Raw genomic sequence first — 57671 nt, 5'->3', positions numbered from 1 at the left:
TTAATTATATTAAAACATTCAAAAAACTCTCTTAGTAAGCGTCTAATTGCAGAGATTAGAGCGATAAACCGTATTCATATATGACTATATTGAAAGGTATAGTCACACGAAATTCACCAATTATCTGTCGGGAGTATGAATACAATTTGGATTGGTTGTGGCCATATTTGCTCAACGGGTAGTAGCTTTTATAGTTGTGGTTTCTACTAAACTTATAAACTCCACGGACTGAGTAGTCACATAGTTCAAACATTGCAAACAGGCATTACCTTTAATATTCTACATTTTATGAAGTGTCCCATTCGGGGTAGATATAGCATGGCTGACACCAGAGTTTGGGAAAGTCTAGATAAAAGTAGACAACCTTGTAAAAAATTTATTCGCTACGTTAGCCACTAGGATGAAATTAGGTATGTAAAAACGATCGCGATGACACTACAAGACGCACGACAATACGCCCCAGCAACTGAGCGCAACCGCGAACCAATTCTAGAAGTACTTTCACAGGTATTGCCTGAGAGCGGCACTATCTTAGAAATCGCCAGTGGTACTGGTGAACACGCTGTCTTTTTTTCGTCCAGACTCAGAGATTGTATGTGGTTACCAACAGATACAAATCCCCAATTACGAGCCAGCATTATTGCATGGACTGAACACTTTGAATGTAAGAACGTTTATCCACCGCTTGAGCTTGATGTAAGAGAACCAGTTTGGCCAGTGGAGAATAGCGCATTAATTGATTGGCTTAATGCCTCCTCAATTACCGCCATTGTCAACATTAATATGATTCACATTTCACCTTGGTCAGCCTGTCTGGGGCTAATGACAGGGGCAAGCCGTATCCTCCAAGCAGGAGGTATCCTCTATTTATATGGGCCCTTCAAACAAGGTGGAGAACATACATCACCGAGTAATGCAGCTTTTGACAAATCTTTACGCGCCCAAAACCCAGAGTGGGGTGTACGTGACTTGGATGATGTTGTAGCAGTAGCTAGCGCACACAATCTCACTTTGAAGCAGATTTACAAAATGCCAGCTAACAATCTTTCAGTAGTGTTTCAACGTTCTGCCAATTTGGAATAATTCCTAGAAATATCAATGAGGAGACTTGAAGCGTTACAAATTACTGTATGAATCCCCATAAGTGAATCAGGGTAGTTCTGGAAAAGAAATGCGGTGAAAACTCCCATTAGGAATTCTCAAAATCCTGTCACAAAAGATAGAAAGTCTTGGCAGAAGAAGATGTAATGACGAAATTTCCGTAATGTTGGGTTGTAGGTGGACAGTTAGGTGAGTTAGAGGGGTAGTGATTGCAGTGTCTGTAATTAATTTTATTACTTAAGATGGTTTTAGGTTAAATAAAGCTGTATTTAAGATTACAGGCAATAAATAACTAGATATATGGGGAATTAATTTTTCCTCTGCTACTAAGGAGTAATAATGGTTTTAAGTCAATATCAACGTGCTGTAGGTGTATTTACTCATCGTCGAGATGCAGAACAGGCATTACATGAATTGAGAGATTCTGGCTTGGCAATGGAGAAAGTATCTGTAGTTGTACAAAATACAGACCGCAATTATGAGATTAGTAATGATGAAATAGGTGATAAATCTGATGAAGGTGCAACAGTCGGAGGACTTTCAGGGGGTGCTGTAGGTGGGTTGACTGGTTTATTAGTAGGTCTTGGTACTTTAGCAATCCCTGGAGTTGGGCCAATAATGCTGGCTGGCGCAGCGGCAACTGCTTTGGTTACAACCCTTGTAGGAGCAAGTATTGGTGCTGCTACTGGCACTTTTGCTGGTGCATTAGTTGGTTGGGGGATGTCAGAAGAGCAAGCTAGAGCATATAACGAGCGAGTAGAGGATGGACACTATTTAATAATCGTGGATTGTACATCTCTAGAAATTGCTCAAGTAGAAGCAATTCTACAGCGTTGGGGTATTGAAGAGTTTGGCATTTATGAGCATCTCAACAGTGACCATGAAACTACAAATTATTTGACCACGACGACTTCTGCTACTGCCATTCCTAATAAAAGTGGAATTCTGACAAAGTATGCCATTAGTTACTTTAATCACATAGATAATGCTGAAGCAGCAATTAACGAGATGTGTGCCGCAGGTTTCTCAGTAAACCAGATTTCCTTAATTTGCCAAGACTTTTCTCAATTGGTTGGATCAACAGACGTTAATTTAAGCGATCGCTTTGATGCTATGAGGTTAGGAATAGCAGATGAGTGGGCCCGCTTTTACAATGAGCAAATTGAGCAAGGCAATTATATAGCTATTGTTAGTGGCACAGACAATGAACTTGATCACGCTAGCTTGATTCTGGGCAAGTATGGTGTTCAAGAGTGCCAAATTTATGATCCAATGTTAATTCGTTCCTGAAAACGAGTACTAGTAAATTTAACAATTTTCTCAGAGCAATTACCCAAATTCTTGGATAGTTGTGGCTAATTAAACACATAAAACAGCGATTTTATATAAATTTTTTAGGTATTAACTAATACTTGGAAACTTTACCTAAACTCTCTCTCTTGGCACTGCCGTAATTTTTGATACAAGATTAAATTTAGATATCCCACCGAATCAACTTATACCGAGGGTAGTTTGTAACCGAAATAGCAAAACTGCTTAAACGTTCTGTTGAAAGCAGCCCACTGTAATTTGGCAAGCACAGAAGATGAAAGTTACTCTTCAAGAAAATCAATCTTTAGTTCTAATTGTTGATAATGAAGCATTTAACCGTCAAGAACTGCGATTTTTGCTAGAACAATCAGGGTATCGGGTAGCTGAAGCAAAAGATGGCACGGAGGCAATAAATGTTTTTCAACAATTGCACCCAGAACTAGTACTTCTTGACACCATCTTGCCAGATATGGATGGGTTTGAGTGTTGCTCCAAGTTACTGAGTATTGACGAAAACAAACACACTCCAGTTTTAATGATTACAGAATTTGAGAATACTGAGTCAATTGAGAATGGATTTAGAGCAGGCGCAACAGATTATATAATCAAACCATTTTACTGGCCAGTTTTAGGTTTTCGGGTCAGACGCTTAATTGAGGAATCGCAGCTACATCAAAAGCTTGTTGCAGCTAATCTAGAATTACAACGATTAGTTACTATCGATTTCTTAACTCAACTAGCTAACCGCCGACGGTTTGAAGAGTATATGGATCATGAGTGGCGGCGCATGGCACGCTTGCAACAGCCAGTGTCTCTCATCCTCCTTGATGTTGATTTCTTCAAATCCTATAACGATACCTATGGTCATCAGTCAGGCGATCGCGCTCTTATAGAAATTGCTAAAGTCATCCAAAATGTTGTTCAACGTCCTGCTGATTTAGTTGCCCGTTATGGTGGGGAAGAATTTGCTGTTATTTTGCCTGAGACAGACGCACTAGGGGCTGCTCACGTTGCACAGAGAATTTGCTCTGCTATTCGGAGACTGGCAATTCCTCATATAAATTCACAAGTTAGTTCTCATGTAACCCTGAGTGCTGGGTTAGCTACACTAATTCCTGAGCCTAGTTCTAACTTTGAAGAAATGATTGCGGCAGCAGACAAAGGATTATATCAGGCAAAGGCAGCAGGACGCGATTGCTTCAAGCCAAATAACTTGCAAAGTATTTGCAATATGAGAGTTTTCCTGAGCCAAATATTAATGTCTCAGGAAGAATCGAGCAGGGTGAGCTAATTACTGACTTATTTCAAACAATAAAAATTAAGAACGGTCAAGAACTGGCAGCACAAGCACATCAGGGAATATGGAAGTACGTTCCTTCTACTGATTCAACAGGGGATGTCACAAGTATTTCCTTAGTAAAAAACTTGCAACATTTGCCTCATCTTATTGTATAGGTCGAGTAACGCAAGCTTCCAAGCTCGGTGATACGGTGCTAGTAAAGCTATCTCCAAGTTGCAAAATCACTTTTCGTAGTACTTATAAGTTAGCCGTAGCAGGAGTATACAAGCTCTCGTTTGAATACCGCGATCGCGCATTACATCGCATTACATATACATATAGTAGCGGCACAAAGAGTAAATATAGCTGTACAGCAGCGTCATGTTCGCTCTACAGCCTTTCTCCCAGCAGGAGAAGATTTTCAACTGCCATAGAACTCATTTTTACTCCACCTTTAGGAGCCATTAAAAAACCCCGTCGTGCCGGAGTAACAGGGGCTTTCTCCTCTAATTTCAACTTAGAATTTAAGAGAATCGTAGCCAGAATTAATTTCATTTCAAATAAAGCGAACACTTGACCTAGACATTGACGAGAACCTGCCCCAAAAGGCCAAAATTCATAAGGTGAGTATTTACGATTCAAAAACCTCTCTGGTTGAAATTTATCCGGTTGGGGATATAAATCTTCTCTACGGTGAGTTAGGTAAATAGAAGGTACTACGAATGTCCCACAAGTAACGTGATATCCCCTTAAATTAACAGGGCGTATAGTGACTCTAGGAAAAGTAGACGGAACTACAGGGTAAATCCGCAAAGTTTCTTGACAAACTGCTGTTAGATAAGGAAGTTGAGTAATTTTGAGAGGGTCAGGAGTATTTAAGCCTTGTAACTCATGCAACAGTTTCTCATAGACTTGTGGTTGTTGATGAATCCAGTACAAAGCCCAAGCCAGGGCAGTAGCAGTAGTATCATGACCAGCATTGAGTAAAGTTAAGAGGTTATCTCTTAATTCGACATCACTCAAGCTTTGTCCATCTTCATATTTTGCTTCTATTAGCATACTCAGAATATCGAAATGCTGCCCTTGCACTTGTTGGCGACGCTCCAAGATTTGAGCCATGAGATTTTCATTAATCTGCTGGCGCTTCCTGAGATATCTTCCCCAAGGACTCCAAGCACCTAAATCCTTTCGTAAAGATGGAAGTAATAAAGCGCTAGCGATGAGTGGTGAACTAGTCAACGATAGCCAAGTTGTCATTAAATTTTTCAGTTGCTCAAATCTGGATTCTTGGTCAATACCGAAGACTATTTTTAAGATAATCGTCATGGTAATATCTTCAGTTAAATGACGAGCAATAAAGGTTTGACCGACTTTAAGGTGTTGTATGGCTTGTTGGGTAATATCACAAATCTGTTGCCCATAATTGAGCATTTGTTCCCCGTGAAAGGGAGGCATGATAAGCCTTCGCAGACGCTGATGGCGTTCTCCATCTTGCACAATTAATGAGTTTTCTCCAACTTGAGGTTTGAAGGGTTCATTAACAGTAGCTGGAGCATCAAGAATTTTATTTGTTGGATTAAATAACTCTTGAAGATCCTGGGGATTACTAACAACTAAAAGTTCTAGTTCCCCAAAGGAATTAGTAAAAAACAGGTCTCCATAATCCTTGGCACAACGCTCTAAAAACTCCAATGGCTTTAAGGTAAATTCTATTTGTTGGATAAATCTAGGAGTTTTAAGCTTCTCAATTTGTTTAATTGTCATAGTTGCTGGCTATCCGATGATTATTTTGTTTCTCTGCTAATTATTCTAATTTGGGTCTGATTTCTGTGTAGCACTATTTTGCTATCCGAGGAGCAATCACCATAGGATTAAGAAGGAAAGCGATCGCTTTCAACAATAATCGCTTGGTTGAAGTGGTCTGCTTTCCCCAGCACTACTACTTATAAGTAGCTTCTGAGAAATTTACATCCTACTAACTATATAGGTAAAGAGCCATATCTTTGAACAAATCCATTAACTAAAAATACTATCGTTGCTGTAATTTTGAGTACTCAGCTTTGCACTGTAGAGATAGCAGTCAAATTTTTTAAAAAATTATAGCTTCTTTATCAAATTCAGATACGACATCTTAGCTGAAAAATTGTGAGACGCAAGTAAAAACTACAGTCTTCTCTATTTTAGACCTTGTGGTATAATGAACGCCAATGGTTACGCTCGCATTCAACAAGTTGTAGTAACCTTTAATTAATCAAAATCTGATGATGTTAAATTCTACAGTATTTATGGGCAGCTTAAGACAGAAAAATAGTCCACCTTAAAACTACATAGAGACTACCCCTCAGACAAACTGTATCAAAAGTCTCATTTTATTGAACAAAATTGTAGTAAAAAAATCAACTCAATTCATAAGTGGGTATCCAGAAGTCTAACATCAATTATTTGTGTTGTAATTACTTGGTTTTGAGCTACCTTTATTCACCGATAAAATCAGGTAATGTTTTCTCGTAACAAGAAAACGAATTACATAGCTGACTCAATAGAGACAGCTTTTAACTGAAAGTAAATGCCAAGACAGTTTGTAGAGTAAACAAACCACATACAGATTACAAACTGAATATATGTAAATTATTGGCATAAACTTTAGCAATCTATTTGTGGATGAAAGAGTAATCAAGGGTTTTAAATCCTTGAGACTATCTAGATTGCATTTGTGAATTGTCATGCTTCTAATCCTCAACTACTCCAACGAGTGTAAGAGTTGGCTAATAGCCTGTATACCTAAATTTCACCCCTAAATCACAGAGGACAACTTGAACACAACAGTTTTGAAGCGAGAATGGTTCTCCAATACTAAAGCAGACATCCTAGCAGGTACTGTAGTAGCCCTAGCACTAATTCCAGAAGCGATCGCATTTTCCATTATTGCAGGTGTCGATCCAAAAGTTGGGCTGTACGCCTCGTTTTGCATAGCAGTGGTGACAGCCTTTGCTGGGGGTCGTCCTGGGCTGATTTCAGCAGCAACAGGAGCGATGGCGCTAGTAATGATTACATTGGTAAAAGAACATGGGTTGCAATATCTGTTTGCAACAACGATTCTGACTGGAGTGATTCAAATTATTTGCGGCTGGCTCAAACTAGGCCGCCAGATGAAGTATGTACCACGAGCCGTAATGATTGGCTTTGTTAATGCTTTAGCAATTTTAATTTTTATGGCTCAACTGCCACAACTTGTTGGGGTGTCTTGGCAAGTTTATATTATGCTTGCTGTGGCTCTTGCCATCATCTACTTGTTACCCAGGTTTACAAAAGTTGTACCTTCGCCCTTAGTTGCGATCGTTGTTTTAACAGCATTTTCCATGATTACAGGGATAAAGGTTCCGACAGTAGGTGACATGGGCGAATTACCTACTACATTCCCGTTGTTTAGCTTACCGACAATTCCATTAAACTATGAGACATTCTCGATTCTTTTTTCCTACGCATTGCCTTTGGCTGTAGTGGGTTTACTAGAGTCATTGTTAACAGCCTCACTACTTGATGAACTAACCGATACCCCCAGTGATAAAAATAGAGAAGCTATAGGTCAAGGTGTTGCGAATATCGTAGCTGGATGCTTTGGCGGGATGGCGGGATGTGCCATGATTGGGCAGTCAGTCATCAACATTAAGTCTGGAGGGCGCAGTCGTCTTTCTACTTTATGTGCTGGAGTGTTCTTGCTGTTCTTCATTTTGGTGTTAGGTAACTGGGTGCGACAAATACCAATGGCATCCTTAGTTGCAGTGATGATTATGGTTTCTATTGGAACTTTTAGTTGGTCATCTATAAAGAACCTAAACCGTATACCGAGAGGTGAAACTGCTGTCATGATTACGACAGTTTTATTTACGATACTCACACACAATCTAGCAATTGGAGTTGCAGTTGGTGTAGTGTTTAGTTCAGTCTTATTTGCCCGCAGCATTGCTAAGGTTGTATTTATAGATACAGTTATTAGCGTCGATAAAACTTCTCGCATTTACAGCGTTGTAGGTCAACTTTTCTTTGTATCAGTAGAAGAATTTCTCGCTGCTTTTGATTTTAAAGAAGAATTGGAACGTGTGAAAATTGACTTAACCCATGCCCACATTTGGGATCAATCAGCAGTTGCAGCTATAGATAAGGTAGTGATGAAATTTCGTAGGAATGGTGCAGAAGTAGACATTGTAGGACTAAATGAAGCAAGTGCGACATTAATAGAAAAGCTAGCTATTCACGATAAACCAGATGCGCTGGAAAATTTAAACAACCACTAAATTAAGTAGAAAGCAGTCCCGATGAAAAAAGGATGAGAGGGGCAAGGGGGACAAGGAGAATAATTTATAGCTCTTGACTCTTAACTCAGGGCGAACGCACGGTATTTCTGAAACCTTTGCTGGGCATGGATCTTGATGAAAAAATAGGCTAAATTAAAAAACGCCGAAACCCTTGCTATTAAAGGATTCTTATACTTTAGATGCGTTTGCCCTGACTCTTAACTCAGCACAGGCTCAACGCCCCGCTACTGCTAACAGCACTTTCAGATCAGGAGGCAGGAGAGAAAGCTCCCAACAGCAACAGGTTTCGCTGGTTTGCATTTTACATTTTATTATGTGCGTCTACTTATTACAAACACAATTATGAAAAGAATTCTTCTCTGCACTGATGGATCTTCTTTTTCTCAAAGTAGCTATCAGTATGCTGCGTGGTTAGCTCCCCGGATGACTGCTGCAATTGAGGTACTTTACGTCACAGATATCCGCACACAGAAAACGGTTGGAACAGTTGATTGGAGCGGAAGTATTGGCATTGATGCTTCTAAAGAACTATTAAATAAGTTAGTAGATTTGGAGCATGAAAAAGCAAAACTCAACCATCAAAAAGCAAAACTCATCCTCCAAAATGCTGAACATTTTTTTGCAACCAGTGGAGTTAGTGATGTGAAATTTACTCATCACACTGGTTTTTTGGTTGATAGCCTCCACGAATTTGAAGCACAAGCAGATTTAATCATACTTGGGAAACGAGGCGAAAATGCTGAGTTTGCTTCAGGACATCTCGGCGCTAACTTAGAGCGTGTGGTGCGTTCTAGTCATAAACCTTGCCTTGTGACATCACATAACTTTCAGCCAATAGATAAGATACTACTAGCTTATGATGGCGGTAAGAGTTGTCAGAAAGCTTTGCAGTTTTTGGTGGAATCACCTGCTTTTAAAGACATGGAACTTCATTTGCTCACTGTAGCAAAGAAACAGGAAGATGAAGCAGCCATGTCTCACCTGCAAACTGCTGAAATAAAAGCACGTACAGCAGGCTTTGCACCAATTTGTCAGATAATACATGGCGAAGCAGAAAAGGTTATATCTAACTACGTAGAAGCCCAAAACATCAATTTACTGATTATGGGAGCCTACGGACACAGCCGGATTCGGCACTTAGTCATTGGCAGTACTACAGCCCAAATGCTACGCAGCAGCCATATTCCTGTTTTGCTGTTTAGGTAGATTTTTTATCGAACACAATCACAAAAGTTACTACCAATACTTAAGGTGAGAAATTAACGGTAAAATTTATAGTCTAATAAAGCACTAAAAATCAAATATTGTCCGCTTTTTTTATCTGTATTTATTCTGATTTTTAGTAGTTATCTATTTAATTAATAGAGACTTTAAGATAGTATCATTAATGTCTTAGATTAGGAAATTACTGATTATAAAAATATGCTAATCTTTAAAACTTTATATTTTTAATTTAAACTTTACTGTTTCTTGATGATAATTTTGTAAGTCTCTTTTACGATGGTGGAAGCACACTACTTGTGTCACTATCAAGGCGCTTTAGTGAATATGTAAATTCTCTGTGTACGTAATGATGACAACAGCAGCAGACTCTAAAAACTGGCTGCAAGTAAGCCGTTATAGTAATCGGGGAAGTATTTATTTGTTTGCTCCGATGGTTAACTTCAATGTGATGGCTGAAGTTGGAGACACTCCCCCCTAATTTAACGTGCTTGTACTTGCTTGGAAATTTTATGAGGAATTCGACAATTACATCTTGATGGCAGCGAGGAAATTTGATTCCGACTTGGGAACAGCATAAACAGATGTAATTGAATTGAAATAATTACTTTGATATTTGATGACTGAATATCTGAATTATAGTAGCTTGTCAAATTGCTAACTAATACACATCGAGAGTTAGGTGTTTGATGTTGTGGTAAAGTATTAAGCTTCAGTATTTATCAGTGACAAATATAAAAAAGTATTTTCTCTAATTTTTCAGTTGGTACAGGTACTAAATAATACAGCAGAATTCTGAACATTGTAAACTGCTGTAATTACAGAATTTGCCTGTAAACAGATACAGCATTTCTTGTATAGCTATGTCTAACAATTAAATAACACCTGTATTTAATAGCTTCTAACTTTAGAGCTTGTATTGGGTTTTTCAAATGTTTGAAAAACTTTATCTTAGTCACCTTATTTTTTATTAATCTGCAATCTAAAAATGCAGATATAGAAATATAGATGGTAGATAACAAGACTCAAATGCAGGATGTCTTTACTTAGACATTTTACAATTAGATACCAAGAACACAATTTAATTGAGAACAATAGAGCCATGAATAATTTGAAAAATTTTTCAAAGTTGAAGCGGTTTCAACAACTTTTGTTGACCACTATTTTAGGCGATGCTCCAACAATTTTCGGCGGCGTAAAGTTACGTAATTTGCTATATTCCACTATTTTTTCCCAGATAGGTAGCTCAGTTTATATTCAAGACGGTGTTGAATTTATTAGTGCTGATGCTATTGAAATTGGGAATGGAGTCTATATTTTTAAAGGTGTTCGTATAGATGCAAAAGGACATGAAAACAATAGAATTCATTTAGAAAATGGAGTTATCCTTGAGCGTAACGTTCTAATCGGGACACTAAATAACACTTTTATTCACATTGGGCAAGATACTTTTATTGGCCCTAGCGTTTGTATTAGCGGCCCTGGAAATATCAAAATTGGCAAGCACTGTTTAATTGCAGCCCACACTGCAATATATGCCAATAATCATAACTTTGCAGATCCGACAGAACCAATTAAATACCAAGGTATTACTTGTAAAGGAATCGTGATTGAGGATGACTGTTGGCTAGGACATGGGGTGAAAGTATTAGATGGTGTCACCATTGGTAGAGGCAGTGTTATTGGTGCTGGTGCTGTTGTCACTAAAGATATTCCCCCATTTTCGGTAGCTGTGGGTGTACCTGCACGAGTAATTAAAAGCCGTGATGGTAAACAAATTTTCAAATCTACAGAATCAAATTTATTAACTTAAAACTAAGTTTGTATAAGATTCGCCTGCGTAATTTACTCGGAAACAGGCGACTATCTTTTAGTTCCATACACAATCTTTTGAAAACATAATTAAATCAAGTTTTGAGTATTATACGGTATTAGAATACTGTTGCTGATCCGAAAAACCCAGGATTATCCACCAATTACCGTCAGTGCATCCGACTTCACCCAGCTTTACGCCGTTGTTGTAAATACCATCATCAAGGATTTCAAACCCGTAATTTTGGCACTCGTTGAAAATATGCGCCATGATTTGGTTTTCAGTAGAAGAGGAAAGCATGGGGGCATTTACGAGGCAAGGGCGGCTGTTGGTGCATAGTGGTTGCTGTCCATGACTTCAGTTGCACTGTAAGGCTTTGGGATGGTGAACTGACAGTTGGATTAAAGTATCTCAAGTCTTATGATTACCTGCCTGCGGAATGTCAGCAGGTGATCTGCGCTCGCATTTCACGGGTATATTCGAGTGGGCTGGAAGAGTCGGTGCAGAGGTTTTTGGAATCGTTGGGGAAGTTGAGGCGGGCTTATTTGACTGTACTGGAAGAGAAAGTGCTGAGTGTTTTGGAGTCTGAAATCATAGTTTAAATCTTTTATTTCATCAAATTTATTCTCGATTACCAAACAGTAAGTAATTATTTTCGGAATGAGAATTACTGTATAGTTTGAGGTATTCGAGATCAAACTCTCAAGAGTTGCTCTATGATTGCTCTACCTGGTATTGCTATCCAAAGCAAAATATACGAAAGTTCTAATTCTTTGGTTTATCGGGGCATTAGAGACGATGGAGTAGCGATTGTAGTAAAAATACTAAAGCTTGATTATCCCTCACCTCAAGAACTGACCCGCTACAGACAGGAATATAAAATTACCCGTTTCCTTAACCTGGAAGGAGTGGTCAAGGCATACAGCCAGCAGGACTATCAAAGGACTCTGGCGATTCTCTTAGAAGATTTTGGGGGAGAGTCCTTAGAGCAATGGATGCACAAGCGCCCAGACATTTTCTGCCCAATGCCTTTATCGGCTTTTCTTGGTCTTGCGATCGCTAGTTGCGACATTTTGGGCAGAATTCATGCAGCTAATGTCATTCATAAAGATATCAACCCTGGAAACATAGTCTTTAATCTGGATACTGGGGTTGTCAAAATTATTGATTTTGGGATTGCCACCCAATTTAACCGCACGAATCCGACTTTCAAGAACCATTATGTTTTAGAAGGGACACTCGCCTACCTTTCTCCAGAGCAAACAGGACGAATGAACCGTTTGCTCGATTACCGCAGCGATTTTTACTCGCTTGGGGTGACGTTCTACGAACTGCTAACCGGACATCTGCCGTTTAAAACAACGGACATTCTTGAGCTAGTTCATTGTCATATTGCCAAACAGCCACCTTCACCTCATGAAATAAATACAAAGATTCCCAAACTCGTTTCAGATATCATTCTTAAACTGATGGCGAAAAATGCAGAAGATCGCTATCAGAGCGCTTGGGGAATCAAAGCGGATTTAGAACTGTGTGCTTACCAGCTAGCAGACATCGGTCAAATTAATAGCATTAAATTGGGTCAGCAAGATGTTTGGGATCAGTTTCAAATTCCCCAAAAACTATATGGAAGAGACAAAGAAGTTGCAATGTTAATGGCGGCTTTTGACCGCGTTGCTTCTTCACAAAGTTATGCAGGAAAAACTTTAGAACAGGAACAAAATAGCAACTCAACATTCTTTGTTGAAATGATGCTGGTATCCGGCTATGCCGGAATTGGAAAATCAGCATTAGTGCAGGAGATTTATAAACCAATCACCCAAAAGCGCGGCTATTTTATCTCTGGGAAATTTGACCAATTTGGGCGCAATATTCCCTATAGCGCGATCGCAGATGCTTTGCAAAAATTGATGCAGCAACTGCTTGGTGAACCAGACGACCAGTTACAACAGTGGCGATCGCGCCTACTGACAGCTTTGGGAAGCAACGGACAAATCATCATTGATGTGATCCCTGAAGTTGAACTGATTATTGGCAAACAGATACCTGTTTTAGACGTTGGTGCAACGGAAGCTCAAAATCGCTTTAATCGCGTGTTTAGGCAGTTCATTCGGGTATTTGGTTCACAGGAACATCCCTTAGTGATTTTTCTGGACGATCTTCAGTGGGTAGATTCAGCGACACTTAATTTAGTTAAGTTGATAATGACGGATGCCCAGACGCAATATCTATTTTTGATTGGAGCCTATCGAGATAATGAGGTGAATACTTCGCATTCACTCACGATGGTGCTGGAGGAACTCAAAAAAGAAGGAGCAACCATCAATCAAATTACGTTGGCACCGCTGGGATTAAATGCGATCGCACAACTAATTGCGGATACATTACACAGTGATATCGGTACAATCAATCCATTGGCAGAATTAGTATTGCGGAAAACAGGCGGAAATCCCTTTTTTGTCAATGAGTTTCTGAAAACGCTGTATGCAGAAAACTTATTAAGCTTTAACCTTGAACATTTCAGTTGGCAATGGAATATCACTCACATTGAAAGCAAGAACATCACAGATAATGTGGTGGAGTTGATGCTGGGCAAACTGAAAAAATTACCTCCAAAGACGCAGCAGGTTTTACAATTCGCTGCTTGTATTGGTGCTGATTTTGACTTAAGCACCCTTTCTATCATTTGTGAAAGCTCACCTGTCCAACTTTTCGCTGAACTGGTGATAGCGGCTCAGTTCGGTTTAATCGTGCCGACATCTGAGTTAGATGAAGAACTCTTGGTTCAGGATTATAAATTCTTGCACGATCGCGTACAACAAGCTGCCTACGCCCTAATTGATCGGTCGCACAAACAAGTAGTTCATTTGCAAATTGGTCGCAACCTTCTCGATAACACTTTGCCAGAGCGACTATCAGAGCAAATATTTGAAATTGTCGATCATTTCAATCATGGAATTGAACTGATCACTCTCCAATCCAAACGAGATGAAATTGCCAGATTGAATTTGATGGCAGGTCAAAAAGCAAAAGCTGCAACGGCTTATGAGGCGGCTTTCAAATATTTCAATGTGGGACTTCAACTGCTTAATGTTGAAAGCTGGCAGAGTGCCTATGACCTAACTTTAGCCTTATACTCACAAGCAGCAGAGGCGGCATACCTCAGTGGTCACTTTGACGAAATGGAGAGATTCGTAGAAGAGGTACTCAACCACGCTAAGACAGTCCTTGACAAAGTGAAAGCTTACGATAGCCAAATTCAAGCGTGTTTGTCACAGGGCAATCCCAAGGAAGCACTTAGGATTGGATTGGAAGTACTGAAACTCTTGGGAATCATCTTAGTAGAAACTCCAAGCCAGTTAGATATGCAAACAGGATTGGAGGAAACGGCTTCACTGTTAGCTGGGCAGGAAATCGAAGACTTGATCGATCTGCCGCAGATGACCGATTCAGTACCTCTGGCAGCAATCTACATTCTGGCGAGTATTGTTGGTGCTGCTTTTATGGTGTTACCAGCACTGATGGTGTTGATTGTGTGCAAAATGGTAAATTTATCGGTCAAAAATGGTAATGCAACTTGGTCACCCCTCAGTTATGCTGCCTATGGACTGACGCTGTGTGGAGTAGTGCAAAATACTGGACTCGGTTATAGATTTGGCAAATTAGCTATACTATCATCCCAGTTGAGATATGGGGAACGCCAGTTTTTGATGAACAGGGTAAGGTAGCGTATGCGATCGCCACCTTTCAAGACATCACAGAGCGAAAACTTGCCGAAGCAAAACTGGCGAAGAGCGAAAACCTGTTGAGAACGATTGTACAGTCCGAACCAGAGTGTGTGAAGCTCGTGGCGGCTGATGGTACACTTTTGGACATGAATCCAGCAGGACTCGCAATAATTGAGGCAGACTCTCTCGAACAGGTGCAGGGAAGATCAATTTATCCGCTTGTGGTTGAGGAGCACCGTGCCGCACGGCAAGCTTTGACAGAACGTGTCTTTCAGGGCGAGTCTGGGGTGCTAGAGTTTGAAATGGTTGGGCTGAAGGGAACGCATCGCTGGTTGGAAACCCACACTGTCCCCTTGCGAGATGAGAACCAAACGGTCATTGCGCTCTTGGAGGTGACACGAGATATCACTAAGCGCAAACAAGCAGAGCAACTGCTTGCGGATTACAACCGCACCTTAGAGCAACAGGTAGCTCAAAGGACGGCAGCTTTACAGCAAAGCCAAGCAGAACTGCGCGAGCGAGAACATGAATTACGAGTGATCACCGACGCTCTACCTGTTTGTATCATCTATGTAGATGCCGACCAGCGTTATCGGTTTGCCAACCGCACATACGAGGACTGGTTTCACCGTAGTCGAGGTGAGATTTTAGGCAAGCATATTTGCGAAAACTTGGGTGAAGCATCTTATCAAGTTGTACAACCGTATATCAATCAAGCACTGGCAGGGCAAATCACAACCTATGAGGCAGAAATTCCCTGTGAGTTTGGCAAGAAATATATCAGTAATTCCCTCATCCCTGATTTCGATGACAATGGTCAGGTGAAAGGATACTATAAACTTGTCCGAAATATTAACTTAGGAAAAGAAAAATGGTAAAACGTTAGATTGGGCGTCTACCATTTTCCACAATTAGTTATGATTTTAGATTATATACAAAAGTATCCACTACGAACAAAACAGATTTTAGGGATTAGTTACGAACAATTGCAATCACTGCTAAATTGCGCCTTAAAACGAAATCGATACATCAAAGCTAAACAAGAGAGTCATAAAATTAGAATTAATGCGGCTGGTGGTGGTCGTCCCGAAAAGTTATCAACCGAAGAACAAGTATGTTTATGTCTATTTTATCTAAGACAGATGCCAACATTCCAAGTATTAGGAATGCTATTTGGTGTTTCCAAAACCGAAGCTAATGATACATTTCACGACTGGATACCAATTCCTCGTGATATATTACCTGCTAGTTTATTAGAACAAGTATCAAATAATGAAAGTGATTTACTATTTGTTCAAGAAGTATTAACAAATTTTAGGCTATTAGTCGATAGCTTAGAACAGCCAATATATAGGGATTCTGACCAAAAAGAGCAACAGAAATATTTTTCTGGAAAGAAGAGACAACATACATTAAAAAGTCTGATAATTGGCATACCAGAAGGCAAAGATATTGTAGAGGTAGAAGTAGGTGTTCCTGGGCCAACAGCAGATATAAAATTGTTTCGTCAATCTCAAAATAAATTTGATAAATCTCAACCCTTTTCAGGTGATAAAGGCTTTCAAGGAGGTGAGAATATCACTACTCCTCATAAAAAGAAACCAAAACGAGAATTAACTCAACAGCAAAAAGATGAAAATAAGGCTTTATCTAGTAATCGGATATTCATTGAACATTTGATTCGATTACTTAAAATATTCCGCATAGCCTCACAAAGATTTCGCTTAAAGCTTGAGACGTATGAGCAGATTATTTTAACAGTTTGCGGATTAGTTAGGTTAAGAATTGGTAGCTTAGTTCTGCCAACTTAGCTAGTAGCAAAAATCATAAATTTTTAGAAATTAGGAGTTAATTTTTATGCCTCTAAATTATCACTAACTATCTCAAAGCCTTATAATTACGTATTTACGAAGATATCAAAGTTTTGCCCCAAAGCTTTGAACAGTCTGGCTTTGGAATTTTCGGACAAGTCTTATGGTTTGATTACAGATATCAGCGAACAGCGAAGCGCTGCACTGCGTGAACGCAAACGTGCCGAAGAAGCCTCAATTTTAGAGGAACGCAACCGCATGGCACGCGAAATTCATGACACTCTCGCGCAAGCCTTTACGGGGATTCTGGTTCACATGGGAACCGTTTCTCGATTAGTGACCAGCAACCCCCAAGCAATTCAAACACATATTAATATCGTGCGAGATTTGGCTCGCAGTGGGCTGACAGAAGCTCGACGCTCTGTTGCAGCACTGCGTCCTCAATCCCTAGAAGATGGCAATCTGTGGACGGCACTGGAACGATTTGTAGCTAATATGCAATCTTCAACCGAAACCAGCCTGAGTTGTGATATTATTGGCACGCGCTATACCTTGCCCCCTGAAACAGAGAATAATCTTCTGAGAATTGCACAGGAAGCATTTACGAATTCAATTAGGTATGCGAATGCAAAGGAAATTCGGATTGAATTAGTTTATGAACCAACGCAATTCTTCTTACGAATTAAAGACAATGGACAAGGATTTGAAACCAACCATACAATCCTAAATCGGGGGTTTGGCTTACTGGGGATTACCGAACGAGCGGAACGCATTGGAGCACAACTCTCGATTGAGAGCCGACTGGGGCAGGGAACAGAAACGATCGTATCCGTACATCGGGAGGCATCAGTGTGAGTCAGTCTACAGCAATCCGCGTTTTGATTGTCGACGATCACTCGATTGTCCGGCAAGGACTGGCCGCGATGATTGAGAATGAGCCAGATATGACGGTGGTGGGCCAAGCGGGCAATGGGCAGGAAGCGATCGCTCAATATCGGCAACTACAGCCTGATGTCACCTTGATCGACTTACGAATGCCCCAGATAAGCGGTGTTGATGCGATCGTTGCAATCTGTGCTGAATTCGCCCATGCCCGCATGATTGTACTGACCACTTATGACGGGGACGAAGATATTTATCGAGCATTACGCGCCGGAGCCAAAGGCTATCTGCTCAAGGACGCGGAACCGGATGCACTCCTGAATGCGATTCATATCGTTCACAGCGGACAACAATATATTCCTTCCGAAGTCGCTGCCAAACTGGTGCAACGGATGAACATTCCAGAGTTGAGCGATCGAGAACAAGAGGTTGTTTGCCAGATGGCGCGTGGCTTGAGTAATCAAGATATTGCTGCGGCTTTGAATATTACTGAAAGTACTGTCAAATTTCACATCAACCGAATTCTGAGCAAATTAGGCGTAAGCGATCGCACTCAAGCGGTGATTACCGCACTAAAGCGGGGACTTGCCAAGTTGTGAAAGCAATGAGAACTGAACTTAAGTTCGGTTGAGGGTTAGTTTTAGAGATAGTAAGGAATGGCACTAAGTTAAGCGTAAACCCCTTATATAACTGGCTTTTGGGTGTGGGGTGTGGGGTGTAGGGTGTGGGAAATCAAGAAAATGTTGAACTCCTTGACGCAACTAAAGTTTAATTGTCTTAAACACCACACCCTACACCCTGCCCCCAACACCCTGCCAAGCGCGAGATTTCACGTTTTCTTAGTGACATTCGAGATAGTAAGCAACTGTTGTTTCATCCCTGCAATTACTCAACTCTGAGTTGGCGACAAAGCTGAATTAGTTTCATAAGCTAAAGACATAGAAAAAACGGAGTCGGGAGGAATCACAGATAGGAGTCATGGCAATCCCTCGATGCTATGAAAAACCTTCTTGATAGAGTGTGTGATGAATCAAGATAGTCATCTTAATCAACTCTTTGTTCCACCTTCCCAACGCGATCGCTATCAGGGGACGCTCAATGCCCCCGTCATACTCGTGGAATATGGGAATTACCAATGTCCTCAGTTCCGGGAAATGCATCAGTTGATTCAGACAATTCAGCAAGATTTCAATTCCCGGCTGACTGAGAAAAATTCGATTTGTGTAGTGTTTCGTCACTTTATCGAACATTCAATTTATCCTCAAGCACAAAAGGCAGCAGAAGCAGCGGAAGCAGCAGGAGTGCAAGGTCAGTTTTGGCAGATGCACGAGATGCTGCTCACCCATCAAGAGGCGTTGGGAAACGGCTATCTCGTTGAGTATGCCAATGATCTAGGTCTCGACATCTGCCAATTTTTGCAGGATATCTTCAAACAAGTCCATATTGACCGCATCAATCAAGATATCGCAAGTGGTCATCAAAGTGGAGTAGTGACTGCACCAGCTTTGTTTATTAATGGAATTCGGTATAGTGATCGCTGGAATATGGAGCAGTTAATGGCAGCCATTATCGCTGCAAGTAATGAAGTGCTTTGATCCTCAATCCCACAATTATAGGAGATAAAACGATGAGCACCGAATTCAGTAAAAGCAAAGTTGCAATTGTCGGTCGGGGCGAAGACCTCAGTTGGTTCGATACAATGCTCGGTGAGCAGATGGCTATCCGCGTGCATAGCAGAGATGTTGGCGGAGCTTTCACAATCATCGAAGCACGCGTCCCGCCGTTCATAGGGCCGCCACTCCACTATCACGAAGATAGGGAAGAAATATTTGAAGTACTTGAAGGCAGATTTCGCTTTCACTGTGCGGGCGAAGAGTTCGAGGTCGCACCCGGAACATCGGTTGTTGTACCCCGTAACAGCGTACACGGGTGGGTGAACCTCGGGCCGGGAGCAGCTCGTTTGCTCTTCACCTTCGTACCTGGCGGAATCGACGAATTCTTTCCCCAAATCAGTCAAACGCCGCCCGAAGGTTGGACGGATCTTGGAAATCAGTACGACAGTTTGATCGTCGGAGATCCCCTGTCTGTCAAGTAAAGGGCTGCAAACGATTAACGTGCGTTTTAACTCAACTAACTTGACTGGTATAAATTGAGCGATCGCTAAAGAATGAAGTGTAACCAATGTGGGCATCAAGCTCACCAACCCAATGGAGAACAAAATGAGCAACATTAACGTGAGTAGTAAAAACATGAAACTTGAAGTTTTGGTGATTCCCGTCTCGGACGTTGATCGATCCAAGCACTTCTATGAAACGTTGGGCTGGCGGCTGGATGCCGACTTCGTAACCGGTAAGGACTTCCGGGTGGTGCAGCTGACCCCTCCCGGCTCGGAATGCTCGATTATCATCGGCACCGGGATCACCTCAGCCGTGCCAGGATCAGTTCAGGGTCTACACCTCATCGTTTATGACATCGAGGCGACCCGCGCCGAGCTTGTCAGCAGCGGCATTGATATAGGGGAGGTATTCCACGACGTGGGGGGGATATTCCACCGAGCCGGAACCGAGGGACGGGCAACAGGCCCAGACCCGGAACGTCGCGACTATGGCTCGTTTGCCTCATTCAGTGACCCAGATGGCAATGGTTGGCTACTCCAAGAGGTGAAGATGCGGGCCCCCGGACGGTAACGGGAATCACTCATTGGGGATGCCTCACTAATTTGGGGCTATGGAGGCGGTTGGAACAAACAACCAAGGTGTCTCCAACCCATTTATTCACTACGAAACGTTTGTACGTATTCACAAAGGATCAATACCATGAATCAACTAGTCAATAAGAGCGTACTTGTTACTGGAGCATCCAGTGGAATTGGTGCCGTCTATGCCGATCGCTTCGCGAAACGTGGCCACAATCTCGTGCTGGTAGCGCGTGACTACGCCCGAATGGAAGCTCTAGCCGAACGACTGCGCCGGGAAACCGGGGTGGCGGTTGATATCCTTCAGGCGGATCTCACCGATGCTGGTGAACTCGCCCAGGTGGAGGAGCGGCTGCGCGCCGACACACGGATTGGTATCCTAGTCAACAATGCTGGTGCTAGCATTGCTAGCAGTTTCGTAGATCAAAGCCCAGACGAGGTAGCTAAAATCATCAGCCTCAACATCACAGCGCTGACGCGGCTTACCACTGCCGTCGTCCCACGGTTCATCAAGGCGGGCGATGGCGCGATTATCAACATCAGTTCGGTGGTCGGGCTAGCACCGGAATTCGGTCTGACTGTCTATGGCGCAACCAAAGCCTTCGTCCTCTTCCTCACTCAGGGCCTCCACCTTGAGCTTGGCCACAAAGGTGTCTATGTTCAGGCTGTGCTACCAGCATCAACGCGGACGGAAATCTGGGAGCGCTCAGGTTGGGATATGAATGCGCTACCGCCTACTATGGAAGTTGATGAACTGGTGGATGCCGCTCTTGTTGGCTTCGATCGCCGCGAGACCATCACAATCCCCTCGCTTCCCGATGCGGAGCAGTGGGACACCTTCGACACTGCTCGTCAGAGCATGATCCCAAATTTCAACCAGGTAGATGCCGCAGCCCGCTATCACCTCGCCTCAAAGCCACATGCGCGCCAGTTATCATAACTTTTTTCCAACTGATGCCCCCTGGCAATTTACAGGAATTCCCTTGGTAAGTTCAAAACCACGATATTGACAAGCGAAGCCTTCACCAGAGTTGTTTTACCCCATCTGAAAGATTAATAGCTGCCTACTTTACCGAATGGCACGCTTGAAAAGCTAAAATCCATGAATCAGGCTCTTTGTTGGGGGCAGGGTGTGGGGTGTAGTCAGAAATTAAGAAAAATAGAATGGAAGTGCAAACATTAATAAACTTCTTGATCACTACACCCCACACCCTACACCCCACACCCAAAAGCCTTATAAATAATAGGTTTGCCCTTATCTTAGTGCCATTCCCTACTTTACCCTCCGTTCCTTACAAATCCTCTTTTTTTAGCCAAAGTCCAAAACTATGACAATAGCAGAGACAATGACAGGAAAAATCAACCCCCAAAAACTGACCCAAAGCAGACTGCAATTGCACTATGCCGTTCAATATATTGCCGCAACGGGTGCGGCATTGGTAGAGCCTCTACCAGACTACAGCCACGCCAGCATGGTATGGAATCCGGTTTTAGAAGCGTTTGTTGGAGAGACTATTCAAGCGGCCCAGCCCTTTCAAATAGCACTCAAGCCAGTTAGCCTCACATTAAGCTTGATAGATCGTCACAATGACACGATCGCATCTTTGCTCTTACACGGAAAGACAATGCAAGAAGGGCTGAATTGGCTCGAGCAAGAGATTTCTAAACTCGGTACAGATGCCAGCAAAATTGTGTTTTTAGACTATCCACCCGATGATTTTCCCGATCATCCCCTTGCTCATGGAGCCTCCTTTGATGCCAGTCAAGAGGTGGAATTGCGTGAATTAACAGATTACTACAGCACCGCACATCGGCTACTTCAGACGATTGTTACAACTAACGAGAATGCTTCAGCGATTTACATTTGGCCCCATCATTTTGATATAGCAACACTAATTACACTTCCTGGCTCAAAAAATGGGAATCTATCAACAGTCGGGGTTGGGTTATCGCCTGGAGACACTAGCTATCAAGAACCTTACTGGTATGTGACTCCTTATCCGTATCCAGACACAGCCAATCTTCCTACGCTTGATGGTCAGGCTTTTTGGCATACTCAATATTGGGTTGGGGCTGTGCTGCAAGCTTCTCAGTACACTGAGAATGCCAATACCCAAACCCAACAACAGCAGGTTGCGGCATTCCTGCATTCTGCTGTGAAAACATCAATAACCCTACTCAAGCGCGAGTCTTCTGCTGAAGTTTGACGATGAATGTATCGCAAACTTGTCCTCTCTGTCCTCACCAGGTTTTGCACCATATCTGCGCTAGAAGAATTGATTGATTGTGTGCCTTTGTTGGATAAATAAACCCAGTGAAATCAAGGGTTTGGGCAATTGAGATACCAAAAAATATTTATTCTTTAACATCTTGAGAAGCTCAAACCCTTACCCAGTAGGCGATCGCTCATGCAACAAAGCCCATTCGGATGGAAATCAGAGTCGGTAAGCGAATTTACAACACAAAATCATTCACTATTTAACTAAGATTTCTTACACCTATGAAGAATATTAACAGACCTCTTGGGGCAATGGAGAAAATATTTTGGTTGCTCGACCAAGTGAGCCAGGTACATTTCGTTATCGCAGCAGAAATTCTTGGGACAAAAACAATTAGTGAATGGAGAGAGGCTCTCAATGCATTACAACATCGGCATCCATTTTTATCAGTTTATATTAAAAACAATGGGTTTGGCCATCTATCCTTTCAACATGAACATGGAACAGAGATCCCTTTGCGTATAGTAGAGGAAAACGTAAATTATCGTTGGGAGAAAGAACTGCAAAAAGAACTATCAATGCCATTTGATTCAACACAAGCACCATTAGTGCGTGCAGTTTTAGTCCAGCAAGGGCAAAAGAGTATATTTATTTTTGCATCCCACCATTCTATAGGTGATGGAATGTCAGGTTTAATCATCATCAATGATTTATTAAAATCACTTAGCGGGCAGCAACTTTTGCCATTGGAAACACCTGATTCATCGGATAATTTGCTTGGTATTAGCAATCATTCTTATGAGAGGGTAAATGGTGCAAGCTCTTTATCAGATACCTTAGGAGATCAGCCTGTTTTTATCCGAAGAGAGGAGGCGATGCCTTTTGTTGAGCGATCGCAGTTATCTTCTGAGTTTACTTTGCGGCTTTCTAATCGTTGCAAAGCGGAAGGTACTACTGTTCATGGAGCGCTATGTGCGGCTTTTGTAATGGCGGCAAGAGAAATAGAAAGGAATTGGAAGAATATACCAATCCGATTAGTATCACCGGCTTCTACCAGAAAAGCACTGGGTGCTAATGATAATATTGCTCAATATATTGTTTCAAAAACAATTATTTATCCTGAAAAAACTGAATCAGCTTTTTGGGATATGGCCCGATTTAGCAAAAGAGAATTAGAAGGCATATCATCTCTGGAAAGCATTAAAACTAATATTGAAGCAAGCCAGCAGGTCTTTAACGCAAAGGATGTAATGGAAATTTCCAATCTGTTACAAAAAGGCGTTGCCAGGGAAATAATGTTAACAAATCTTGGTCGCTTATCTTATGAAACTGATTTTGGAACTTTAAAACTGGAAGGTATTTGGGGGCCCTTAGCTTTATCGGGTTACAAGGGCGATCAAACAATTGGGGTTACAACAACTAACGGGTCAATGCGCCTCGTGCATGTTAGTCGTATTCCGTTAAAATCTCTGCTGAGGGTTGCAGAAAAAATATTGATAGCGGCTTGTACATAATCAGCTTATTAAGAAATAAAACAACATCGATTTGACAATGTAATCAGAGGGCGATATATGTTCAAACAACTCAAATACGATCGCCGCCAATTTTTGGGCGCTGCGGCTATGACCATTGCCGCTGCCGATCTCGTCATTATCGGTTCTGCGGGCGCACAATCCAGAAAGATAAACGCAATTAAGCCGGGGACGAACACCTCATTCGGCGCACTGAAGCAGATCGATGCTGGCGTCCTGAATGTTGGATACGCTGAAGCCGGCCCCAGCGATGGTACTGCGGTCATTCTTCTGCACGGCTGGCCCTACGATATTCACAGCTTTGTCGATGTCGCCCCTTTGTTGGCGGCGGCGGGCTACAGGGCGATCGTGCCGCATCTGCGCGGCCATGGCACGACGCGCTTTCTTTCGAGTGGAACGTTCCGGAATGCCCAGCAGTCGGTGGTCGCTCTCGATATCATCGCTTTGATGGATGCTCTCAAGATCGAGAAGGCGATCCTCGCTAGTTATGATTGGGGAGCGCGGACAGCCAACATCATCGCGGCACTTTGGCCGGAGCGCTGCAAGGCGATGGTCTCGGTGAATGGATATCTGATTAACAACCTTGAACGCAACAAGCTGCCGTTGCCACCAAAGGCTGAATGGGGATGGTGGTATCAGTATTATTTTGCCACAGAACGCGGTAGAGCGGGCCTCAACGCAAACCGGCGCGATCTTGCGAAGCTCATTTGGAAGTTCAATTCCCCGAAATGGGACTTTGATGATGCCACATTTGATCGCACCGCAGCGTCCTTCGATAACCCAGATTACGTCAGCATTGTGATCCATAATTACCGCTGGCGATTGAGCCTGGCTGAAGGCGATCGACAATACGACGATTTGGAAAAGCGACTTGCTGAAAGTCCAATCATCGCTGTACCCACGATTACCCTTGATGGTGATTCCGATGGTGTTGCGCCAGCCTCAGATGGAACATCCTATGCTAAGAAATTCTCTGGTAAACGCTTGCACCGAATTATCAAGGGCATCGGTCACAATCTGCCTCAAGAAGCCCCGCAGTCCTTCGTCAAAGCTGTTGTCGAAGTCGATGGTTATTGATTGACGTTAGCCCGCATAGGTCTTGCAGACTGTCAACGGCGGATTCAGAGCTTAAGTACTCTTTCTCATAAAAGTTTATTAATCATGTTCGATCTCGACCAAACTATCAAAGATCGGCACTCAACCCGAAAATTCTTATCCAAACCCGTGCCACGAATTTTACTCAATGAAGCTCTTGCTCTAGCACAACTCGCGCCGTCAAATTCCAATACCCAGCCGTGGCGGGTAGTATTTGCTGAAGGTACGCGCCGCGATCGCTTGAAAACGTCTTTGCTAAAGCAAGCTCAGAATTTTGACGATTCTCAGTTACCCAAAATCGTTCAACTGCCGGAGGTATTCCAGCATTACCGCCAGGAACTGGGCGCACAAATCTATGGAGCAATGGGGATTGCTCGTGAAGATAAAGTGAGTCGAGAACGAGCCGTTCTGCGTAATTACGAGTTTTTTGATGCACCAGTGGTCGGTATCGTCTGTATGCACCGAGAACTGGGCGATGCGGATGCTTTAAGTGTAGGGATCTATTTACAAACGCTGATGCTGAGTCTGACTGCTCGTGGACTTGGCACTTGTGCTCAGGTTTCGCTAGCAGCTTATCCCGAAGTCATCCGCAGTGAGTTGAATATCTCACCGGAACTATCGATTTTATGTGGTTTAGCCGTTGGCTATACTGATCCTGATTTTCCCCCTAATCATCTGCATATTAAGCGCGATCCCATTGAGAAAAATATCTCGTTTCTTAACGATCTTGATCTAGCACATAGAAGTGATTGGAATACGTAATTGCCAAACGGTAGTCAGTGCGTTGAAGACATCACAAAGGACAATATGCAAAGAAAAATATTCAGAACGTCTGACGGTGCTGCATTGAGCTACATCAGCATAGGTCAAGGAAAACCGATCGTGATGCTTCACGGTTGGTCGCAATCAGCTGAACAATTCAAATATCAAATTCCCGTTTTTGCCGAACACTATCACGTGATCGCGGTCGATTTGAGAGGACACGGTGAGTCAGAAAAAGTATCGTTCGGTTATCGAGTCTCTCGCTTGTCCAAAGATATTCAGGAATTGATTAGTACTCTACAACTCGAAAAGCCACACCTATTAGGTCACTCAATGAAATGTTCCCTGATCTGGAGCTATCTCGATCTGTTTGGATTAAATGAGATTGATCGATTAGTGTTGGTTGATCAATCTCCACTGGTCATCTCGCGATCGCATTGGGATGCTCAAGAAATAGCAGAGTCTGGGGCAGTGTTGACTGCCGAACAACTCAATACAGCAGTACACGCTCTAGAGAACGGCAACGCTCTTGAAGTGACTCGAAATCTCCTGACTTCAATGGTGACTCCAGCGATGTCAAAAGAACAGTTTGAGTGGATTGTTGAGTGCAATCAACGCTTGCCACGAGCGATCGCTGCGATGCTGCTATATAACCATGCTCACATGGACTGGCGCGATCAGATTGTGAGGATTCGCAAGCCAACTCTGATTATTACTGGAAGAAAAAGTATAATCCCGTGGACATCGCAAGTCTGGATCAATCAAAGCATCCCTCACTCTGAGTTGGAAATTTTTGAAGCGGCTGAAGGCGGCGGACATTTCATGTTCATCGAGAATCCAGAAAAATTCAACCGACGAGTTTTGCAGTTCTTATCGCGATCGCCTGAAGCAAACCAAGAAAAGCATACAGCAGGGCTGGACACCCTAATTAGAAATTGATCGCATTGTCGCAGTCTCGAAGAAGCGCAAACGTTGAGGCTGATCCAGCAACTGTAATAAACAACCCATTCATCAATCGAAGCAATCTCATGATGCTCTTGATTAGTGAGCAGTACCTACTAGAAGCCATTCGCCCAATCATAAGTTTTGATAATGAAACTTTAGTATGAAGCAATGATTTGGAGAAAATTGTAATGCAGGTTTAACACTCAAACTGTAGATTGACCGTTTGACTACAGCAGATGCTCTTCTGAAAATTACTAGGGGATAAACAGATAAACCCTAGTAAAGGGCAATTACCAGAGATTAGCCCTAGTAGTATGCCAAGGGAAGTTTGCTAAGTAATACTTCGTTTTGATAAACTAGTCAAAAACGAGGTATAACATGGCGAAAAAGTACATTGTTGACTTGAGTGAAGATGAAGTTTTTCAACTGCAATCAATTATTAAAAAAGGTAAGCACAAGGCAAGAACTATAACCCGTGCAAACATTCTTTTGATGGCTGCTGAAGATGAAACAGACTCAGCGATCGCAGACAGAGTTAGAGTTCATTCAGCCACAGTACAAAGGATAAGAGAAAAATTTGTCATTGGTGGGTTGAATTTTGCATTAGAGGATGAAAAATATCCCCCAAAACCGAAAAAATTAGATGAAAAGCAAGAAGCATTTTTGATAGCAACTGCTTGCTCTAACCCACCAGAAGGGAGAGTACGTTGGACAATGCAATTATTAGCAGATCATTTAGTGAACGTTGGTATCATAGATTCAATTTCCGACGAAACAGTACGCCAGACTCTAAAAAAAATGAAATTAAACCGTGGTTGAAAGAACAGTGGTGTATTCCCGAAGTAAACGCAGAATTTGTGTGCCGAATGGAAGATGTATTGGATTTATATAATGAGCCATACAATCCGAAAAAACCTGTACTCTGTTTGGATGAACGCCCATATCAATTAGTAGAAGAAGTTAAAAAACCTTTGCCACCAGAACCGGATCAGCCTGAACGTTATGATTATGAATATAAACGTAATGGGGTAGTCAATTTATTTGCCCTTTTTGAACCTTTAGCTGGATGGAGGCATATTGAAGTTACACAACGTCGTACCAAGGTTGACTTTGCTAAACAATTGAAAGAACTGGTAGATGTCCATTACCGCGATGCTGAGGTAATTCGTTTAGTAGTTGATAATCTAAATATTCATACTCCAAGTACATTATATGAGGCTTTCACGCCACAAGAAGCACGTAGAATTATCCAAAAATTAGAGTTTCATTATACTCCTAAACACGCTTCTTGGTGAGCCAGTGCGTTGGGCGGGTTCCCCGACTTGAAGCAACTGGCGAACCCGAAGGGTTGAATCAAGTGGAAATTGAATTATCCGTTTTATCACGTCAATGTTTAGAACGACGTATTCCTAATATAGAAACATTAACTTCTGAAATTGCTGCTTGGGAGTCACAGCGTAATCAACAACAAACAAGTGTCCATTGGAGCTTTAAAACCAAGGATGCACGTAAAAAAATGCAACGTTTATATCCAGATTTAACTTAGCAAATTTCCCTTGGCAGACTACTAGTAACGAAATATCCCCTAGTAAAATATGACGCTACAAGGGTGAGGGCAGCGGGAGCATCCACTGGCGAACGATTACTAGGAATGACACAGATTACCCACAGGCGTACTATCATTTGGAGACGCTAGCGCGTAGCTTGCTTCTCCGTTCGCGATAGCGTCCCGTAGGGAAGGAGTACGGCTATCGCCTTGTGAAGTCATCGAAGTACATTCCCAAGCGGCTGCTGAAGCGAGTTCAGGAGATAGGGCGGGAGAAGGCGGCAGTGAGGGAGATTTTGCAGGTTCTGGAGGTGTTGAAATCATGATTTTGAGACTTTCGGCTAGTTATGGCTATGAGTTTTTGCATGAGTTTTTATATGAGCCTTTGAAAGAATTTAAATCAGTCAGCCATGCAATAATCAGCCTAATGTATAGATTCATGCGTGTCATGGGAATAAAAGTATTAACTGAGCCAATACAAAAGCTAATCTCAATCTCAAAGCTAAGCATAAAGCCTGTTTGACTTCTGAATTTTGCTTTATTTCTCTTTTTATATCAATAAATCAAATCCTGAATATTTAATGCTGTATCAAGGTTGGGTAAGGATATTGCAAATATTTAGTCAAAGAGTTTAGATTTCCTGAATTTTAGCTACTATCGTAAATTTACTAAATATTTTTAATATCAATCTGGAATCAGGTTTTGTGCATTTGTAGTTTTATATAGACACTATTTCAGAAATCAGGTATAGGAATCTGATTTTATTTCTGAAAAAATCTAAGTATATATAGTAATGCACCAAAATTATCGGATGGTGCGTTATGTCTCTGGTTAACGCACCATCCTAGCGTGGCAAACCTAAAATGGTGAAATAGAAAAATCATTTTTTCAGCGTTAATCTTCAGTTTTTTGTTTCAATCTAATGCACTACTTTAGTTTTGCTACGCTACTATTACGTGTATTTCAAAAATTAAAGATGAACAAGAATGTAGATTATATGGCACTTAAACCATAAGTCAGAATTTATCAGTTCTGGTAGTAGAACTTGAACACTGATTTATTAAATTTTTGTCTGATTTTTTAATTATTTCAAATCCCGATTTCTGACAAATTTTTTAACCAAATTATGGTAAGAATTTGGTAGTTTTTGTCATATTTAAATGCCTAAAAAAGTGATTTTACATGATTGATAAAAATGCCAAATTTTCTGAGATAACCTGCGGAATAACTGATTATAAAGGTGTTTATCTAGGCATACATAGAAGGCTGCTTTGTAAAAATCATGAGTTTACTGATCACGAACCAAGGATTATGAAGCAATGAATCGAAGTTTTAGATACCTAGCTTTATTTTGCTGCACGATATTAGTAATATTCTTCTTGAGTCAAGTAGAAGGATATACGCCAGCTCAGGTGACTTCAAAAACTTCTACTAAAGTCACTGCGGTCACTTTTAGCCCCAAGGGAGATACCTTAGCTAGCGGTACAGAAAAAGGGCAAATCGCCTTGATAGATGTTAAGAGTGGAAAGGTAGCTCGAACTATCAAGACCGACACAGATACTGCGATCGCTGGAATTGCTTACACCCCAGATGGCAAGCTAACTAGCGTCAGCACAGATACCAAAGTGCGGCGATGGAACATGGCTAGTGGCAAACAAGAAGCTATCCTCCAAGCATCTGAGAATCCGCCGAGGGCAATTGCTGTTAGCCCAGATGGTAAGTTTATAGCTAGTGCCGGGGAAGATCCCAATGTGGCTGTATGGGATTCAACAACAAACAAACTGATCAGGTTCTTTGAGGGGCATAAACGCTTTGTGAATAGCGTCGCCTTTAATAGCGATAGCACTCTCTTAGCTAGCGCTGATGAACAAGGTCGGATCTATGTATGGAATCTCAAAGAAAGCAAATTGCTGCGAACCCTGCTTGGACACGCAGACGGAATAACAGCGATCGCCTTTAATCCCAACCGCAAAAATGCAGATCAGCTAGCGAGTGTGAGCAAGGATGCCACAGTTAGACTTTGGGATGTAAGGGAAGGCACAGAGCTAAAAGTTTTCAATCAAGCGACTAAAGCTTTAAGGACAGTTGCTTTCAATCGCGGTGGTACGATTTTGATTGCTGGGGGTGATGACAAGAATATTTACAAATGGAACGTCAAGAGTGGCGTCCTACTTTCAACACTGCCAAGCGCAGGAAATGCTCCTATCAAAGCTATTGCCGTTAGTCCAGACGGTGTTAACTTTGCTAGTACATCAGAAAATGGTGATCTTAGCTTGCGGGATTCAGAAAGTAATCTACTGAAGCAAACCATCCAATTAACCCCTAGCTTATTAGACTCAACCACTGATGTGTTGCCCGTAAATTCTACTAGCTCAGTGCAAAAAACTACAGTCAGTCCTAGTAGAGAAACACTTATTGCTGCTACACCACCAGCACCTGGTGGGCCAATCTTAGTCATTACTAACGCTGCTAACCCATTTAGCAAATACTACTCAGAGATTCTGCGAAATGAAGGACTTAACACCTTCAATGAAAGTGATATCTCGTCAGTTTCAGCAGAGACACTTACCAACTACGATGTTGTGATTCTTGGCGAGATGGTTCTTACTCCTGCTCAGGTGACAATATTTACTGACTGGGTAACAGGTGGTGGCAATTTAATCGCCATGCGTCCTGATAAGCCGCTAACTAACTTACTAGGATTAACCGATGTAACTGAGCCAATATCTGAACTCTCCAATGCCTATTTGCTTGTAGATACTTCGACAGAAGCTGGCAATGGGATTGTTGACCAGACTATCCAATTCCACGGAACTGCTGACCGCTATACGCTTAACGGTGCTGACAGCATCGCTACACTATACAAAGATGCAACAACTGCAACTGCTAATCCAGCTATCACATTACGTAGCGTTGGTAGTAATGGTGGTCAAGCTGCTGCATTTACCTACGATTTAGCGCGTTCAATTATTTACACTCGCCAAGGAAATCCAGAGTGGGCTGCACAAGATCGTGATGGTGATAAAGACAAACTCATCCGTTCCGACGATTTATTTTTTGGCAATGCCAGTGAAAAACCGCAGCCAGATTGGATTAACCTCGATAAAGTAGCTATTCCCCAGGCTGATGAGCAACAACGCCTGCTGGCCAACTTGGTTCTCAAAATGAACCAGGATAAGAAACCACTACCGCGCTTCTGGTATTTCCCAGAGGTCAAAAATGCGCTCGTCAAAGCGGTTGTACTCATGACTGGTGACGACCACGCCAATGGTGGAACTGTAGGTCGGTTTAACCAATTTAAAGCTCTCAGTGAACCTGGTTGTTTAGTTGATGACTGGGAATGTATTAGAGGTACATCGTATATATATCCCAATACACCGCTAACTGACGCTCAGGCAGCTGCGTTTAATGCTGATGGCTTTGAATTATCGTTGCATGTCTCTACTAATTGTCAGAATTTTGAACCTGAAAAACTGCCAGCTTTATACACAGACCAATTAAATACTTTTACGAACAAGTACTCAAGTATCCCTGCCCCTGTCACTGAACGACATCACTGCTTGGTGTGGAGTGACTGGTTCACTACTCCACAAGTTGAACTTAATAACGGCATACGGCTTGATACTACTTACTACTACTGGCCATCCTATTGGACTAATGACCGTTCAGGATTTTTCTCTGGCTCTGGTATGCCAATGCGTTTGGCTAACAAAGACGGGGCAATGATTGATGTCTACCATGCGGTTACACAAATGACCGATGAGTCAGGACAAACATACCCTTCAACAGTTGATACTTTGCTAGATCGAGCAATTGGCTCAAAAGGATACTACGGTGTTTTTAATGTCAATGCTCATACTGACTATCAGGAAGATAACCCTGATCCTTCCTCAAAGAATGATGGCTTACAAGGCTCAATAGTTTCCAACGCGGTGGTTGCTTCCGCTCAAACCCGTAAGGTACCGATTATTTCTGCTAAACAACTGTTGACATGGCTCGACGGTCGCAACAATTCATCTTTCGGTTCTCTAGCATGGAGCAACAACACCCTCAACTTCACGCTTAGCAAAGGTACAGGTGCAAATAATTTACAGGCGATGCTACCAAATCTTTCTGGCAACCTAGTTTTGAGCAACATTACCCGCAATAGTAGTAATGTTACTTTCACAAAACAGGTAATCAAAGGTATTGAGTACGCCTTCTTTTCAGGTGATGCTGGTTCTTACGTTGCCACATACACACCAGATACAACATCCCCGACGGTTACTGCCAATACTCCTACCAGCGGAGCCACAAATGTTAATACTGTAACTAGTTTTACAGCAACCTTTAGTGAGCCAATAAATCCAGCAACGATTAATAGCAATACATTTGAACTGCAAAGCCCAGGGAACCTTCCTATTGCTGCCACTGTTACCTATGACCAAGCCAGCCTCACGGCGACGCTAAAACCGAGCAGCCCTTTGGCAATTTCAACGACTTACAACGCTACACTAAAAGGTGGAGCAACTGAGCCAACGGTGAAAGACCTAGCGGGCAATGCTTTAGCTGCAAACTTTACCTGGTCATTTACCACTACAAGTACACCCCCTGCTCAGAGCATTTGGAATAGTTCGGCAACTCCAGCCAACCCATCATTTTCTGATTCCAATGCCGTCGAGTTAGGAGTCAAGTTCCAATCTGATATTGATGGCTTCATTACTGGCATCCGATTCTATAAAGGAAGCGGTAACACAGGAACCCACATCGGCAATTTGTGGAGTATTAATGGTACGCAGCTAGCAACAGCAAATTTCAGTAACGAAACTACGTTGGGTTGGCAACAGGTTATCTTTAATACTCCAGTGGCAATTACCGCCAACACTACTTATGTTGCTTCCTACTATGCACCCAATGGAAACTACCCTTCTGATAATGGGTTCTTTGCCAGTTCTGGAGTCGATAATCCACCACTGCGCGCTCTACGCGAAGGAGTGAGTGGAGGTAATGGTGTCTTTAAGTATGGCAATACTGGCTTCCCCAATCAAAGTTTTCAGTCGAGTAATTACTGGGTAGATGTGGTCTTTGCAAGCAGTACAGGCCTTGACACAACCCCACCAACGGTAACTACAAAATCTCCTAATGGCGGCGCGACAGGGGTAAGTACAGCAACGAGCGTCACAGCTACTTTTAGTGAAGCAATGGACTCCGCAACTATTAATACCAACACATTTGAGTTACGCAACTCTAGTAATGCCTTGGTATTAGCCACTGTCAGCTATAACACTACTAACCGTACAGCAACGCTAACACCGAATAGCCCACTGGCAAACTCGACGACTTATACCGCTACTGCCAAAGGTGGGAGTACTGGGCTAAAAGACTTAGCAGGTAACGCTTTAACAGCGAACTTAACTTGGTCATTTACCACAGCAGCAACAGCATCATCCTCCACAATCTGGAGTCCTGCAACAACTCCCACTCTGTTAGCAGATTCTGATACCAGTGCTGTTGAGTTGGGTGTTAAATTCCGTTCAGATGTCAGCGGTTTTATTACTGGCATCCGATTTTATAAGAGTACAACTAATACTGGGGATCATGTCGGCACTTTATGGAGCAGTAATGGTACACAGCTAGCTACAGCAGCTTTCACTAGTGAGACAGCATCAGGTTGGCAGCAGGTCAACTTTACTACGCCAGTAGCAATTACTGCTAATACTACTTATATTGCTTCCTACCACACTAATGTTGGGCGTTACTCCGTAGACGAAGGGTACTTTGCTAGTACTGCTGTAGATAATCCACCACTGCACGCTCTTAGTAATGGGTCTAGTGGAGGTAATGGTGTTTACAAGTACAGCGCGGTTTCTGCCTTCCCAAATTCTACTTTCAGTTCGAGTAACTATTGGGTTGATATTGTCTTTAGTCCGAATTAGAACACTAATTCAGTAATCAATAATTAACAAGCCTCAAAATTATTGCAAGATTTTGAGGCTTGTTAGATGAAGCTCACCCCACCTCTAAAGAGGTGGGGAAGTGCGCCTCACAATAGGTTCAAAAGTTCATAATCTAGTGATTTTTAAGAAACAACGGGAGTAGCTGGAATAGTCATTGGTTCGTTGGTTTTGGGATTACGCCCTTCACGCTCGGAGCGAAGCGCGAATATTTAGAAATGTATGTCATTAATTAGTTCAATATCTCTGACAACTTGTCGCAGCCGTCTAATTATAGTGATTTATAGCGATCGCCTGATTCATATTTTGATTCAGCAATGCCAGATTTTCATTCATGCAATGAAGCCCCACAACTGCAAAAATGATTTTAATTAAAGAGCTTGACTGTACGAACTGAATTGTCAATATTTCCAGTTACATACACTGTATCCTTTGCGATCGCAACTCCTGTGAAAATAAAAGGTTTTGGCCCACTAGGAAAGCCCTGAAAGCCGATTGGTAAATTCTTCTTCAAAATCACGCTTCTACCAGTGTCAACATCAATAGCTTTAAGACTCTGCGTCCCAGTGTCAGCAATTACTGCAATTCCGTGAGGATGGTAAGCAACGCCCTCTGGAGAGGATAAATTTGAAGCAATCACTTGACGCTCTCCAGTTTTCAGGTTGATTCGCGAAAGTTTATTGCCCAGATACTCTGTAACTAAGACAGTAGAGTCATCTATTACAGCTAGACCAGTTGGACAGGATAAACCATCTGCAACTATACGGCGATTGGTGCCAGATTTGTCGAGGATTTGAGTAATCTGATTTAAAGCGCAATCAGCTACTAAAATACTGCCATCTGAAAGCTCAACGGCATCGTAGGGTGCAGCGAAGCCTGTGTAAGTGTTAAGTACATCTCCCGTGTTCCGGTCTAGTCGATGCACAGCATTAGCAAACCAACTGCTGATAATCGCGTGAGCATCATTAACAGAAACGGTCGTGGGAAATGGAATACCAGCTGCATAACCACCTAATGTCTTTTGTATGCGTCCGGTTTTTCTATCGAGAATTCGATAGGACGTAGCATCAGCAACATAGAGATTATCATTGTACACAGCAATTCCCCCTGGTGCTGTCAGCCCCCCACTTTGCAGAACTTTTCGGACAGCGCGGGTTTGTGTATTAACTTCAGTGATTCCAGTATCTACGTTGTTGCTCACATAGAGCAAATCGTCGAGACCAAAAGCAATATTATCCAGTCCTGGTTGTAACTTAACAATTAACTCACTCTGACCGGTTGTCGTATTTATCTTCAGGATTTCACCCCGTGCAATATCTACCGCAAACAGCTCACCTTTAGAATTAAATTTAACAGCGACTGGAGTTTTTAAGCCTGATGCAACCTTTTATATTACACCAGTATCAACATTAATTTTGGCGATTTCCCCTGTAAACTGGAGGGGGCTGTACAACAATCCATCAGGGCCAAAGTCAAAAGCATTTAACCCTGGTTGATTGAGAATTAAACGTGGGGGAGTTAGTCCGCTTAAGTCAATCTCATAAAGTCCTTTTAACGCAGGATTTAAAGCTTGAGCAACGAAGACGCGATCGCTCTGCTCATTTTGTATGATCGGATTAACGCCTGGTATACCTGAAGCAATCGTCTTAAAATTCCCTGTCTGTGGGTCAAAGCTTCTAACTTCACCTTCGATTGTAGCCGTGTAGAAAATCTGACCGTTTTGTTTAAAAAAGAAATCGTCAGCCTGACCTTGGGGGCGGTTGATGAAGGTTTTGTACTCTCCCGTCATCAAATCAACCCGATACACAGTTTGCTCAATGATGCTGGTCACATACAGTTGACCTGTAGCGTCAAAATTTAGACCGTTAAATCCTTTGAAGGATGATGGCGGTACTAAAACTTCTGGAACTGCTTGTGCGGATTTGATGTTGACTAAACAACAACTGGTCGCTAAAAGAAGTCCCCATTGCCAAAACTTATTCTTCAAACCTTTCATAAGCGATTACTTTGTCAAGTATAACCAGCACAGTGCTTAAGCATTGACATAACTTTGATTATCTGGAATCAATTCTGACTAATGTATAAATACAATACTTTTGCTCTTACTATGAATACAACATTTTTTAAGGAAAACTACTTTCCAATTTTGGAAAGTCAGCTTTTCAAAATTAATCAACTAATTTATGACCCAGAAAAAATTGGCAATTTTGATCAATAACTATAAGGAGCAAGAGTAAATATAGAGCTAGTAAGAATCACATCAATAAGGCTGCTACATCTAAAATGCAAGGTCACAAATAGGTTCTACAGCATTATACAAATGTAGTCCAAAGTCTCTAGTAAGCTGTTCACAAACTTTGATTGCACGTACACTATTGCCTTTGGCATCAAGAAGAGGTGAGAAGATAGCAATTCCGCACTTTCCAGGTATAACCGTAACTAGACCTCCACTAACTCCACTTTTGGCAGGAAGTCCAACTCGATAAGCCCATTCTCCTGCAAAATCGTACATTCCGCAGCTATGCATCACACTAAGTACATCTTGCACGTAATACTTGTTTAGTGCCTGTTCTCCTGTGATTGGATTGACTCCTTTATTTGCTAAAGTTGCTCCCATCATTGCCAAATCATGACAACTAACTGAAATGGAACATTGTTGAAAATATAAATCTAAAGTTTCCTCAATATTGCCGCTAATAATCCCAGAATTATGCATCAAGTAAGCAAGTGCTTTATTTCTACTCCCGGTTACCTTTTCTGACAAGAATACAGACCAATCCACATTATGCTTCCGTCCAGTGTAACGACTGAACATATTCAGTATTTTGTCAAGCCTTTTGCTAGCATCGTCAACTGTAAGTAAATCAGTTGTAGCGATCGCGCCTGCATTTACCATTGGATTATAAGGACGATTATTTTTTTGATCTAGAGCAATTGAATTAAAAGCTTCGCCTGTTGGTTCTACTCCCACTCTATTCAACACAACTTCCCGTCCATAATTCTCTAATGCCATACCATAAACAAATGGTTTGGAGATAGATTGGATAGTAAATGTCTGTTGGTAGTCTCCTATTTGATAAATTTGACCATCTGTGGTAACTATTGAAATACCAAACCACTCTGGATTTGCCTTTTGGAGTTCTGGAATGTAGTCTGCAAGTAGGCCCTCTTTTAAGGACTGATATTTTTGATGTAACCCAATCAAATAGTTATGAAATCGAGAGTTTACAGATTTATTTATATTAGGTTTGTCTAATAATGCTTCTAATTTGATAGGCGTAGAATTTATTTTAAATTGAGAATTTCTACGGATTAGCAAAGACCCAGATTGTTGTTTAACTTGCATTTTAAGATTACCTGTAAAACTTAAATTTAACTTTTAACAGCAGCCTAAATTTATGATTGTATTTTTTTGTCAATTACTAATCAGTTCGTTAATTTAGAAGTTATCTTGATTTTGAGCAATTCTGCTTTAGAATAAGCTGTCTATCTTGCAAAACATTAAGATAGGCAGTTTCACGACTCCAAGGATCTTCTATCTCATAAGTTGTATTGGCATTACTAAAACTATAAATCCAAGAACTTCCACTATTGCGTGAACCGCCATTTCTCAGAACTAAGTTTTTATTCTGACTACGCGAACTGTAAGAATATTCATTCAAAGAATATTCATTTAATGTTACAGTGTATTTCCCACAGTAGTAGGTATGCTTCCATCCAACATGGGCTTGGGCTGTTTTTGGAAATATTGCCGCTGTCAAGATGGCAATTCCCGCAGTCAGAGAAATAACTAACACCTTCAGATTTTCTCCTTCAGGTAGTATTTGTTCATCAAATTTTTATTTGATGGTACTTGTATTTCCTATATCTTTTAGGATAAGTGGATTGAACTAAATCCACATCGTTAAGCTAGGAAATCAACCTTCCAAGTTTGGAAAGCAATTTTTGAAAATTAGTAACATTAATTTATGAACCCGAACAAGTAGGCAGTTGTGACCAAGGAGCATCAGGAGCAACAGTTGGGGCAGAAGCAGTTAAAATCACTTCACCATCAGATCCGTAGATCCATCCCTTTGCTTCAATCAGTGGCGCGGGTGTCAGTAATTCATGCTTGTTGTCAGTAGCTGTGTTCTCTTGTGGCGTTGAGATACTTGCGCTTGTAACAGTTGGAATCTGATAAGTCTGATAGGATGCAACTGCGGGGTCATCTGGCATCACTGGTGAGCCTCCGTTTCCCGTAATGATGAATTTTCCTTCTGGTCGTTTACTTCGTGCAATGCAACTATTAGCAATCAACTGTGAAGTATCTATGATGTTTGTGGGCAGGGTAGTTAGACCTTGAGAAGGATCTACATCTGGTGCATTAATTTGCACATTGCCATTAAACTGTGGATTAGCACCTGTTGCGGTAATATCGCTATTTGAAGTTGGTGCATTTCGGAATTGAGTGCCAATGATAGCTTCAGCTGCAATCCTAACATTGCCACCCCGAAAGTCTGTAGAATTGGCGCTAATATCGCTATCATCAAATGCCACTAAAACATCGGTATCAATATTAATATTGCCACCAATGACATTTTCTCCAAAAGCATTTGTGGTGATATTGCTGCTACGAAGCAATATCAATTCTCTAGAGCGCAGATTGATAGTAGCTTGTTCTATATTGGGGTCAGTGTTGACTGCTTGGGTATTAGCATCAATAGTAGCGTTGTTATTTAAACGAATGGAGTTAGCATTAATAATCAAATTACCTGCAATTCCTTCAGTTATACTTTTTACAGTTACTATCGCCCCATCTTGAACCAGCAATTTATCGGTACTAATCGTTAAGTCTCCTGCATTTCCGGTGCTACCTAAACCGGCAACCGCAAACAAGCCGCTCTTAGTCTGACCATTAGCTGAGGTACCAACAACTTGCACATCGTCAGCAGTGACAGTTAAAGAACCTCCTTTCCCTGCTCCCAATGTGCCAGCACTCACCTGTGCGCCATCTTTAACAAGCAACTGTTGTGTGTTAATCGTTAAATTGCCTGCATCTCCGGTTGATTGAGTTTGAGCAAATAAGCCGCCAGGAAATTGACTATCAGCTGACTGACCAATAACTTGCACATCTTTAGCTGTAACAGTTAGAGAACCTCCTTTGCCTCTTCCAAATGTGCTAGCACTCACCTCTGCACCGTCTTGCACAAGCAACCGTTGGGTATTAATCTTTAAGTCCCCTGCATTACCACTTGAGTAAGTGGAAGTAAACAAACCACTAGGAAACTGACCATCAGCAGATTCACTAATTAGTTGCACATCGTTAGCATTGACAGTTAGAAAACCACCTTGACCTTGACTAATTGTTCCTGCAATTACCTGCCCTCCATCTTGTACCAGCAATTTTTGGGTATTAATGGTTAATTTACCTGCGTCTCCGGTTGAGCTAGCTAGAACATATAACGCACTGACAGAACTCCCATCAACAGAGGTACCCATGATTTGCACATCGTTAGCAGTGACAGTTAAAAAGCCGCTTCTGCCTGATCCTGATGTGCTGGCACTTACTTGGGCACCATCTTGCACAAGCAAATTTTGAGTATTAATTTTCAAGTCTCCTGCATCCCCGGTCGAGCGAGTATCGGCAAATAAGCCAGTAAAAAACTGACCATCAGCAGATCTACCAAATAACTCTAGTGACTCAGTAGCGTTAATTACTAAATTTCCGCCTTTTTCTGCTCCCAAAGTACTTGTTTCTATCCCTGAACCATCACTCAAGGTGATACGCCGACCCTGCACTTGTATATCACCACTAGCATTACCACTAGCATCTACAGATGAAAGTTGTGATAGTTGAATATTGCCAAAATTTTGCACTCCATCATAACTCAAGGCAAAACCTTTACTGATGGGTAGGAGGCTGACGAAGCTATTATCTTTCACACTTCCTAACTCTATCCTTCCCCCTGCTGTTTTTAGTGTTGCTCCTTGTAGCGAAATATCACCACCTACTAAGGCTAAGGTCTTGGTTGCTGGCACTCGTAGTGCATTTGTTGTGTCAATTAGCTCTTGGGTTGTCCTTCTTCCCTGACTATCGCCTTTAACCTCAATTCTTCTGGGATTAACTCCATATTGCAAGCCGATTGGTACACTGATAGTTAATAAAGGCACAGCTTGTTGTGTTATCGCACTAAATTCTGTACCATCAGCAAAGTTTATAGTTTTTGCTGTACTTGCCAAAAATGAACCACCAATATTGAGAGCAGCATTTTTACCAAAAATTATCCCGTTGGGATTGAGCAAGAACACGTTAGCAATACCATTTGCTCGCATCAACCCATCAATATTCGAGACTAAGTTACCTGTGACGCGAGCGAAGATGTTCTGAATCAATGCGGCGTTGTTAAAAAACGCCTCCCCGCTTGTAGGTACTGAAAACTCATTAAAACTGTGGAAGAGGTTGCTTCCTCGAACAGTTCCTCCTTCAATTGTGCAAGCCGTGCATCCTGGGGCGACGCTGGAATTTATCGGCAGTGTATTATCGGGAACAATTTGAGCGTTCACAGGGCTACTTATTACAAAAGTTGCACTTGCATAGCATCCTGTAAGAATTACCGCTCCAAAACTAAATAGCAGCGAATTCCAGCGTTGATAATACTCTGATTTTACTTTCACAACAATCTCAACTTTTAGCACCCAGTAGTCATAGTACCTCTTTTCTACTTTCACTAGAGAATAATTGAAAAACCCTATTCTTACATTCTTTTACATATAAATTACAAATAGTAAAATGGGCGTGCAATCGTCGTGTTGGTTGAATAATCCACTGCCTTTCCGATTTTGGCAAACTAAATTCCTCAAATTGCAACACACAACTAGCTATTTATTCGTACCCTAGTATCTAAGCAAAACTTTTACTGAGATGCCGGGTTAGTTTTTAATTACAAGAACTTAGACTTGCTGTAGTTTCAGTAGCTATGAAAAATTTAAAAATTATGTCAACTATCATGCAAAAATTTTTAGTCGTTGACGACCATGAAGCAATTCTTCAAGGCACAATTCCAGCACTCAAAGACAAATACCCAGAAGTAGAAATCCTCGCGGCTCAGGATGCCCAAACTGCATATCAGCAATTTGAACGCCACCACCCAGACTTGCTAATTGTTGATTTATGTCTGCCAGAAAAGCCTCAAGCCCCAGCTCAGGTTGAGGTTGGGATGCAACTGATCAAAACTTTGATGTCCAGCACTCTTGCCCCTAATTTAGTGGTGCTGAGTACCAATGTTAAACCTTTGGTGCGCCTCAAACCGATGATTAATGCCTATGAAGGTGGCTTTGCGGCTATGGATAAGTCTTTGCCTATCCGCGAAATGTTAAAGTTCATTGACTTGGCGTTGCGCGGCTCTATCTATTTATCTTCAGAACTGCGATCGCGCCCAGAATTTGACCGAAAATGGCTAGAGGTGCTGACGCTAAAATATCAAGAAGGCTTGACAGATAAAGCGATCGCCCAAAAAATGAACCTGAGCGATCGCACTGTACGAAACTACTGGATTAGACTGCAAGATGCTTTGGGTGTGTATGACGAACCTGGTAAAGAATTGAGAATTCAAATTGAAATTGCAGCTAGAAAAATCGGATTAATCAACTGATGAAAATCGCACTTTCAACTCAAAGCAATTTATGGAAAAAAGTTCATAAAGAACTGAAACTCTGGCGAGAAGTAGTGCTGCCAGGACTCTCTGTGGTAGGAATTATCATGCTTGTGCGCTCAACAGGATTATTGCAATCGCAAGAGTGGCTGGCTTTCGATCAATTGCTCCGGCTACGACCTAATGAAGCTGTCGATTCGCGGGTAGTAATTGTGGGTATTGATGAAGACGATATTAACTATGTAGGCAGGTTTCCCATCCCAGATAAAGAAATCGCCCAAATGTTGAGCATCTTAAATAGCTACAAACCCAAAGTCATCGGTCTCGACCTTTTTAGAGATAAAAGGAACTCGGCTGATGCAGAGCTTGTACCTGTTTGGAGAGAGAATCCAAATCTCATCGGAGTTGAAGTAGCATTAAACCAAAAACAATCTTTTAATGTTAAACCACCACCTGAGTTACCTGCCCAACGAGTCGGCTTTGCAGACTTAATTGTAGATCCGGACGGGAAGTTGCGACGTGGCTTAATTGCAAGTAAAACTTACACCGGAGAACTGAAATACTCTCTACCTCTGCGTTTAGCACAATTCTATTTACGTGAGCAAGGAATCAAGTTTGCTCATGGTAGTCGCTCTTTTGACCCCATTAAGTTCGGTTCAAGTCGGCTAGTCCGATTTCTCCCCGATTCTGGCGGATATGTGGGAACTGATGCCAATGGCTTTCAAATGCTACTCAACTTTCGCTCTCATCCCCAACCTTTTCGCACCATATCTCTCAGAGATGTCCTCAATAAAAAAATTGATCCTAGTTGGATTCGCGATCGCGTCGTGATTGTTGGCATGACTGCCCCCAGCGTTAAAGATAACTTTATCATCTCCGCAGTTAAAAATACACTTTACACCACGGCTTTAGGAGTTGAAAACTCTGCTAATCAATACCAATGGATTTATGGTGTAGAAGTTCATGCTCATGCTACGAGCCAAATCATTAGTCATGTTTTAGACAGACGACCACTGCTAAAAGTCTGGTCAGAAATTTGGGAGTATTTATGGATTTTAGCTTGGGGTTTACTCGGCATAATTCTGGGTTTAATCCTGCAATCTCCGGCAAAGACATTGTTGAGTCTTGGTGTAACTAGTACCGGACTTGTTGGGATTTGTTATATTTGCCTAGTTCTGGGTTGGTGGATTCCTTTAGTACCAACCTTGTTAGCTCTTACAAGTGCAGGACTGACAACATTTTTTTTTGACAGAGATTTAAGAACACTACTTGAACAGCGCAGTTTAACTCTGAAGCGCTCTTTTGAAGCAATCCATAATGGGCCTTTACAAAGCTTGGCTGTGATGTTGAGGAGCTTTGGCGAAAAAGAGATAGAGTCTGAAAACTTGCGAGCGCAGCTTGAACAACTAAATCGAGAATTACGCGCTATTCCTGAATATCTCACTCAAGAAATGCTCAGTCGTAATGATAGTGTTTATTTAGAGGGAAATGAAGTACTCGATTTGCAAACTCCCATTGCTGAGATGCTTTATTATGTTTACGACATTACCTTAAGAAGAAACTTTCAAGGATTTACGACCATCCAAAGTTTTATTCCTCCTAATTTTGAACCATTAGATGAGTGCAACCTAAATGCAAATCAAAAGCGAAGCTTGTACATTTTTTTGCAAGAAGCTTTATGTAATGTCGGTAAACATTCCCAAGGAGCTACTCGTCTTGATGTTGTTTGTACGCGCTCATCGAGGGAGTATTGCCTGCAAGTAATTGATAATGGGTTTGTGAGTATATCTAAAAACTATCAACGTCATGGGCAAGGAACAGAACAAGCTCAAGATTTAGCCCGACAATTGAGAGGTAGATTTCGACGATATCCTCACTCTCCACAAGGTACTGTCTGCGAATTGGCTTGGCCCATAGCAAGTAATTGGTGGCAGCAATTTTTATATTTAGGTAATTGGAACTTTTTAGTGAAACAAAATATTAAATCAATAAGTATTAAGAAGTAAAAGTAAAAAGATAATCTCCACTTTTGCTACCGCTATAAATGCAATCCTATTTAGAAAAACTACTTTCCACCTCGGGAATATACATCTAAGTCTTGTAATCAAATAAAGCTGGGTATGCTTACTTCAGGAATTGCAAGACCAGTTGGTTAAACTTTTCTGGGTTTTCAATGAACATGAAATGTCCTCCGCCTTCAGCTTCTTCAAAGATTTCCAATTCTGAGTTAAGAATGCTTTTATTCATCCAGACTTGCGATTTCCAAGGAATAATACTTTTTCTGCCACCAATAATTAGAGTTGGTTTACGAATCCTGGCAATTTGATCTCGCCAATCTGTATGAAATTGGTTGTATAGCGAATGGCACTAAGTTAAGCGTAAACCCCTTATATAACTGGCTTTTGGGTGTGGGGTGTGGGGTGTGGGGTTGCAGGTTTGGGAAATCAAGAAAATGTTGAACTCCTTGACGCAACTAAAGTTTAATTGTCTTAAACACCACACCCTACACCCTGCCCCCAACACCCTGCCAAGCGCGAGATTTCACGTTTTCTTAGTGACATTCGGTTGTATAGCAACGTTGCAGCAAGCGATCGCGGAAACTCAAGATTGCACTCTACCATCCACTCAAATTGTTCTTTTGGTATGGCATTCGTCACCATCGCAGCCAGGGTGTTTCGAGTAACTTCTTGGGCTGAAGAACTTTCCAGACTATGCACTACATTATTTAGTTGCTCAGCTGTAACAATCGCACCAGCCTCCTCGATTTCTTGAGAGTCCCAATGTGGGCGAGAGGTATATAGCGGAGATTGATCCACAAATACTAATCGCTCAATTCCATCTGACCCGAACAGATCGAGGTAACTCCAGATAACAGCACACCCCATAGAGTGACCAAGCAGGTGTGGTTTTTCTAATTGCAGAAAATCGATCAATTCTTGGATATCTTTGGATAATCGAGATAACCGATAACCGTAAGTTACTTTCTCTGATTTACCGTGTCCTCTCAAATCAACAGCGACGACATGATATTGTTCAGCAAAGGCGGAAATTTGATATGTAAATTGTTCAGCTGACTGCGACCAACCGTGAATTAAAACAATAGATTTTCCCTTACCCACGCTAATGTAGCTCAATGTTGCATCATCTGAAGTTTTGAATCTTTTTCTTGGGAACTTATTCATTGTAACTAAAGCTTTTTTATAAAACTTCGCCTTAATGCATTAACACTGTATGCTGGAACAATCGCATTGCAGGAGCTTGCACTTAGATGACATGATAATACAAGTATTAAATTTGTAGCCCAAAATTGTGATATTCAACTGTCCACACGCCGCTCAATTTTTGGCTTTTCTCAAAAATCTCGCAAGTAAACCCAGCGTTTTGTAGAGATTTAGCAGTTGCCAGCCCAGCGACTCTAGAGCCAATAATACCAATAGTTTTTATATTCATTGTCAGCGAGAATTAGCGTTCGCCGTTATGGTTGCCACACAAAATTAGTCACACTCAAATCACGGTCATCGCTCAATTGTTTCAGCCCTGAACCATCTCGATTCATGACATATAAATTGAATACTGGACTATTTCCTTTGGGTGAAGCCGACTTGAGTTCAGACGCAGTAAATGCAATTTGTTGACCGTCAGCAGACCACATTGGATTGAAAATGGCTGAAAATCCAGAAGTTAGACTAATCGAGCCTGAATCATCAATATTGATGAGGTCAAGCTTTATACCTTGTTTTTTAGTTACCAATGCAATCTGCTTACTATCTGGTGACCAAGAAAGACCAAAATAAGTATCTCGTTGTTGAGTGAGATTTTTTGGTTTACCTCCCTTGATGTCAAGTAAATAGATATTGCCTTCAGTAAAAGGGGCATTTGGAGATTCCTGTTGATAATAAGCTAGGCGAGTGCTGTCTGGCGACCAAAGTACCCGAACAGTTCCCAAGCTTCCACGCGTTTTGGCTTGATTTAGAAGCTTTCCATTTGTATTTAGCAAGTAAATTTGTTGCTCGTCAGGTTTTTCCAAATATCGATCTAGCCGAGCAATGTAGGTACTATCTGGTGACCAAACAAAGGTACTATAGCGGGTTAACTTAGAATCTGGAAGTGCTGCCAATCGAGCTAACTTAGTCCCATCCGCGTTCATTTGATAGGCAATTTGACCTTCAAAGAAGACAACCTGTTTTCCGTTGGGTGAGATGGCAATATTAGATTCAATTTTATTCACATCAGCGTAAATCCAACGTCGAATGAGTTGAGTTTGCCCAGAGCGTGTTGTATTACTTACATAAAGCTCGGTTATGCGGCCGTACCCGGTTTGAGGATCGTCAAAAGGACAAGTTTTTTCAAACACCAGATTTTGACTGTCTGAAGACCAAACCCCATTAAACTGAGGTGAGATTGGTGAACACTTGTCATCTGAAAACAGCTTGGTTAGCCTAGACCCATCAGCATTTACAGCATAAACAACATAGGCTCCATTGGCACTCAGTTGAACAAACGCAAGTCGCTGTTCATTGGGAGACCATACTGGCTGGGTGATATTACCTTCAGCAGCGATAATATTTAAAGTGGAAGTGAGTTTGCGGCGATCGCTTCCGTCTCTGTTGACTGTAAATAGATTCGCTTTAACCTTGTTACCCTGATATCCCCACGCAGTAAAAGCAATTGAGGATTCTTTTCTCACCGTTTCTGTTAATTGTCTTTTTTCAGCATCCACTGCAACAGACGGTGAGAAGGATAATGTACAAGAAAATAGCGGTAGTACAAGCAGAGAACTTAGAGCAAGTAGTGAGTACTTCATAAGACGCATTTGGACAATTTTGTAAAGCAAAAGTTGATTTAGAAGTTGGAAACTTTACTACACAATTTAGGTGTTTATAATTTTCGCTAGTTAATTCTGGAAGATGGCTCTAGTAAGTCAGCAAAAAACTGTTGCAATCACTCTCTTGAGTGTATCTGGCAGCGCGAGATAACCAAACGTAGCGATAATCGTCGGCTAATGGTAGCGCTTTAAGAAACTCCTGCACTGATTCTAATTTCCATTCCAAAGGTGCAGCAGGTGATATTTGAGATGCTCCTGCTGCATAACGTAGAATTGCTTCTATCAACGCCGCCGCCTCAATAATAGGTTGTGCGTGCATCCAGGAAGGGAAAATACGTGCTTCAAAGGTAAATTTGCTAGGAATAGAGTGAATTAGATTTTTGATATTAAAGTCGCAGTATTTTGTTAATTCAAGTTTTGCAAGACGTGCTTTAGCATCCGACCAAGACATTTCGGAAAAATCTGATTGATTGACTAATACCAATAACTCTTCATCCCACATTCCCAAGCGTCTGCAATTGGGGTTAGTTCCTACCAATCGTTTTAAATTTTCCCCGTGTGTCCATAAAAGATTTACTAGATTAGCGAAAACTCTAGTAGAACATAAAGGTGTAGCATCAAAGTGCAGGTGAGTTGCACCTTCAACTGGAATTGTGAAGCCAATAGAGCGAGCTGCTGACAAAAGTACTTCTAAGCGATCGCCATGATTAGTCTCAATAGGCGGGGTAATTAGCTCACAGGGACGTTCTCTCTCTCCTGGCAGGGGTGCAGCGATCGCTATTGGATTACCTGTGCGATCGCTAACACGCACCATCCCGCCAGGCCCTTCTTCCGGATAGGTAGAAAATAATCTAGCAATCGGCTTGAGTACGTCGGTGAGAGAATCAGCAGCATTAGCTTGGCTTTCTACTAGTTGCAGCAGTCTGCTATCATTGCTGACAATCCGATACCATCCTGGCTGTGGTTTTTCAGTTTTGTCTAAGTCTTCAACAAGGGTTAGGTCATCTACACATCGAGCAATCAAACATCCGTGTCGATCAATCACCTCAAATCCCAAAGTAAGATTTTGAAATAAAGGAGTTCCTGGAACCTGACTTAGTTCAGACTGGGGATGAAACACGCGATGCACTCTTGCATCATATTGTTGGGCGATCAACTCTGCTAAATCCTGTCTGCTATGTCCTCTAGGTGACATCAGCTCTATCTCGAAGCCTATTTTCCAATTCAAAAAAGACATAGTAATAATTCGTAATTCGTAATTCGTAATTAAGAAATTCTGATTTCATCTGTGTTTTCGTGTTTGAATCTGTTCTCAGATTTTAGGGATTGATATTACTAGTAGCTTTATTCTTAATTTATTTGTGTAACCTTTTTTGACTTATACAGCGATCGCTTTAACGTTTTTGGCAATTTTCAATAGTAGGAGCAGAAGCTTGACGCTGGGAATACTTAACTTCCCATCCCCGTAAATTCCACCAGACAACACGCTTTTCTGGTTGTACCCAAAAGTCTAGTTGTTTGATTTTTCCATTTTCAAAAACTATTTTTGGGAACGTAGGATAGTCACGGTCATTACTCTCGCTATAATTACGTCCAAGATAGTTGAAGCAAACTTTTAATCCCTGAGTAACTCCCAACTCTTCAACTCCAATGCCTTTCAAGGTCGAGTTATCGTAGCTGAAGGTGCCATTAAATGATTTGCCTGCTAATGATCCTTTAGTCACATTGATTGTAAAGTCATAGCCAACAGTAGAGTTTTGGGCTTGACTGGTTGCGATGACAGCAGTAGTAAGAGCAGCAGTTGTTATTGCAATTGTAAATTTCGGCAATAGTTTGAGCATTGTAGTATTGATGGCTGAGGTTTAGTACTTTTGGATAATTTGTGCGATCGCTCCAACAGGCGATCGCACGGTTGAGGATATCTACTCCAGTACCAATCACACAAACTGAAGCGCTTTTAAAAATTAGGAACGAGCATATTTTAGTGCTTTTTTAAGCAGCTCATCATTACCCAAAATTAGGTTGCGCTCAATACGCAGTTTTGTATCTATAGGTGATGGATCTCCCCAAAATTTTGCCAATGCTTCTACATCCTCATATTCCCTAAATTCTGACTCTCTAAACAGTGTATAAGAACTGGGATTTGAGGCTGGTTTTGCCGCCTCTAGAGCTTTCACCCTAGCATCTACAAGAAACTGCTCAAGAATGGCAACATCTTTTTTACCCCAGAGGATTTTTCTACCAATTACAGCCTTTGCATCTTCCTCCGATTTTCCCCAGTAATCTGCTAATATCCGGGCATCCCAATAATCGTATTGGCTGTTATAAAAAGCCTGAAGCTCTTGATCTTTTGATTCTTGTGTTGATGTTGTCATGAGATTATTCTCCTTATTCAAGTAACTTGATAAATTGAGCGGCTAGATAGGTTAAACATCACGATAGCTTGTAGAAGCTAACTCGAATCTAGAACAAGTCCATTAAGGAATGGTTCTATAGTGATGCAAAAAACGTTTTTGCACGTACTTCTTTTTGCAGTTCACTGCGGGATATAGACGTAATTATTCAAATCTACGCGCATATCCCACTTGTTATCCCGCACCAACTTTTGCCAAGCACCGACTCGCTCTTCCATGTCGCCGCTATTGTGCGTGGGGAACTGGAGACGTAATTCCATGAACGTATTCACGAAATCTTCCTCATTGTTTGTGTCGTTACTCGCCTCTGTGAACAAATGTTCAACGCCCCAATTCTCAGAATTGTCGTCTTCCATACCAGCGTTCATGGCTGTATCTATGAGTACACCAATTGTCAATGCTTTCATGTAATTCTTCGACTTAAGCAGTTTCAGCGTCGGCTCCCAGTACGTGGAGATGTAGGCATCCCACTGCGCCTTCCACCATTTCTGGTCATTGGCGATCGCGTGGACTTTTTCGATGATTTTGTTTACAGGCAGATTGCTATAGTCCTGACCGTAATTCTTCCAGATAATGTCTGCGTCATTGTAGTCCTTGCCTGTCGTGGCACCATAGATGCCGATGGTGACGCCGCGACCGTCGCCAATGTCCTCTGCATAGCCGTAGATAATTTCTTCATCGACTGTCTGCCACCACTTGCTATTGGCTTGTTCGGGCCCGTTAATCATGCCAAGGATGTTTGTAAGCTGCTGTGCATCCAAACCAGTCAGGGTGTTAAGCTGGTTTAGCGTGCCAGGTGGAAAAAACTCAACGCCGGGTACTTCTTGCGTAGGGGGTTCGTCAATTGTATGAAGCCTCTCTTTGAGTTGCGCTTCGTAGAGAGACGCTGGAGAAAGCTTGCCCTTTTCGCCTTCGCCTTCCACGTTTCCAATAACACCTGAGAATTTGAACTTTTTCTGCACCTTACCTGTTGAAAACACCGCATAGTTCTGCGCCGTTGGTGGTTTTTGCACAATTATTGTGCCGTTGTAGTTCCAAATAGTGGAGTGTGCTGCCGACCAACCGTGACCACTGCCGAAATTACCGCGATTAATCAGAGCGATGCTTCCAGTATCAGCACTGTTCTCGTCGATGCTATCGAAGAGCATGGCTTGAGTCCAGAGTCGATGTCCTTCACTGTCGGAGTTCTCTGCGGAGTTAGAGCCTAAGCCTTTCGACTTGCATTTGTGGAAGACAATTCCAGAAGCGCTACTCGTACCGTTAGAGATAAAGTTATGGCGTCCGTTTGTCGCTTCACAGTTCTGGAATAAAATGAGTTGACTGTGCTTTTCGGTGTTGAAATTGTACATACGTCCGCCTGTGCGAATGGCAATTGGGTCGAACGCCTTGACATCTGTCACCGTTACCCTCAATGCTCCTTCTGTGTATACACCTGAGAATCCAAAGTGCAGGGCGGTGAGGTTACGCACCCAGGCATCTTCTGCACCGATAACGCTAACGGCACTCCACAGGGATTTCTCGTCTTCGCCACCTTTATCAATTTCGATGCGTAGGTTTTCAAGCCCCACATTTGTCAAGACTTCGCTGCTGTTAATCTTGTAGACGGTAGATTGTGACAACTTGCGATCGAGATGATTGTAAATCGGTGCGTCAAGGATAATCATATTTCCTTCCACGCGATCGACCCGTCGATAATACACAATGTCTACTTTGCCTGCTTTCCAAGGGTTCTTCTCAGGGTCGTCAACCTCACCCACACCACCACCGTCAAGCGCATCAATCCATTTCTGCGTAGAGGGATGCTTAATGATAATGGCATCGCCAGTCTTAAATAGTGAAGCATTCTCGACATTGAAGCCCAGTGAGCCAACTTGAACAAAATCATCTGTAATCTTGGTTTCGTCTCCTGATTTCCAAGGTGCTGGATTATTAGTACCCAGAATTACTACTGACTTATCCGGTGGTCTGTCTTGTTTCCCTTCGATGATAGGCTGATCAACCACCTTGGCAACTAGAATTGTGTCTTTACTGGGATCGTTCCCATCACCAGAACCACGCAATACAACCCCGCTCGCCTGAATTTGAATTGTACTGCGAAGTTCGTAAAGCCCCGGCTTTAGTACCAAAGCACCACGAAATCCATTAGCATCAGGTTCGCGCGTTGCCACAGCATCCAGTGCTTTTTGAATGTGTGCAGTATTATCACCCGAAATCGGTGAGATGCTTGACACTTCAGGAACGTTGGGCAATTCAATTTCACCATAACGGTAACCCGCATAGCTATAGTCTGGAATCCGGTTTTGCTCTTGATCCGAGGTGTAAGTTAGTTTACCATTATTGCCAAAAAAAACGCGCTTTGATTGCCACTCACCCGTCGGTGGTACAGAGCCATTAGGAATGCAGATTTCCTGATCCGTTTGCAAATTCTCAGCTTCCTTTTCTGTGAAGGGAATGCCGTTAGGATTCATGATTTCACGCCAGCGATCGCCATCTCCTAACTCCCGTTCGGCAATGATAAAAAGCGTATCACCTGCTTTAATTTTGTATGAACTACCGATTTGACAAGTCATAAATTTACTTTAATTGGTTAATGTTTGCGTTTTGATAAAAATTGATGCTTAATAAGTTTTCAAGCTTCCAAAACTACTTAAATTTCTGCTTCTTTAATCCATCTTGCAACTAAGTGATAACGTTCTCCATCAAATTCTTGCATCCATAAAATTGAAAGTTTAGTTAGGGGTTTCTTCTTATCTTGTAGAGAAATTGCTAACGATACTGGTGGTTGTGAAAGAAGCAAATCTTTGCTATCTTTGTTTAGAAGCTGCATATATTTCTCACTTTAATGAATTAAGGTTTAGTTGAAACAGCATAAGTTTTAATTTCCAAATAAATGGCAATAAATTATGACTTATGCATTGATGATCTGTGACGCATTTAAGCTGTCTATACTTTCAGAATAGATAAATTTGATTATATTTGCATCGTCAAGGCAGGAAATTAGTTTTCCACTTTTGGAAAGTCAATTTATGAAGTTAAAAAATATTATTTAGCTAATGCACGACAAAAGTCCTACACTCTACTTTAGTCAAGTGATTGGACTAGTAGAGATCGATTTTTATCCGAGAATCTAAGGAAGGCTCTGGAATGATACTTTAGGAATTATCCCAACTAAATGCAACCTTCCTTTGGGACGCAAGGCTGCTATAGCAATCCTAAATCATTCGTGAACAACAAGCTCCCCGACTTCTTGGAGAAGCCGGGGAGATGAGCCTAAGATTTTCACAATTAATATTGCTGTTGGCTAAATTGATGAAGCGATCGCTTCATCAATATCACGATAATCAGTAGGTCGATAATCTTGCAGCCACTCGGCAATAATATTGTGTTTGCGGTATGGATTAATCGAGAGATCGTGCAGCAATTCATCGTGATAATGCCACATATGTGCTTGCAGCAGCGAACTGCGTCCAGAAATAGGTGGAATAAAGCCGCGTTTCCAGCGTTTCATTTGTGAAATTTCTTGTAACATCGTCTCACGTTCAGGCAGTTTAATCTTGCCTTTTAACAAGTGAGTTAGCCAGATAACTTCTAAGTAAGTTGTAAGCGAATTGGAAAATGTAGAAGCCCAACCGATAAAAGCTAAAGAAGATAAATCGGGGTGAATAATATGGCGGTAAAGATAAACACCATCATCTTCCACTGTAGATTGAAAAGCCTTTGGTAAAAAGCTATTATTAGGTTTCCATCCTGTAGCAAAGATAACAACATCGCTATCAAGGTGAACCCCGTTTCCTAGAACTAAACCATCGGGTGTAAACTGTTCAATGCTTGTGCGTTGTACTTTAATTGCGCCCTGACGCATCATTTTATATGTTTCATCCTGTGGGATAAAACCTTGAGCAAACACACCTTTCTCAGCCGGATGAGATGGAATAGTATTGGATTCTTTCATTCGATATTGCAGGCGCAATATAATTTCTACAAATCGCCAAAATCCCCAAACCAGCCACGGAAAATACTTGTGGAGATTTTCTTCCCACTTGTAGGGGCGTTGATACAGAGGTAAAAATCCACCTACTAAACGATTTAAGAAAATAACTCTAAAATCAATTAATCCTAATATTCGTAAAGGTACGGGCCAGTAAGCATTTTTGAAAACTAAAGTTACATCCGTTGCCGATTGTGTCGCATCTGTGGCAATATCTAAGGCACTCTTGCCAAATCCGACAACAGTGACTTTGCGATTCTTAATCAAGTCAGGTGATTTGTATTCTGAGGAATGCAAAACCTTACCAGAAAAAACTTCTCGGTTGGGAACATGGGGGATATAAGGATTAGAGTACAGCCCAGTTGAGACAACAATAAAATCAAACTGTTTTTGAGTTGTTTCTCCAGTTTCCCTATTTGTGTAGTGAAGAATCCAGCGATTATCAGATATTGGTTCCAGCTCGTTGACTATACTGTTAAAATGAATTTTGTCAAAAATTTGGAAATGGTGAGCATAATCTTCCAGATAAGAGCGAATTTGCTGACCCGATGGCAACTGCGGATAGCTTTCGGGCATGGGATAGTCAGGAAATTCATAAAGCTTAGAAGGCTCTTGTAGCCCAAAATTGTGATATCCAACTGTCCACACGCCGCCCAGTTTTTGACTTTTCTCAAATATCTCGCAAGTAAACCCTGCGTTTTGTAGAACTTTAGCAGTTGTTAACCCAGCGACTCCAGAGCCAATAATACCAATAGTTTTTATATTCATTTTTATACTCATTGCCAGTGATTATTAGCGATCGCTTGTTAGTCTATCCATAACTCTTGTTTTACTTAGCTTTTTGACTCCATCAAGCCCAAAGACATCCCAGCACAAAGTTCCCTGTCTAAAAATGATGTCTGTCATAGTTATTTACGATGCACAACCCATCAACTTTTAGGTGAATTGTCGCTATCAGGGAAAACAAAATATTTTCTCAAATTTTCTCGTTTTGTAAACGCTATGTATTGAGTAGTGATCTCCGGAGTCAGTAACTCTATTAACAATCTGTTTTCCACCCACAACAAAATGAAATCAAAGCCGAAGCTAGCGCGTTCCATAAGCCAATCTTCACGTTGGGCAATTTGCTCAATTTGTTCGGCGCTGGCAGGTACAGAGATCATGAAATGGGTAGCTGTAAACTTAGAAGCAGCAGGATTTTGTATATATGCTCGTTTCTCCTCACTGTCACCAGGTGTTATTTCAGTTCCTAAAGAATAAACTTCAATTTCTGTACCATATTCATCAAAAGGAAAAACGATATAACCGTCTGGGCTAAAAGGATGGGGTGTCGCTTGTCCTTGCAAGATTTCAGCGAGAACTTGGGCAACGTGCTGAGGATTTTCAGCAGAAATAGAAAGGTGATGAATCATTAAATTACTCTCTTTAAATAACTAAAAGACACAGAAGATTGAAAGCGTTGCACTCAAAAGATTTGAAAAATGAGTTTAAACATTATGAAAGTTTTGCTAACTCCACTTCTTGCTGTAGAGTTAGCTTTGTGGCTTTAATCAAATCGGCTGCTTTTTCGCCAATCATAATTGTGGGTGCATTAGTGTTTCCCGTAATAATAGTTGGCATAATTGAAGCATCTACGACACGTAAACCTTCAACACCATGTACCCGTAGTTCGGGGTCTACAACTGCGCCTTCATCAACGCCCATTTTACAAGTCCCGACAGGATGATGTGCAGTCTCGCAAGTTTTAAGGATGTAAGCTCGAATTGCTTCGTCACTTATTACGTCATCACCAGGAGCGACTTCCTCGCTTAATAATTGATAAAATGCTCCTGAATAAGCAAGTTGACGGGAGACTTTAATTCCTTCCACAAGAACTTGCATATCTTTTTCATTCTGGAGATAGTTCATGCGGATTAACGGTGGATCTTTGGGGTCAGAAGAACGCAAGCTGACACTACCACGGCTGTAACAATGTGTTGTACCCACTGCAAAGGTGAATCCCCAACTAGAGCGAGGAGACTCAAGTTGCATCCACAAAACTGGGCCGCAGGAAAGCTGTAAATCTGGTGTAATATCTGTATTAGCTTCGGTATGCACGAATAAACCAGCTTCTGCGATATTGCTGGTGGCGGCAGGTTGCAACTCCTGAGTGGCTTGATAACCCACTTGCACATATACATGATCTTGGAGATTCTGCCCGACACCCGGTAAATCAACGATCGCAGGAATTCCTAATGCGCTCAGGTGTTCTGCTGAACCAATCCCGGAAAGCATGAGTAACTTGGGCGAATCGAACACGCCAGCAGAAAGAATCACTTCTTGGTTGACAAAAGATTGGTGGATTTTCCCATTTTGCAGATACTCCACGCCAACTGTACGCTTCCCTTCAAACAGTAAACGGGTAACTGACGCTCCTGTAGTAATTGTCAAATTGGGACGATTTAAAATTGGCACTAGGAATGCCCCTGCGGTGCTGTGCCGCTTACCATTTTTGACAGTCAACTGGTAAAGCCCCGCACCTTCTTGATTTGCGCCGTTGAAATCAGGATTAAGCTTATAGCCCATTGCTGTGGCTGCTTCAAGAAAGTATTGTGATATTGGGTTAGGTGCAATTGGGTCACTTACACTCAGCAGACCATCGACAGCATGAAATTGCGATGCTCCACGCTGCTGGTTTTCAGATTTCTTGAAGTAAGGCAATACATCTTGGTAGCCCCAACCAGTATTACCTAAATTCTGCCAGCGATCGTAATCGTGACGGTTGCCTCGCATATAAATCATGACGTTGATCGAACTGCTGCCACCAAGGACTTTACCGCGTGGACAATAGATTTTACGCCCATTTAGGTATGGCTCTGGTTCGGTAAAATATGCCCAGTCCACCTCTGAGTTAAATAGTTTAGGAAACTCTACAGGGATAGGAATCTCCGGTTTACTATCAGGATTACCAGCTTCCAGCAATAACACGGTTGTTTTACCGTCTTCAGTCAGACGATTGGCAAGAACACAGCCTGCTGAACCTGCACCAATAACAATATAGTCGTATTGAGCCATCATTTTTACTAAATTTTTAAATTCAGCTGCGTATAGTTAATTTGAATGTCTTTGTTGGCAACTCGTCAATTTTGCTAAAAAATCGGTAGGCGATCGCCTCTCACTAATCACTTCAAAACTTTACGGGTAGTGAATCGTACCCCTTGAAAACTAGGCTGGTATGTCTAGGAATAGCTTGCTTATCGGGATCGAATCTAAGATTTGGCAATCTTTTAAGTAATGTGTTGAAGCAAATAGTTAACTCCATACGAGCTAAAACGACTCCCAGACAAAAGTGAATGCCCGGAGCAAACCCAAGGTGTTCGTTAGGCGATCGCGTAATATTAAAAACGTCGGGTGAGTCAAACTTTTCCGGGTCGTGATTCGCCGCCCCCAGCCCTAGAGCGATGACGCTACCCGCCGGGATGTCCTTACCGCCAATTGTCAAGTCTTGTTTGGCAATCCGAAAGACAAAAGGTGCGGGGCTATCGAACCGGATCATTTCTTCCACTGCGGAATTGATCAAAGCCGGATTTTCTTGCAATTTTTGCAGTTGCTCTGGATGACTCAGCAGTGCATTCACCCCATTGGGAATCAAGTCTGTAGATATTCATTCCAAAGCGATCTTCAAACGCGCTCATACCAGTGTGTACGCTATGCAGCAGATTAGCCCAGGTGTCGAATGCCAGCGATCGCCCAAATAACATGGCATATTCGCGTAGCGAATTGGGGGAATCGGCTTGCAACAGAGCGCCCATTGGAGTGCAGATGAATTGCCCAGGTGCCGTTTCCACAACAATACCCAAGTCTGTTAGCGCCCGTAGTAGCCTCGACAAAGCAGGCTCCTGCGTGCCAGTAGCTTCTGCTAAGGCTTTTACAGATTTGGGACTATCTTTCAAGAGATCGGGAATCCCAAGCTGTGCAGTCACACTTAGTAATTGCGTCTGTACAGCGCCAAAGATCATGGCGAGTAGGGCGCGTGCAGGAGGAGCATCGGAGGAAAGTCGCTCAGGAATCATGTTCGTCATAAATCTCTGTTTTTGCTGAAGCGTAAATTTAGCTAGTTATGCGATCGCACTTGTTAAAGCCGCTTGCTTTGAAACTCGACTAGCAGCTTTAATCAAATCGGCTGCCTTTTCGCCAATCATAATTGTGGGTGCGTTAGTATTTCCCGTAGTATTTGTTGGCATAATTGATGCGTCTACAACACGCAAGCCCTCAACACCATGTACCCGTAATTCAGGATCTACCACTGATTCAGAGTCAACGCCCATTTTGCAAGTGCCAACAACGTGATAATCGGTATCACACCCTTTGCGGATATAATCTCGGATTGCTTCGTCGCTAGTTGCGTCAGCACCTGGAGTAACTTCCTCGCCCCGAAACTCATCAAATGCGCTTGAAAGAGCAAGCTGACGCGCAATTTTAATTCCTTCTACCAAAACTTCCATATCTTTCTCACTTTCGAGAAAGTTCATGCGGATAACGGGTGGATCTAGTGGGGAAGAAGAACGCAGACTCACACTACCTGTGCTTTGGGGATGAGTAATAGAGGGTGCAAAGGTGAATCCCGGCCCAGAACGGGCATACT

At 41.9% G+C, this 57671-nt stretch carries 49 protein-coding genes and 1 pseudogene (1 of these 50 only partly in view); 26 read left to right on the top strand and 24 right to left on the bottom strand.

Annotated features, from left to right (window positions below; all coding sequences use genetic code 11):
* Positions 1-429 precede the first annotated feature (429 nt).
* The 3 genes from WKK05_RS15480 (at position 430) to WKK05_RS15470 (ending at position 3703) form a co-directional block, all read left to right on the top strand.
* A complete protein-coding gene (locus tag WKK05_RS15480; protein WP_341530510.1) occupies positions 430-1083 on the top strand; it encodes a DUF938 domain-containing protein in 654 nt (217 codons plus the stop codon).
* Between the two features lie 357 nt (positions 1084-1440).
* On the top strand, positions 1441-2391 hold the full coding sequence (locus WKK05_RS15475) for a hypothetical protein (RefSeq protein ID WP_341530509.1): 951 nt from the start codon (positions 1441-1443) through the stop codon (positions 2389-2391).
* Positions 2392-2686: 295 nt separating this feature from the next.
* On the top strand, positions 2687-3703 hold the full coding sequence (locus WKK05_RS15470) for a PleD family two-component system response regulator (protein ID WP_341530508.1): 1017 nt from the start codon (positions 2687-2689) through the stop codon (positions 3701-3703).
* A gap of 378 nt (positions 3704-4081) precedes the next feature.
* Here the strand turns inward: WKK05_RS15470 and WKK05_RS15465 are convergent, their stop codons facing one another.
* A complete protein-coding gene (locus WKK05_RS15465) occupies positions 4082-5455 on the bottom strand; it encodes a cytochrome P450 (RefSeq protein WP_341530507.1) in 1374 nt (457 codons plus the stop codon).
* Positions 5456-6504: 1049 nt separating this feature from the next.
* On the opposite strand from WKK05_RS15465, the gene WKK05_RS15460 reads away from it, so the two are divergent.
* The 4 genes from WKK05_RS15460 to WKK05_RS15445 all read left to right on the top strand — a co-directional run bounded on the left by WKK05_RS15460 (position 6505) and on the right by WKK05_RS15445 (position 11041).
* Positions 6505-7986, top strand: a complete 1482-nt coding sequence (locus tag WKK05_RS15460) for a SulP family inorganic anion transporter (RefSeq protein ID WP_341530506.1) — start codon at positions 6505-6507, stop codon at positions 7984-7986.
* Between the two features lie 363 nt (positions 7987-8349).
* The gene (locus WKK05_RS15455; RefSeq protein WP_341530505.1) at positions 8350-9213 is read left to right on the top strand and encodes a universal stress protein; all 864 of its coding nucleotides are present in this window, start codon (positions 8350-8352) and stop codon (positions 9211-9213) included.
* A 364-nt stretch (positions 9214-9577) separates the two neighbouring features.
* A complete protein-coding gene (locus WKK05_RS15450; RefSeq protein ID WP_257798097.1) occupies positions 9578-9709 on the top strand; it encodes a hypothetical protein in 132 nt (43 codons plus the stop codon).
* 621 nt (positions 9710-10330) lie between these two features.
* Positions 10331-11041 (top strand): acyltransferase, encoded by a 711-nt coding sequence (locus tag WKK05_RS15445; RefSeq protein WP_341530504.1) that lies wholly within the window; start codon positions 10331-10333, stop codon positions 11039-11041.
* A 108-nt stretch (positions 11042-11149) separates the two neighbouring features.
* Here the strand turns inward: WKK05_RS15445 and WKK05_RS15440 are convergent, their stop codons facing one another.
* Complete coding sequence (locus WKK05_RS15440; protein WP_341530503.1) at positions 11150-11341, bottom strand: hypothetical protein; 192 nt, start codon at positions 11339-11341, stop codon at positions 11150-11152.
* A gap of 38 nt (positions 11342-11379) precedes the next feature.
* On the opposite strand from WKK05_RS15440, the gene WKK05_RS15435 reads away from it, so the two are divergent.
* The 16 genes and pseudogenes from WKK05_RS15435 (at position 11380) to WKK05_RS15360 (ending at position 28256) form a co-directional block, all read left to right on the top strand.
* Positions 11380-11643: a hypothetical protein gene (locus tag WKK05_RS15435; RefSeq protein ID WP_341530502.1), complete on the top strand. Its 264-nt coding sequence runs from the start codon at positions 11380-11382 to the stop codon at positions 11641-11643.
* A gap of 114 nt (positions 11644-11757) precedes the next feature.
* Complete coding sequence (locus tag WKK05_RS15430) at positions 11758-14769, top strand: serine/threonine-protein kinase PknK (protein ID WP_341530501.1); 3012 nt, start codon at positions 11758-11760, stop codon at positions 14767-14769.
* Positions 14770-14846: 77 nt separating this feature from the next.
* Positions 14847-15647 (top strand): PAS domain-containing protein, encoded by an 801-nt coding sequence (locus WKK05_RS15425; RefSeq protein WP_341530500.1) that lies wholly within the window; start codon positions 14847-14849, stop codon positions 15645-15647.
* Positions 15648-15686: 39 nt separating this feature from the next.
* Complete coding sequence (locus tag WKK05_RS15420; RefSeq protein ID WP_341529794.1) at positions 15687-16580, top strand: transposase family protein; 894 nt, start codon at positions 15687-15689, stop codon at positions 16578-16580.
* Positions 16581-16706: 126 nt separating this feature from the next.
* The gene (locus WKK05_RS15415) at positions 16707-17435 is read left to right on the top strand and encodes a sensor histidine kinase (RefSeq protein WP_341530499.1); all 729 of its coding nucleotides are present in this window, start codon (positions 16707-16709) and stop codon (positions 17433-17435) included.
* Positions 17432-18061 carry a response regulator transcription factor gene (locus WKK05_RS15410; protein WP_341530498.1) on the top strand — a complete coding sequence of 210 codons (630 nt, stop codon included), beginning with the start codon at positions 17432-17434 and terminating at the stop codon, positions 18059-18061. Before WKK05_RS15415 ends, WKK05_RS15410 begins: the two co-directional genes overlap by 4 nt.
* A gap of 426 nt (positions 18062-18487) precedes the next feature.
* Positions 18488-19057, top strand: a complete 570-nt coding sequence (locus WKK05_RS15405; RefSeq protein WP_341530497.1) for a DsbA family protein — start codon at positions 18488-18490, stop codon at positions 19055-19057.
* A gap of 32 nt (positions 19058-19089) precedes the next feature.
* Positions 19090-19557 (top strand): cupin domain-containing protein, encoded by a 468-nt coding sequence (locus WKK05_RS15400; protein ID WP_341530496.1) that lies wholly within the window; start codon positions 19090-19092, stop codon positions 19555-19557.
* 88 nt (positions 19558-19645) lie between these two features.
* Complete coding sequence (locus WKK05_RS15395; RefSeq protein ID WP_341530495.1) at positions 19646-20149, top strand: VOC family protein; 504 nt, start codon at positions 19646-19648, stop codon at positions 20147-20149.
* Between the two features lie 129 nt (positions 20150-20278).
* The gene (locus WKK05_RS15390) at positions 20279-21097 is read left to right on the top strand and encodes an SDR family oxidoreductase (protein WP_341530494.1); all 819 of its coding nucleotides are present in this window, start codon (positions 20279-20281) and stop codon (positions 21095-21097) included.
* A 388-nt stretch (positions 21098-21485) separates the two neighbouring features.
* Positions 21486-22364 carry a hypothetical protein gene (locus tag WKK05_RS15385; protein ID WP_341530493.1) on the top strand — a complete coding sequence of 293 codons (879 nt, stop codon included), beginning with the start codon at positions 21486-21488 and terminating at the stop codon, positions 22362-22364.
* A 293-nt stretch (positions 22365-22657) separates the two neighbouring features.
* Complete coding sequence (locus WKK05_RS15380; protein WP_341530492.1) at positions 22658-23890, top strand: condensation domain-containing protein; 1233 nt, start codon at positions 22658-22660, stop codon at positions 23888-23890.
* A gap of 57 nt (positions 23891-23947) precedes the next feature.
* The gene (locus tag WKK05_RS15375) at positions 23948-24985 is read left to right on the top strand and encodes an alpha/beta hydrolase (protein ID WP_341530491.1); all 1038 of its coding nucleotides are present in this window, start codon (positions 23948-23950) and stop codon (positions 24983-24985) included.
* An 84-nt stretch (positions 24986-25069) separates the two neighbouring features.
* Positions 25070-25765, top strand: a complete 696-nt coding sequence (locus tag WKK05_RS15370) for a nitroreductase (protein ID WP_341530490.1) — start codon at positions 25070-25072, stop codon at positions 25763-25765.
* 45 nt (positions 25766-25810) lie between these two features.
* Positions 25811-26704, top strand: a complete 894-nt coding sequence (locus tag WKK05_RS15365; RefSeq protein WP_341530489.1) for an alpha/beta hydrolase — start codon at positions 25811-25813, stop codon at positions 26702-26704.
* Positions 26705-27088: 384 nt separating this feature from the next.
* A pseudogene (locus WKK05_RS15360) lies at positions 27089-28256 on the top strand (IS630 family transposase).
* A gap of 99 nt (positions 28257-28355) precedes the next feature.
* On the opposite strand, the gene WKK05_RS15355 reads toward WKK05_RS15360, so the two are convergent.
* Positions 28356-28580 (bottom strand): hypothetical protein, encoded by a 225-nt coding sequence (locus tag WKK05_RS15355; RefSeq protein WP_341530488.1) that lies wholly within the window; start codon positions 28578-28580, stop codon positions 28356-28358.
* A gap of 995 nt (positions 28581-29575) precedes the next feature.
* Here WKK05_RS15355 and WKK05_RS15350 point away from each other — a divergent pair.
* On the top strand, positions 29576-34171 hold the full coding sequence (locus tag WKK05_RS15350; protein WP_341530487.1) for a DUF4082 domain-containing protein: 4596 nt from the start codon (positions 29576-29578) through the stop codon (positions 34169-34171).
* 385 nt (positions 34172-34556) lie between these two features.
* On the opposite strand, the gene WKK05_RS15345 is transcribed toward WKK05_RS15350, so the two are convergent.
* The 5 genes from WKK05_RS15345 to WKK05_RS15325 all read right to left on the bottom strand — a co-directional run bounded on the left by WKK05_RS15345 (position 34557) and on the right by WKK05_RS15325 (position 40843).
* Positions 34557-35390: a hypothetical protein gene (locus tag WKK05_RS15345; protein WP_341530486.1), complete on the bottom strand. Its 834-nt coding sequence runs from the start codon at positions 35388-35390 to the stop codon at positions 34557-34559.
* A 186-nt stretch (positions 35391-35576) separates the two neighbouring features.
* Positions 35577-36185, bottom strand: a complete 609-nt coding sequence (locus tag WKK05_RS15340) for a hypothetical protein (protein WP_341530485.1) — start codon at positions 36183-36185, stop codon at positions 35577-35579.
* 282 nt (positions 36186-36467) lie between these two features.
* The gene (gene glsA, locus WKK05_RS15335; RefSeq protein ID WP_341530484.1) at positions 36468-37535 is read right to left on the bottom strand and encodes a glutaminase A; all 1068 of its coding nucleotides are present in this window, start codon (positions 37533-37535) and stop codon (positions 36468-36470) included.
* Between the two features lie 100 nt (positions 37536-37635).
* Positions 37636-37986: a hypothetical protein gene (locus tag WKK05_RS15330; RefSeq protein WP_341530483.1), complete on the bottom strand. Its 351-nt coding sequence runs from the start codon at positions 37984-37986 to the stop codon at positions 37636-37638.
* 169 nt (positions 37987-38155) lie between these two features.
* Entirely contained in the window at positions 38156-40843 is a 2688-nt protein-coding gene (locus tag WKK05_RS15325; protein ID WP_341530482.1) for an S-layer family protein, read from the bottom strand.
* A gap of 320 nt (positions 40844-41163) precedes the next feature.
* Between WKK05_RS15325 and WKK05_RS15320 the strand changes: the two genes are divergently transcribed.
* Both WKK05_RS15320 and WKK05_RS15315 read left to right on the top strand, forming a co-directional pair.
* Entirely contained in the window at positions 41164-41820 is a 657-nt protein-coding gene (locus WKK05_RS15320) for a response regulator transcription factor (protein ID WP_341529898.1), read from the top strand.
* Positions 41820-43826: a CHASE2 domain-containing protein gene (locus WKK05_RS15315; RefSeq protein ID WP_341529897.1), complete on the top strand. Its 2007-nt coding sequence runs from the start codon at positions 41820-41822 to the stop codon at positions 43824-43826. Before WKK05_RS15320 ends, WKK05_RS15315 begins: the two co-directional genes overlap by 1 nt.
* Positions 43827-43944: 118 nt before the next feature.
* Here WKK05_RS15315 and WKK05_RS15310 read toward each other — a convergent pair whose 3' ends face one another.
* From WKK05_RS15310 to WKK05_RS15235, 16 genes are all read right to left on the bottom strand, one after another.
* The gene (locus WKK05_RS15310) at positions 43945-44067 is read right to left on the bottom strand and encodes an alpha/beta hydrolase (RefSeq protein ID WP_341529896.1); all 123 of its coding nucleotides are present in this window, start codon (positions 44065-44067) and stop codon (positions 43945-43947) included.
* A 242-nt stretch (positions 44068-44309) separates the two neighbouring features.
* On the bottom strand, positions 44310-45002 hold the full coding sequence (locus tag WKK05_RS15305; RefSeq protein ID WP_341530481.1) for an alpha/beta hydrolase: 693 nt from the start codon (positions 45000-45002) through the stop codon (positions 44310-44312).
* A 106-nt stretch (positions 45003-45108) separates the two neighbouring features.
* On the bottom strand, positions 45109-45270 hold the full coding sequence (locus WKK05_RS15300) for an NAD(P)-binding protein (protein ID WP_341530480.1): 162 nt from the start codon (positions 45268-45270) through the stop codon (positions 45109-45111).
* A gap of 25 nt (positions 45271-45295) precedes the next feature.
* Positions 45296-46624 carry a hypothetical protein gene (locus tag WKK05_RS15295; RefSeq protein ID WP_341530479.1) on the bottom strand — a complete coding sequence of 443 codons (1329 nt, stop codon included), beginning with the start codon at positions 46622-46624 and terminating at the stop codon, positions 45296-45298.
* Positions 46625-46733: 109 nt separating this feature from the next.
* The gene (locus WKK05_RS15290; RefSeq protein WP_341530478.1) at positions 46734-47882 is read right to left on the bottom strand and encodes an amidoligase family protein; all 1149 of its coding nucleotides are present in this window, start codon (positions 47880-47882) and stop codon (positions 46734-46736) included.
* 157 nt (positions 47883-48039) lie between these two features.
* Positions 48040-48369 carry a hypothetical protein gene (locus tag WKK05_RS15285; RefSeq protein WP_341530477.1) on the bottom strand — a complete coding sequence of 110 codons (330 nt, stop codon included), beginning with the start codon at positions 48367-48369 and terminating at the stop codon, positions 48040-48042.
* 13 nt (positions 48370-48382) lie between these two features.
* Positions 48383-48586 carry a hypothetical protein gene (locus WKK05_RS15280; protein ID WP_341530476.1) on the bottom strand — a complete coding sequence of 68 codons (204 nt, stop codon included), beginning with the start codon at positions 48584-48586 and terminating at the stop codon, positions 48383-48385.
* Positions 48587-48609: 23 nt separating this feature from the next.
* A complete protein-coding gene (locus tag WKK05_RS15275; RefSeq protein WP_341530475.1) occupies positions 48610-49020 on the bottom strand; it encodes a hypothetical protein in 411 nt (136 codons plus the stop codon).
* Positions 49021-49181: 161 nt separating this feature from the next.
* A complete protein-coding gene (locus WKK05_RS15270) occupies positions 49182-51629 on the bottom strand; it encodes a chitosanase (protein WP_341530474.1) in 2448 nt (815 codons plus the stop codon).
* A gap of 77 nt (positions 51630-51706) precedes the next feature.
* On the bottom strand, positions 51707-51886 hold the full coding sequence (locus WKK05_RS15265) for a hypothetical protein (RefSeq protein WP_341530473.1): 180 nt from the start codon (positions 51884-51886) through the stop codon (positions 51707-51709).
* A 474-nt stretch (positions 51887-52360) separates the two neighbouring features.
* Positions 52361-53815, bottom strand: a complete 1455-nt coding sequence (locus tag WKK05_RS15260) for an NAD(P)/FAD-dependent oxidoreductase (protein WP_341530472.1) — start codon at positions 53813-53815, stop codon at positions 52361-52363.
* Positions 53816-53976: 161 nt separating this feature from the next.
* On the bottom strand, positions 53977-54459 hold the full coding sequence (locus tag WKK05_RS15255; protein WP_341530471.1) for a hypothetical protein: 483 nt from the start codon (positions 54457-54459) through the stop codon (positions 53977-53979).
* A gap of 82 nt (positions 54460-54541) precedes the next feature.
* Positions 54542-56101 (bottom strand): GMC family oxidoreductase N-terminal domain-containing protein, encoded by a 1560-nt coding sequence (locus tag WKK05_RS15250; RefSeq protein ID WP_341531095.1) that lies wholly within the window; start codon positions 56099-56101, stop codon positions 54542-54544.
* A gap of 112 nt (positions 56102-56213) precedes the next feature.
* The gene (locus WKK05_RS15245) at positions 56214-56582 is read right to left on the bottom strand and encodes a cytochrome P450 (RefSeq protein ID WP_341530470.1); all 369 of its coding nucleotides are present in this window, start codon (positions 56580-56582) and stop codon (positions 56214-56216) included.
* Positions 56566-57108: a winged helix-turn-helix domain-containing protein gene (locus WKK05_RS15240; protein WP_341530469.1), complete on the bottom strand. Its 543-nt coding sequence runs from the start codon at positions 57106-57108 to the stop codon at positions 56566-56568. Before WKK05_RS15240 ends, WKK05_RS15245 begins: the two co-directional genes overlap by 17 nt.
* A gap of 36 nt (positions 57109-57144) precedes the next feature.
* Positions 57145-57671, bottom strand: partial view of a GMC family oxidoreductase N-terminal domain-containing protein gene (locus WKK05_RS15235; RefSeq protein WP_341530468.1) — the 3' portion only. 1033 nt of this gene lie beyond the right edge of the window; only the last 527 of its 1560 coding nucleotides appear in the window; the start codon falls outside the window, past its right edge; it ends in the stop codon at positions 57145-57147.

It is taken from the genome of Nostoc sp. UHCC 0302, assembly GCF_038096175.1.
Lineage (GTDB): Bacteria > Cyanobacteriota > Cyanobacteriia > Cyanobacteriales > Nostocaceae > UHCC-0302.
The sequence above is the reverse complement of the archived record's forward strand: the minus strand, read 5'-3'. Positions and strand labels throughout refer to the sequence as shown.

Bases quoted from the DNA above. Each gene is read 5' to 3' on its own strand.
- WKK05_RS15480 (WP_341530510.1), top strand. From the start codon at position 430: ATGACACTACAAGACGCACGACAATACGCCCCAGCAACTGAGCGCAAC.
- WKK05_RS15475 (WP_341530509.1), top strand. From the start codon at position 1,441: ATGGTTTTAAGTCAATATCAACGTGCTGTAGGTGTATTTACTCATCGT.
- WKK05_RS15470 (WP_341530508.1), top strand. From the start codon at position 2,687: ATGAAAGTTACTCTTCAAGAAAATCAATCTTTAGTTCTAATTGTTGAT.
- WKK05_RS15465 (WP_341530507.1), bottom strand. From the start codon at position 5,455: ATGACAATTAAACAAATTGAGAAGCTTAAAACTCCTAGATTTATCCAA.
- WKK05_RS15455 (WP_341530505.1), top strand. From the start codon at position 8,350: ATGAAAAGAATTCTTCTCTGCACTGATGGATCTTCTTTTTCTCAAAGT.
- WKK05_RS15450 (WP_257798097.1), top strand. From the start codon at position 9,578: ATGATGACAACAGCAGCAGACTCTAAAAACTGGCTGCAAGTAAGCCGT.
- WKK05_RS15445 (WP_341530504.1), top strand. From the start codon at position 10,331: ATGAATAATTTGAAAAATTTTTCAAAGTTGAAGCGGTTTCAACAACTT.
- WKK05_RS15440 (WP_341530503.1), bottom strand. From the start codon at position 11,341: ATGCTTTCCTCTTCTACTGAAAACCAAATCATGGCGCATATTTTCAAC.
- WKK05_RS15430 (WP_341530501.1), top strand. From the start codon at position 11,758: ATGATTGCTCTACCTGGTATTGCTATCCAAAGCAAAATATACGAAAGT.
- WKK05_RS15420 (WP_341529794.1), top strand. From the start codon at position 15,687: ATGATTTTAGATTATATACAAAAGTATCCACTACGAACAAAACAGATT.
- WKK05_RS15405 (WP_341530497.1), top strand. From the start codon at position 18,488: ATGAATCAAGATAGTCATCTTAATCAACTCTTTGTTCCACCTTCCCAA.
- WKK05_RS15400 (WP_341530496.1), top strand. From the start codon at position 19,090: ATGAGCACCGAATTCAGTAAAAGCAAAGTTGCAATTGTCGGTCGGGGC.
- WKK05_RS15390 (WP_341530494.1), top strand. From the start codon at position 20,279: ATGAATCAACTAGTCAATAAGAGCGTACTTGTTACTGGAGCATCCAGT.
- WKK05_RS15385 (WP_341530493.1), top strand. From the start codon at position 21,486: ATGACAATAGCAGAGACAATGACAGGAAAAATCAACCCCCAAAAACTG.
- WKK05_RS15380 (WP_341530492.1), top strand. From the start codon at position 22,658: ATGAAGAATATTAACAGACCTCTTGGGGCAATGGAGAAAATATTTTGG.
- WKK05_RS15375 (WP_341530491.1), top strand. From the start codon at position 23,948: ATGTTCAAACAACTCAAATACGATCGCCGCCAATTTTTGGGCGCTGCG.
- WKK05_RS15370 (WP_341530490.1), top strand. From the start codon at position 25,070: ATGTTCGATCTCGACCAAACTATCAAAGATCGGCACTCAACCCGAAAA.
- WKK05_RS15365 (WP_341530489.1), top strand. From the start codon at position 25,811: ATGCAAAGAAAAATATTCAGAACGTCTGACGGTGCTGCATTGAGCTAC.
- WKK05_RS15355 (WP_341530488.1), bottom strand. From the start codon at position 28,580: ATGATTTCAACACCTCCAGAACCTGCAAAATCTCCCTCACTGCCGCCT.
- WKK05_RS15350 (WP_341530487.1), top strand. From the start codon at position 29,576: ATGAATCGAAGTTTTAGATACCTAGCTTTATTTTGCTGCACGATATTA.
- WKK05_RS15340 (WP_341530485.1), bottom strand. From the start codon at position 36,185: ATGAAAGGTTTGAAGAATAAGTTTTGGCAATGGGGACTTCTTTTAGCG.
- glsA (WP_341530484.1), bottom strand. From the start codon at position 37,535: ATGCAAGTTAAACAACAATCTGGGTCTTTGCTAATCCGTAGAAATTCT.
- WKK05_RS15320 (WP_341529898.1), top strand. From the start codon at position 41,164: ATGTCAACTATCATGCAAAAATTTTTAGTCGTTGACGACCATGAAGCA.
- WKK05_RS15315 (WP_341529897.1), top strand. From the start codon at position 41,820: ATGAAAATCGCACTTTCAACTCAAAGCAATTTATGGAAAAAAGTTCAT.
- WKK05_RS15310 (WP_341529896.1), bottom strand. From the start codon at position 44,067: ATGAATAAAAGCATTCTTAACTCAGAATTGGAAATCTTTGAAGAAGCT.
- WKK05_RS15305 (WP_341530481.1), bottom strand. From the start codon at position 45,002: ATGAATAAGTTCCCAAGAAAAAGATTCAAAACTTCAGATGATGCAACA.
- WKK05_RS15300 (WP_341530480.1), bottom strand. From the start codon at position 45,270: ATGAATATAAAAACTATTGGTATTATTGGCTCTAGAGTCGCTGGGCTG.
- WKK05_RS15295 (WP_341530479.1), bottom strand. From the start codon at position 46,624: ATGAAGTACTCACTACTTGCTCTAAGTTCTCTGCTTGTACTACCGCTA.
- WKK05_RS15290 (WP_341530478.1), bottom strand. From the start codon at position 47,882: ATGTCTTTTTTGAATTGGAAAATAGGCTTCGAGATAGAGCTGATGTCA.
- WKK05_RS15275 (WP_341530475.1), bottom strand. From the start codon at position 49,020: ATGACAACATCAACACAAGAATCAAAAGATCAAGAGCTTCAGGCTTTT.
- WKK05_RS15270 (WP_341530474.1), bottom strand. From the start codon at position 51,629: ATGACTTGTCAAATCGGTAGTTCATACAAAATTAAAGCAGGTGATACG.
- WKK05_RS15265 (WP_341530473.1), bottom strand. From the start codon at position 51,886: ATGCAGCTTCTAAACAAAGATAGCAAAGATTTGCTTCTTTCACAACCA.
- WKK05_RS15260 (WP_341530472.1), bottom strand. From the start codon at position 53,815: ATGAATATAAAAACTATTGGTATTATTGGCTCTGGAGTCGCTGGGTTA.
- WKK05_RS15255 (WP_341530471.1), bottom strand. From the start codon at position 54,459: ATGATTCATCACCTTTCTATTTCTGCTGAAAATCCTCAGCACGTTGCC.
- WKK05_RS15250 (WP_341531095.1), bottom strand. From the start codon at position 56,101: ATGGCTCAATACGACTATATTGTTATTGGTGCAGGTTCAGCAGGCTGT.
- WKK05_RS15245 (WP_341530470.1), bottom strand. From the start codon at position 56,582: ATGATCCGGTTCGATAGCCCCGCACCTTTTGTCTTTCGGATTGCCAAA.
- WKK05_RS15240 (WP_341530469.1), bottom strand. From the start codon at position 57,108: ATGACGAACATGATTCCTGAGCGACTTTCCTCCGATGCTCCTCCTGCA.